The 57671-nt window shown below is 51.4% G+C and carries 56 protein-coding genes, 1 other RNA gene and 1 other annotated feature (1 of these 58 cut by a window edge); of the genes, 28 read left to right on the top strand and 29 right to left on the bottom strand.

Translation table 11 applies throughout. The annotated features are described in order from the left end of the window. On the top strand, positions 1-18 hold the 3' end of the coding sequence (gene lpp, locus JTI85_RS10575; protein ID WP_003029373.1) for a murein lipoprotein Lpp. 219 nt of this gene lie to the left of the window's left edge; only the last 18 of its 237 coding nucleotides appear in the window; its start codon lies off the left edge, out of view; the stop codon is at positions 16-18. A 68-nt stretch (positions 19-86) separates the two neighbouring features. On the opposite strand, the gene JTI85_RS10570 is transcribed toward lpp, so the two are convergent. The 8 genes from JTI85_RS10570 to JTI85_RS10535 all read right to left on the bottom strand — a co-directional run bounded on the left by JTI85_RS10570 (position 87) and on the right by JTI85_RS10535 (position 8101). Further along, complete coding sequence (locus JTI85_RS10570) at positions 87-1091, bottom strand: L,D-transpeptidase family protein (protein ID WP_200044211.1); 1005 nt, start codon at positions 1089-1091, stop codon at positions 87-89. Between the two features lie 123 nt (positions 1092-1214). Next, complete coding sequence (sufE, locus tag JTI85_RS10565; protein ID WP_048211838.1) at positions 1215-1631, bottom strand: cysteine desulfuration protein SufE; 417 nt, start codon at positions 1629-1631, stop codon at positions 1215-1217. Between the two features lie 12 nt (positions 1632-1643). Beyond that, positions 1644-2864, bottom strand: a complete 1221-nt coding sequence (gene sufS / locus JTI85_RS10560) for a cysteine desulfurase SufS (protein ID WP_219351465.1) — start codon at positions 2862-2864, stop codon at positions 1644-1646. Beyond that, entirely contained in the window at positions 2861-4132 is a 1272-nt protein-coding gene (sufD, locus tag JTI85_RS10555) for a Fe-S cluster assembly protein SufD (RefSeq protein ID WP_219351464.1), read from the bottom strand. The genes sufS and sufD overlap by 4 nt, the downstream gene beginning before the upstream one ends. Further along, positions 4107-4853 (bottom strand): Fe-S cluster assembly ATPase SufC, encoded by a 747-nt coding sequence (sufC, locus tag JTI85_RS10550; RefSeq protein ID WP_061067804.1) that lies wholly within the window; start codon positions 4851-4853, stop codon positions 4107-4109. Before sufC ends, sufD begins: the two co-directional genes overlap by 26 nt. Positions 4854-4869: 16 nt before the next feature. After that, positions 4870-6357, bottom strand: coding sequence for a Fe-S cluster assembly protein SufB (sufB, locus tag JTI85_RS10545; RefSeq protein WP_061067803.1), 1488 nt, complete (start codon positions 6355-6357; stop codon positions 4870-4872). An 8-nt stretch (positions 6358-6365) separates the two neighbouring features. Then, positions 6366-6734: a Fe-S cluster assembly scaffold SufA gene (sufA, locus tag JTI85_RS10540; protein ID WP_115602118.1), complete on the bottom strand. Its 369-nt coding sequence runs from the start codon at positions 6732-6734 to the stop codon at positions 6366-6368. A 491-nt stretch (positions 6735-7225) separates the two neighbouring features. Continuing rightward, positions 7226-8101: a LysR family transcriptional regulator gene (locus JTI85_RS10535; RefSeq protein ID WP_048211843.1), complete on the bottom strand. Its 876-nt coding sequence runs from the start codon at positions 8099-8101 to the stop codon at positions 7226-7228. 122 nt (positions 8102-8223) lie between these two features. On the opposite strand from JTI85_RS10535, the gene JTI85_RS10530 reads away from it, so the two are divergent. Then, the gene (locus tag JTI85_RS10530) at positions 8224-9075 is read left to right on the top strand and encodes a Vmh family MBL fold metallo-hydrolase (protein WP_115643474.1); all 852 of its coding nucleotides are present in this window, start codon (positions 8224-8226) and stop codon (positions 9073-9075) included. Positions 9076-9145: 70 nt separating this feature from the next. Here the strand turns inward: JTI85_RS10530 and JTI85_RS10525 are convergent, their stop codons facing one another. From JTI85_RS10525 to JTI85_RS10515, 3 genes are all read right to left on the bottom strand, one after another. Then, positions 9146-9334 carry a YdiH family protein gene (locus tag JTI85_RS10525; protein WP_005120249.1) on the bottom strand — a complete coding sequence of 63 codons (189 nt, stop codon included), beginning with the start codon at positions 9332-9334 and terminating at the stop codon, positions 9146-9148. Positions 9335-9411: 77 nt separating this feature from the next. Beyond that, a complete protein-coding gene (gene menI, locus JTI85_RS10520) occupies positions 9412-9822 on the bottom strand; it encodes a 1,4-dihydroxy-2-naphthoyl-CoA hydrolase (RefSeq protein ID WP_005120251.1) in 411 nt (136 codons plus the stop codon). After that, positions 9819-12875 carry an FAD-binding and (Fe-S)-binding domain-containing protein gene (locus tag JTI85_RS10515; RefSeq protein WP_137346339.1) on the bottom strand — a complete coding sequence of 1019 codons (3057 nt, stop codon included), beginning with the start codon at positions 12873-12875 and terminating at the stop codon, positions 9819-9821. Before JTI85_RS10515 ends, menI begins: the two co-directional genes overlap by 4 nt. A 213-nt stretch (positions 12876-13088) precedes the next feature. Here JTI85_RS10515 and ydiK point away from each other — a divergent pair, with 213 nt between their 5' ends. The 9 genes from ydiK to JTI85_RS10470 all read left to right on the top strand — a co-directional run bounded on the left by ydiK (position 13089) and on the right by JTI85_RS10470 (position 22489). Next, positions 13089-14198, top strand: coding sequence for an AI-2E family transporter YdiK (ydiK, locus tag JTI85_RS10510; protein WP_048211846.1), 1110 nt, complete (start codon positions 13089-13091; stop codon positions 14196-14198). Positions 14199-14386: 188 nt separating this feature from the next. Further along, positions 14387-14494: antisense sRNA RprA (gene rprA, locus JTI85_RS10505), an RNA gene on the top strand. A gap of 195 nt (positions 14495-14689) precedes the next feature. Continuing rightward, a complete protein-coding gene (locus JTI85_RS10500) occupies positions 14690-15046 on the top strand; it encodes a YdiL family protein (RefSeq protein ID WP_219351463.1) in 357 nt (118 codons plus the stop codon). A 146-nt stretch (positions 15047-15192) separates the two neighbouring features. After that, the gene (locus tag JTI85_RS10495) at positions 15193-16413 is read left to right on the top strand and encodes an MFS transporter (RefSeq protein ID WP_048211848.1); all 1221 of its coding nucleotides are present in this window, start codon (positions 15193-15195) and stop codon (positions 16411-16413) included. Positions 16414-16655: 242 nt separating this feature from the next. Continuing rightward, positions 16656-17891 carry an MFS transporter gene (locus tag JTI85_RS10490; protein ID WP_061067799.1) on the top strand — a complete coding sequence of 412 codons (1236 nt, stop codon included), beginning with the start codon at positions 16656-16658 and terminating at the stop codon, positions 17889-17891. Between the two features lie 21 nt (positions 17892-17912). Further along, positions 17913-18779 carry a quinate/shikimate dehydrogenase gene (gene ydiB / locus JTI85_RS10485; protein WP_048211850.1) on the top strand — a complete coding sequence of 289 codons (867 nt, stop codon included), beginning with the start codon at positions 17913-17915 and terminating at the stop codon, positions 18777-18779. A 34-nt stretch (positions 18780-18813) separates the two neighbouring features. Then, entirely contained in the window at positions 18814-19572 is a 759-nt protein-coding gene (gene aroD, locus JTI85_RS10480; RefSeq protein ID WP_048211851.1) for a type I 3-dehydroquinate dehydratase, read from the top strand. Positions 19573-19728: 156 nt separating this feature from the next. After that, positions 19729-21324, top strand: coding sequence for an acyl CoA:acetate/3-ketoacid CoA transferase (locus JTI85_RS10475; RefSeq protein ID WP_101741697.1), 1596 nt, complete (start codon positions 19729-19731; stop codon positions 21322-21324). A 13-nt stretch (positions 21325-21337) separates the two neighbouring features. Next, the gene (locus JTI85_RS10470; RefSeq protein WP_115643477.1) at positions 21338-22489 is read left to right on the top strand and encodes an acyl-CoA dehydrogenase; all 1152 of its coding nucleotides are present in this window, start codon (positions 21338-21340) and stop codon (positions 22487-22489) included. Positions 22490-22543: 54 nt separating this feature from the next. On the opposite strand, the gene JTI85_RS10465 is transcribed toward JTI85_RS10470, so the two are convergent. Further along, positions 22544-23434 carry an AraC family transcriptional regulator gene (locus JTI85_RS10465; protein ID WP_048211854.1) on the bottom strand — a complete coding sequence of 297 codons (891 nt, stop codon included), beginning with the start codon at positions 23432-23434 and terminating at the stop codon, positions 22544-22546. A 509-nt stretch (positions 23435-23943) separates the two neighbouring features. Here JTI85_RS10465 and JTI85_RS10460 point away from each other — a divergent pair. The 5 genes from JTI85_RS10460 (at position 23944) to fadK (ending at position 29021) form a co-directional block, all read left to right on the top strand. Beyond that, positions 23944-24708, top strand: a complete 765-nt coding sequence (locus tag JTI85_RS10460) for an electron transfer flavoprotein (protein ID WP_219351462.1) — start codon at positions 23944-23946, stop codon at positions 24706-24708. Between the two features lie 21 nt (positions 24709-24729). Continuing rightward, a complete protein-coding gene (locus JTI85_RS10455) occupies positions 24730-25665 on the top strand; it encodes an electron transfer flavoprotein subunit alpha (RefSeq protein ID WP_048211856.1) in 936 nt (311 codons plus the stop codon). A gap of 57 nt (positions 25666-25722) precedes the next feature. Then, a complete protein-coding gene (locus JTI85_RS10450; protein WP_219351461.1) occupies positions 25723-27012 on the top strand; it encodes an FAD-dependent oxidoreductase in 1290 nt (429 codons plus the stop codon). Continuing rightward, positions 27009-27302, top strand: coding sequence for a ferredoxin (locus tag JTI85_RS10445; RefSeq protein WP_048211858.1), 294 nt, complete (start codon positions 27009-27011; stop codon positions 27300-27302). The genes JTI85_RS10450 and JTI85_RS10445 overlap by 4 nt, the downstream gene beginning before the upstream one ends. A gap of 81 nt (positions 27303-27383) precedes the next feature. Next, positions 27384-29021: a medium-chain fatty-acid--CoA ligase gene (gene fadK / locus JTI85_RS10440; protein WP_219351460.1), complete on the top strand. Its 1638-nt coding sequence runs from the start codon at positions 27384-27386 to the stop codon at positions 29019-29021. Positions 29022-29114: 93 nt separating this feature from the next. Here the strand turns inward: fadK and ppsA are convergent, their stop codons facing one another. Next, positions 29115-31493: a phosphoenolpyruvate synthase gene (gene ppsA, locus JTI85_RS10435; RefSeq protein WP_061067794.1), complete on the bottom strand. Its 2379-nt coding sequence runs from the start codon at positions 31491-31493 to the stop codon at positions 29115-29117. Between the two features lie 329 nt (positions 31494-31822). On the opposite strand from ppsA, the gene ppsR reads away from it, so the two are divergent. From ppsR to JTI85_RS10395, 8 genes are all read left to right on the top strand, one after another. Further along, positions 31823-32656: a posphoenolpyruvate synthetase regulatory kinase/phosphorylase PpsR gene (ppsR, locus tag JTI85_RS10430; RefSeq protein WP_003030553.1), complete on the top strand. Its 834-nt coding sequence runs from the start codon at positions 31823-31825 to the stop codon at positions 32654-32656. A 126-nt stretch (positions 32657-32782) separates the two neighbouring features. Further along, the gene (gene aroH, locus JTI85_RS10425; RefSeq protein WP_005120291.1) at positions 32783-33829 is read left to right on the top strand and encodes a 3-deoxy-7-phosphoheptulonate synthase AroH; all 1047 of its coding nucleotides are present in this window, start codon (positions 32783-32785) and stop codon (positions 33827-33829) included. Between the two features lie 209 nt (positions 33830-34038). Continuing rightward, positions 34039-34227, top strand: coding sequence for a hemin uptake protein HemP (gene hemP / locus JTI85_RS10420; RefSeq protein ID WP_137364045.1), 189 nt, complete (start codon positions 34039-34041; stop codon positions 34225-34227). A gap of 73 nt (positions 34228-34300) precedes the next feature. Next, the gene (locus tag JTI85_RS10415) at positions 34301-36286 is read left to right on the top strand and encodes a TonB-dependent hemoglobin/transferrin/lactoferrin family receptor (protein ID WP_200043995.1); all 1986 of its coding nucleotides are present in this window, start codon (positions 34301-34303) and stop codon (positions 36284-36286) included. Between the two features lie 47 nt (positions 36287-36333). After that, positions 36334-37365: a hemin-degrading factor gene (gene chuS / locus JTI85_RS10410; protein WP_219352548.1), complete on the top strand. Its 1032-nt coding sequence runs from the start codon at positions 36334-36336 to the stop codon at positions 37363-37365. Next, complete coding sequence (locus JTI85_RS10405; RefSeq protein ID WP_061067791.1) at positions 37362-38183, top strand: hemin ABC transporter substrate-binding protein; 822 nt, start codon at positions 37362-37364, stop codon at positions 38181-38183. The genes chuS and JTI85_RS10405 overlap by 4 nt, the downstream gene beginning before the upstream one ends. Continuing rightward, positions 38183-39175, top strand: coding sequence for an iron ABC transporter permease (locus JTI85_RS10400; protein ID WP_061067790.1), 993 nt, complete (start codon positions 38183-38185; stop codon positions 39173-39175). Before JTI85_RS10405 ends, JTI85_RS10400 begins: the two co-directional genes overlap by 1 nt. Then, positions 39168-39947 (top strand): heme ABC transporter ATP-binding protein, encoded by a 780-nt coding sequence (locus JTI85_RS10395; RefSeq protein ID WP_115643483.1) that lies wholly within the window; start codon positions 39168-39170, stop codon positions 39945-39947. The genes JTI85_RS10400 and JTI85_RS10395 overlap by 8 nt, the downstream gene beginning before the upstream one ends. On the opposite strand, the gene selO is transcribed toward JTI85_RS10395, so the two are convergent. From selO to thrS, 14 genes are all read right to left on the bottom strand, one after another. Further along, on the bottom strand, positions 39944-41386 hold the full coding sequence (gene selO, locus JTI85_RS10390) for a protein adenylyltransferase SelO (protein ID WP_172742728.1): 1443 nt from the start codon (positions 41384-41386) through the stop codon (positions 39944-39946). The genes JTI85_RS10395 and selO overlap by 4 nt on opposite strands. A gap of 64 nt (positions 41387-41450) precedes the next feature. Then, positions 41451-42161: an EAL domain-containing protein gene (locus JTI85_RS10385; protein WP_061067789.1), complete on the bottom strand. Its 711-nt coding sequence runs from the start codon at positions 42159-42161 to the stop codon at positions 41451-41453. Positions 42162-42477: 316 nt separating this feature from the next. Further along, positions 42478-42942 carry an NlpC/P60 family protein gene (locus tag JTI85_RS10380; RefSeq protein WP_003832591.1) on the bottom strand — a complete coding sequence of 155 codons (465 nt, stop codon included), beginning with the start codon at positions 42940-42942 and terminating at the stop codon, positions 42478-42480. 77 nt (positions 42943-43019) lie between these two features. Next, positions 43020-43769 (bottom strand): vitamin B12 ABC transporter ATP-binding protein BtuD, encoded by a 750-nt coding sequence (btuD, locus tag JTI85_RS10375; protein ID WP_061067788.1) that lies wholly within the window; start codon positions 43767-43769, stop codon positions 43020-43022. After that, the gene (locus tag JTI85_RS10370) at positions 43769-44320 is read right to left on the bottom strand and encodes a glutathione peroxidase (RefSeq protein WP_048211871.1); all 552 of its coding nucleotides are present in this window, start codon (positions 44318-44320) and stop codon (positions 43769-43771) included. Before JTI85_RS10370 ends, btuD begins: the two co-directional genes overlap by 1 nt. A gap of 74 nt (positions 44321-44394) precedes the next feature. Beyond that, a complete protein-coding gene (btuC, locus tag JTI85_RS10365; protein WP_219352546.1) occupies positions 44395-45375 on the bottom strand; it encodes a vitamin B12 ABC transporter permease BtuC in 981 nt (326 codons plus the stop codon). 120 nt (positions 45376-45495) lie between these two features. Further along, complete coding sequence (ihfA, locus tag JTI85_RS10360; RefSeq protein WP_003030571.1) at positions 45496-45795, bottom strand: integration host factor subunit alpha; 300 nt, start codon at positions 45793-45795, stop codon at positions 45496-45498. A gap of 4 nt (positions 45796-45799) precedes the next feature. After that, positions 45800-48187: a phenylalanine--tRNA ligase subunit beta gene (gene pheT / locus JTI85_RS10355; RefSeq protein ID WP_137364041.1), complete on the bottom strand. Its 2388-nt coding sequence runs from the start codon at positions 48185-48187 to the stop codon at positions 45800-45802. A 15-nt stretch (positions 48188-48202) separates the two neighbouring features. Beyond that, positions 48203-49186 carry a phenylalanine--tRNA ligase subunit alpha gene (gene pheS, locus JTI85_RS10350; RefSeq protein WP_003832580.1) on the bottom strand — a complete coding sequence of 328 codons (984 nt, stop codon included), beginning with the start codon at positions 49184-49186 and terminating at the stop codon, positions 48203-48205. Positions 49187-49310: 124 nt separating this feature from the next. Then, positions 49311-49435 (bottom strand) — a sequence feature (Phe leader region). Further along, complete coding sequence (gene pheM / locus JTI85_RS10345) at positions 49386-49430, bottom strand: pheST operon leader peptide PheM (RefSeq protein WP_001386830.1); 45 nt, start codon at positions 49428-49430, stop codon at positions 49386-49388. It overlaps the preceding feature by 45 nt. A 120-nt stretch (positions 49436-49555) precedes the next feature. Further along, positions 49556-49912 carry a 50S ribosomal protein L20 gene (rplT, locus tag JTI85_RS10340; protein WP_003030578.1) on the bottom strand — a complete coding sequence of 119 codons (357 nt, stop codon included), beginning with the start codon at positions 49910-49912 and terminating at the stop codon, positions 49556-49558. 55 nt (positions 49913-49967) lie between these two features. Further along, positions 49968-50165, bottom strand: coding sequence for a 50S ribosomal protein L35 (gene rpmI / locus JTI85_RS10335; RefSeq protein ID WP_003030583.1), 198 nt, complete (start codon positions 50163-50165; stop codon positions 49968-49970). Positions 50166-50261: 96 nt separating this feature from the next. Then, entirely contained in the window at positions 50262-50804 is a 543-nt protein-coding gene (gene infC, locus JTI85_RS10330) for a translation initiation factor IF-3 (protein ID WP_048997935.1), read from the bottom strand. Positions 50805-50807: 3 nt separating this feature from the next. Continuing rightward, on the bottom strand, positions 50808-52736 hold the full coding sequence (gene thrS / locus JTI85_RS10325; RefSeq protein WP_040233697.1) for a threonine--tRNA ligase: 1929 nt from the start codon (positions 52734-52736) through the stop codon (positions 50808-50810). A 303-nt stretch (positions 52737-53039) separates the two neighbouring features. Between thrS and yniD the strand changes: the two genes are divergently transcribed. Then, positions 53040-53147: a small membrane protein YniD gene (yniD, locus tag JTI85_RS10320; protein WP_003030590.1), complete on the top strand. Its 108-nt coding sequence runs from the start codon at positions 53040-53042 to the stop codon at positions 53145-53147. A gap of 165 nt (positions 53148-53312) precedes the next feature. On the opposite strand, the gene JTI85_RS10315 is transcribed toward yniD, so the two are convergent. Further along, positions 53313-54071, bottom strand: a complete 759-nt coding sequence (locus JTI85_RS10315) for a YdiY family protein (RefSeq protein WP_048211874.1) — start codon at positions 54069-54071, stop codon at positions 53313-53315. A gap of 287 nt (positions 54072-54358) precedes the next feature. Between JTI85_RS10315 and pfkB the strand changes: the two genes are divergently transcribed. Both pfkB and JTI85_RS10305 read left to right on the top strand, forming a co-directional pair. Then, positions 54359-55288 carry a 6-phosphofructokinase II gene (pfkB, locus tag JTI85_RS10310; RefSeq protein WP_219352545.1) on the top strand — a complete coding sequence of 310 codons (930 nt, stop codon included), beginning with the start codon at positions 54359-54361 and terminating at the stop codon, positions 55286-55288. A gap of 269 nt (positions 55289-55557) precedes the next feature. Further along, positions 55558-56418 (top strand): fructosamine kinase family protein, encoded by an 861-nt coding sequence (locus JTI85_RS10305; protein WP_115643489.1) that lies wholly within the window; start codon positions 55558-55560, stop codon positions 56416-56418. A 75-nt stretch (positions 56419-56493) separates the two neighbouring features. Here the strand turns inward: JTI85_RS10305 and JTI85_RS10300 are convergent, their stop codons facing one another. After that, on the bottom strand, positions 56494-57030 hold the full coding sequence (locus JTI85_RS10300; RefSeq protein ID WP_115643490.1) for a YniB family protein: 537 nt from the start codon (positions 57028-57030) through the stop codon (positions 56494-56496). 167 nt (positions 57031-57197) lie between these two features. On the opposite strand from JTI85_RS10300, the gene hxpB reads away from it, so the two are divergent. Next, the coding region (gene hxpB / locus JTI85_RS10295) for a hexitol phosphatase HxpB (RefSeq protein WP_219352543.1) at positions 57198-57671 on the top strand (474 nt) is incomplete at its 3' end.

The following is a 57671-nucleotide window of genomic DNA, read 5'->3' as shown; positions in this document are numbered from 1 at the left end:
ACTAAATACCGTAAGTAATAGTATCTGTGTAATAGAAATGGCGCACATTGTGCGCCATTTTTTTTGCTCTGAATTCCCCTTCCCTGTTATTGCGTAGCGCGCACCTCAGCATCTTCTCCCGGCACACCATTTTGCGCAGACTTCACTTCTGGTCCATTGCTCGCGACCGATGCTTGCCCGGCAGTGACGGTGACCGGATAACCTGCACGACGATACAACGCCCTTTCCACCAGACTGTTATCCACCGCTTTATTGTCTTTAAACTGGGTAAAGCCGGCTGGTAGCACATACGGCATGGTCTGGACGTTTTGTTCCTCTTCCGGTGACAATGGCCTGTGCACCTCAACATAGCGCATACCATTTGGCTCGACGGCGTACTTTATCGGCTCGTTGATCACTCTGACAGGCGTACCTGGCCGCACCTGCTCGAACAACGCTTTGATGTCCGGTGCATTCATGCGAATACAGCCGGAACTCACACGCAGGCCCACGCTGTCCGGCGCGCTGGTGCCATGGATCAGGTATTCACCGTTTCCATGCGCCAGACGCAGTGCAAAGCGCCCTAACGGATTATTTGGCCCAGCAGGCACTACCGGCGGTAATGTTATGCCGCGCTCCAGAGAGCGTTTACGGATGCCCGGTGTAGGGGTCCAGGTCGGATTGGGGATTTTCTGACCAACCCGCGTTTCCATTACCGGCGTTTCCAGCCCCTGCAAACCGATACCAATCGGGAATACCTGAACACTATTCTCTCCCGGCGGGAAGTAATACAGACGCAGTTCCGCCAGATTCACAATAATGCCTTCGCGTGGCGCATCTGGCAGCAATAATTGCGAGGGAATAGTGATCAGCGTTCCGGGTTTAGGGACGGGGGCAATAGTATTGTTGGCTTCAAGGATCAGCATTGCGGCGGTATCAAACTTACGGGCAATCGCCTGTAGGTTTTTATCGCCTTCCTGCACGGTGTAGGTTTGATTTTGCCCGACAAGACGGCTGTTAGCCTGTGGCAAAGGATAATCGACCGCCCAGGCGGCCTGAATAGCGCTGTAGGCGCCGATCAGCATTAACGTAATAACAGACGCGCGTTTCATACTCACTCACCCCCCTGGCGTTGTTGCCGGATGACGGCAAACGTCCGATCCGGCCTACGAGTCATTGCGATGCCTTGCACGGAATCATTCCAGTCAGCCTGAAAGATGACGTGTTTTATCAGTTTAGCTAAGAGTTGCGGCTTTGGTGCGGATCGCCCGTATCATCGCTTCCAGTCCCTGTGAACGTGAAGGTGTGAGATGCTGTGCGAGCGCCATTTTTTCAAACCACGGGCGCACATCAAAATTCACAATATCCTGAGCCGTCATCCGGTCATACAAAATGAAGACGACGGCGATAAGTCCTTTCACAATTGCCGCATCACTGTCGCCCTGTAATTCAATAATACCTTCAGCATTCTGCCGCATAACAATCCATACCTGACTTTGACATCCCTGAATGCTATTTTCCGGGCAGCGATCGTCGGCAGTTAATTCCGGCAGGCGCTGACCCAGTTCAATGATGTACAGGTATTTCTCTTCCCAATTAGCGCAACGCAGAAAATTACGCAACAGTTTTTCTTTATCCGGTAGCGCAGCCATAATGCCTCCCTGTTATCCCAGCAAGTGATGAATACGCTTGAGGCCCGTTACCAGGCGATCCACTTCTTCATGGGTGTTATACATGGCAATGGAAGCCCGGCACATCGCGGGAACGTGATAATAAGCCATCAATGGCATAGCGCAGTGATGCCCAGTCCGCACTGCAATTCCATAGTTATCAAGAAAGCTACCGACGTCATACGCGTGATGTTTGCCGAGGTTAAACGCAATCACGCCCAGACGGTTTTCCGGGCCGTAGAGCGTCAGATCAGGTACCTCCGCCAGTTGCTCCAGCGCATAGCGCATCATGAACTGTTCATATTCGCTGATTTCACTAAGCCCCAGCGCGCTAACATATTCAATGGCCGCTCCCAGACCGATAATCCCTCCGGTGTTCGGCGTTCCGGCTTCAAAACGCCAGGGGGCTTTAGCCCACGTCGTTCCCTGGCTCAGACTGACGGTTGCTATCATCGAGCCACCGCCTTCCCACGGTGGCATTTCCTGCAGCAGCGACTCTCTGGCATACAACACGCCAATGCCGGTGGGTCCATACAGCTTATGTCCGGAGAAGACATAAAAGTCGCAATCCAGCGCCTGCACGTCCACCGGGTGGTGCATGACCGCCTGCGCGCCATCCACCAGTACTTTCGCGCCGTATTGATGCGCCAGCGCGATCATCTCACCCAACGGGTTTTCCGTGCCCAGCACGTTAGATACGTGGTTAATCGCCAGCAGCTTCGTGCGATCGTCAAACAGCGTCGGCAGCGTTTCCAACTGCAACGTCCCGTCGGCATTCAGTGGGATAACGCGCAGTTCTGCACCTGCGCGGGCGCACAGCATCTGCCAGGGGACAATATTGGCGTGGTGTTCCATTTCACTGATGATGATGTTATCACCCGCCCGAACATTGCTATTGCCCCAGCTGTTCGCCACCAGGTTGATGCCCTCCGTCGTACCGCGAACAAACACCAGCTCTTCGGCTGAACGCGCGTTAATAAACAATGACGCCAGCTTACGGACATTCTCCATTTTTTCCGTTGCCTGAGCGCTGAGCGTATGAATCCCCCGATGGACAGCCGCATAGCCATGCCGATAAAACTCTGCCTCGGCATCAATCACCTGGTTGGGCTTTTGCGCACTGGCAGCACTGTCGAGGTAAGCCAGCGGTAAGCCGTTGACCTCACGCGTCAGGACCGGAAAATCGGCCCGTACTTTTTCAATGGGAAATGTCATGCTACGCCTCCCGGCAGACGTTGGGCTATCCGCGCCAGTACCTGTTGTTTCAGCGTTTCATCGCTCAGAGCTTCCGTCAGTTCAGCGGCAAACGCGTAGAGAATCATCTGTTGGGCATCCTGCTGGCCAATCCCACGCGAACGCAGATAGAACATCTGTTCATCGTCGATCCGCCCTACCGTCGCCCCGTGGCTGCATTTCACGTCATCAGCGTAGATTTCCAGTTGCGGCCTGGTATCCACTTCCGCCAGTTTACCGAGCAGCAAATTATTGTTGGTCATCTGACCATCGGTTTTAATGGCATGCTGCGCCACGTTAATCAGGCCATTAAACACCGCCCGGCCTTTATCGCTGACAATCGTTTTATGTAACTGGCGGCTGTTGCAATACCCCTTATTGTGTTCAAGCCAGGTTCGGGTATCGCAAACTTCATTTTTCACCGGCATCGCCAGGCTGTTAAGGCGCAGTGTGCTGTTCTCCCCATTAAGCTGGGTACTGGTGTTATGGCGTAATACCGCACCACCGAGTAAGAAGCTGTAGCTCACCGCCGTCGCATCTGCCCCTAACTGGATATCGTTATGCGCGAAATGGTGGCTAACCGGATTCTCAAACGCCAGTTTGATATGGTGAAAATGGGCATTTGCCGCCACGTTCATCGTTAAGCGTGCACCGGTAAAATGTCGATGCGCATTCAGGCTAACATAGTGCTCAATGACGGTAGCCTCTGCACCTTCGGCCAGTTCAAGATGGTGACGATAGTGCGCGGTATTCACCTCATCACCTGCCAGCCCCTGGGTGATGTGCATCAACAGCAGCGGTTTCGCTGGACGTTGATATCGTTTGACCTGAATGTGCGTGACGCTGCGTGAGAGGCTTTCGGTCAGATGCAGGAACACCTCTGGCTGGATAGCCGCAGGGAGCGCCTGACGCGCATCATCAACGGTAATGTCAAAACCGCTACCTTCTGTGCTGTCGCTCAGCGTTGTAGAGAATTGCCCGTCGACAAATACCAGTCGTATGGCATCAATAGCCGGTGCCAACGCTTCACACTGGGCTGACGTTATCTCAGCAACATCACTGACAAACTGGCTGTTGGTTAACCCTTCCAGCGGCGTGTATTTCCAGTCCTCATGTTTACGCGTCGGCAACCCCAGCCGCAACATCTGTTGCAGGTGTTGTTGCGCATGCTGTGAGCGACGCTCACCCTGCGCTTCAAACAGATGATGCCACTGCTGGAGCACGTTACTGCTGTTCACTAAGCCAGCCATACCCTTGCTCCTCCAGCTGTTTAACCAACGTAAAATCACCGGACTTCACAATGCGCCCCTGGTAGAGAACGTGGACGTAATCGGGTTTGATATAGTCGAGGATTCGCTGGTAGTGGGTGACGATAATAAATGAGCGTTGCCCGTCGCGTAGCGAGTTCACGCCGTCGGCGACGATTTTCAGCGCATCGATATCCAGCCCGGAGTCCGACTCATCCAGAATGCACAACTGAGGCTCCAGCACCGCCATTTGCAAAATGTCATTACGCTTTTTCTCACCGCCGGAAAAACCAACGTTGACCGAACGGGTGAGCAAATCTTCCGGCATCTTCAGCAACGCAATTTTTTCTTCCATCAGATCCTGGAAGTCAAACCTGTCCAGCGACTCTTCGCCACGGTAGCTGCGCACAGCATTCAGTGCCGTTTGCAGGAAAAACTGATTACTGACGCCGGGGATTTCTACCGGATACTGAAATGCCATAAAGATGCCTTCACCGGCACGGTCTTCCGGTGACAGTTCCAGTAAATCCTTACCGTTGAATTCTACCGTCCCGCCAGTGACTGCATAATCTTCTCGTCCGGCGAGTGTCGCAGACAACGTGCTTTTCCCGGAACCGTTCGGCCCCATAATGGCGTGGACTTCTCCGGGGCGAATCTCAAGACTCAGCCCACGCAGAATCGCCTTATCTTCCACACTGACCTGTAAATCTTTAATGCTTAACATGTGCTTTCCTTAAATTTTAGCCGACGCTGTGTTCAAGACTTATGGCGAGAAGTTTTTGCGCTTCCACAGCAAATTCCAGCGGCAGCTCAGAGAACACGTCTTTACAGAAACCATTGACGATCATCGAGATAGCATCTTCTTCGCTGATGCCACGTTGCAGGCAGTAAAACAGCTGATCTTCGCCAATGCGCGAGGTCGTCGCTTCATGTTCAAGCTGAGCGCTGTTGTTACGGCACTCCACATACGGGAAGGTATGCGCCCCACAGTCCGCCCCGATCAGCATCGAATCACATTGGGTATAGTTGCGGGCGTTAGTGGCGGTAGGCATAATTTTCACTAAGCCGCGGTAGCTGTTCTGGCTATGTCCGGCAGAAATCCCTTTCGAGATAATTGTCGATTTCGTGTTCTTGCCAATGTGGATCATTTTGGTGCCGGTATCGGCCTGCTGATGACCGCTGGTCAGCGCAACGGAGTAGAATTCGCCGATCGAATTATCACCACGCAAAATGCAGCTCGGGTACTTCCAGGTAATGGCTGAACCGGTCTCTGACTGCGTCCATGACATTTTGCTGTTTTCGCCTTCACACAGCGCACGTTTGGTCACGAAATTCAGGATGCCGCCGGTATTGCCATCGCCGGGGAACCAGTTTTGTACCGTTGAATACTTCACCTCAGCATCTTTATGGATGATCACCTCAACCACCGCCGCATGCAGTTGGTAACTGTCACGCACCGGTGCCGAACAACCTTCGATATAGCTGACGTAACTCCCCTCATCCGCCACCAGAATCGTGCGTTCAAACTGTCCGGTTTTTTCTGCATTGATACGGAAATAGGTCGACAGTTCCATTGGGCAACGCACGCCTTTCGGCACATAAATAAACGTGCCGTCTGATGCTACCGCCGCATTCAGCGCGGCAAAGAAATTGTCATTCCCCGGGACGACGGTACCGAGGTATTTTTTTACCAGTTCAGGATGATCGTGGATGGCTTCGCCGAACGAGCAGAAAATAATACCCTGTTCCGCCAGCTTATCGCGGTAGGTCGTTGCGACTGACACCGAATCGAAAATGGCATCCACCGCCACCTCTTTGCCTTCACGGACCGGTACGCCAAGCTGCTCGAACGCGTCCTCAACCTCTTTGCTTAAAAATGCATTCGCGCCCGTTTGTTGCACCGCTCCCGGTTCAGAGGCGCAGGTTTCATCACAATTACCGCAAGAAGGTGCAGAGTAATAGCTGTAATCCTGGTAGTTCAGTTTGTCATAGTGCGCTTTTAGCCAGTGTGGTTCTTCCATCGTCAGCCACGCGTTAAACGCATTCAGACGGAATTCCAGCATCCAGTCGGGTTCATTTCGTTTTGCCGAAATCGCGCGCACGACCTCTTCGTTGATCCCTTTGGCCAGCTCATCGGTTTTGAGTTGGGTAAAGAACCCCTCTTTGTAATTGAGGTGCCCGCCAGCCCAGGTGTTGACATCGTCAGTTGCTTCAGTATTACGAGACATAGTACCGCCTATACCCCAAAGCTTTCGCCACAGCCACATTCGTTCTGGGCTTTCGGGTTATGAAATTTAAATAACTGATTTAATCCTTCACGCACGAAATCGACTTCAGTTCCATCGATAAACGGCATCGCCTGTAAAGGCACATACAGTCTGGCGCCATCCGTTTCAAACAGAAGATCGTCTTTCTCAGGTTGCTTGACGGTGTCCAGCACATAGCCGAATCCCGCGCACCCGGTTTGTTTCACGCCTAACCGCACACCCAACATATCGGGTTGCCTTGCCACCAGTTCACGGATATGCGCCGCTGCCGCTGGCGTTAACGTCAGCCCGCGCCACGCAAAATCGTTGGGATTAAATGTTCCTGAATGCAATTCCATAGGGTTACCTCGAGTCACTAGCTTTTAAGCTATAACACCATGTTAGTGATAATGATTATCACTTCAACCCCTCAACAGCAGGGGCATTCGGGTTAACCGCCCTTTTTGACGACTTTTATTAAGCATAGACCCTGCGGCGAGGGTTAACAGGGATGGATTTTTTTATTCAATACATTGATTAATAATAGATTATGAATGTGTAATCGTTCCGGCAGGTCAAATGCTAAAAGATGTATAGATAATGTCTATTTAAGGGATAGGTGGGGATGACTACGGGGGAGCAATACGGCCCAAAGCGCATGTGGGCCATAAAAAACCCTTAAGTCTGCTTGCTGGCAGGCTTAAGGGTTCCGGCCCCATCCGGCGCTTATCTCCGGCACTCACAATGGCTTAGCTCTTGAAGGGGCGATCAGAAGAATCTCATACACTGATAAATTTTTTTTAACACAAATTGCGCTTTGACTATTTGATAAACACACTCAATCACATAGTTAGCACTGTGTCTCATTCAGTGCGTCCAGCAACAGTCGCAACCCCGCAGGCTGGTGATCGCGGGAAAGATATAAACCATAAATCGGCAGGCGTTTAGGCTGTAGTTGGGGTAGAAGTCGTATTAATCTCCCCTGCGCCAGCCCTTCTCTCGCCTCCTGCTCAGGTACCAACGCAATCCCCATCCCCGCCAGGGCGGATTCACATAGCAGTGACGAGATACCGGCGCTTAAATTACCTTTAATGGCCACAGTGACAGCTTGCCCTTGCGCATCCAGAAAATGCCATGACTTTCCGGCGAATCCGCTGTAATAAAGGCAATTATGCTGCGCAAGATCGTCGACGTTTTTTGGGATGCCATGCTGGTTAAGATAATCCACGGAGGCACATAACACCGATTCACAATCCCCTAAGCGCCGGGCAATCGTTCCGGGTTCGGGGTTTTCCGTGATGCGGATCGCCACATCGATACGTTCTCCAACCAGGCTTACCGGTTGATTGTTGATCTCAACTTCAATGCGGAGGTCAGGATAGCGAGCAAGAAACGCGGGCAGCACCGGCGCCAGAATATGTATGGCGGTAAAATGTGCACACGCCACACGTAGCGTGCCCGATGGAGTTTGCGCGAGCCCGGCGGCACCGATATCTCGCGAAAGCTGTGCCAGGGTGCGGGTTTTCACCAATGCCTCTTCACCGGCAGGCGTGATTGTCAGGCGCCGTGACGAACGATGGATAAGCCGCGCCCCGGTCCACTTTTCCATCTCATCCAGATAGCGACTGACCATCGGCCGGGAAAGCCCCAGCGCGCGTGCGGCGGCACTCAAACTGCCTAAATCACAGATATGGTTAAAAACTGTTGCCGCCATGACTCTGTCCATTGCATCCCATCCGATCGTTTTATGAAACTCAGCATGTCCTGATATGGGAATTCTAACAGATCCGAATTTCCTTAAAATACGGGAACGATCAAAAGACAATGTCCTGCACAAGGTTCCCCGTTATGAAAATCAATACACTGGCTATGCTGTTACCCCTGTTTGCCTCTTCGGCATTTGCCGCTCCACTACAGTTGGATGTCTACAATCCGCAGGAAAAGGCTATTTTCCCGGTCTCTTCTACGCTGGTGTCCGGCCCGAAAGAAGCGATTTTGTTTGATGCCCAATTCAGCACCAAAGACAGTGAAAAACTGGTGCAACTGATTCGCACCAGCGGTAAGACGCTGAAAGCCATTGTGATCACGTCTGGCGATCCGGATTTCTACTTTGGCCTTGAGCCACTTGTCAAAGCCTTCCCCGGTGTCAAGGTGTTGGCTACGCCGCACGTGGTGGATCATATTCGTGCCACCAAAGAAGCCAAATTACAGTTCTGGGGCCCACAGATGAAAGATGGCGCGCCAACATCGCTCACTGTACCGCAGGCCACCACGCAAACACGCTTTACGGTTGATGGCGAAACGCTGGAATTACGCCATCCTAATGACTATGCGGCGTATGTCTGGATCCCGGCGAACCGCGCCATCATTGGCGGAACCGGTATCGCTTCAGGTATTCACGTCTGGACAGCGGACACGCAGTCATCGGCAGAGCGCACGGCATGGCGAAACGTACTGAGTGAAATGCAGCAATTACATCCCACTCAGGTGATTCCCGGTCATTATATTGGTGAACGCCCGACGGGTGATAAAGCGATTCGCTTCACCCAGGATTATTTGCAGTCGTTTGAGCAGGCGCTGGGCGCGAAAAAAGGTTCAGCCTACGTGATAAAAACAATGACCGCAGCATGGCCGGGCCTTGCAGACGAAAGCTCTCTGGAGCTAAGTGCGAAAGTGAATACCGGTGAGATGAAGTGGTAAACAAGGTTTAAGGCAAAAAATAACCCCGAACACATGTGTCGGGGTTTTTATTACGACAGGCATACCGGAATCAATGAACGCCCAGGCGCCAGGCAAAATAGATCTCTTCTTTCAGTTCAGTCGAAGAGAGCGTTAATAAATCGGCAAACTCCAGCTCTAATTGTTTCAATCTTTTCAGGTACTGAGCTGGTGAAAGATCGGTTTTATCACGACGTAAAAATTCTATTGCCAGTTGGGCCGGGTCTAATTGGGTAGACATATCATCCTCGCTTGTGTTCAGAACCTGCACAGTATAACACCATTACCTGCGCAGATAATGACCAAACTCAACATGCATCACAAAATAGCGGTCGTCAGTCGCGAGGTGCAGCATAACCGACCCTGCTCATCAAAGATCTCGATTTGCCACACCTGATGACGTGAACCGGTATGCACAGGGCTGCACACCCCTCTGACGAGCCCTTCACGTGCAGAACGAACGTGGTTGGCGTTAATCTCAAGGCCCACCACTTTTTGAGTGCCCATCGTACACAGATATCCAGCCACCGAGCCAATGCTCTCAGCCAGCACGACAGACGCCCCGCCGTGCAGCAAACCAAAGGGTTGTTTGGTGCGATGGTCCACGGGCATTGTGGCTTCCAGAGTATTGTCGCCGATATGCACAAAACGGATATCGAGCAGCCCGACCATATTTCCTTCACCCATGGCGTTAAGCGCCTCGAGTGTGACTTCACGTTTCCAGATCATCCTATAATCTCCAGTAATGCCTGTAATGGGTGGCGAACGCCTGTGCCTTCTACGCGTTTAACCTGGCTTCGACATGAATACCCGGCAGCCAGACAACGGTTACGCGGCAATCGTTGCATTGCCTGGTGCCATGATAACTCATAGATCCCCAGTGAGTTCTGATGATTCTTCACTTCGTGACCATAGGTACCCGCCATCCCGCAGCACCCCACGCTGACGTTTTCCAGTTTGGCCCCAAACCGGGCAAAAATCGCGGCCCACTGCGCAGGCGCTCCCGGCAGAGCGGTCACTTCGGTACAGTGTCCGAAGAAGTACCACGGTTCGCCACCGATAGCGACCGGCGGTTGTGACGCTAGTACAGCCGATAACCACTCATTGACCAGTAAGACATGGAAATCACCGCGCTGCTCGCCGAGCGCCAGCGTGTATTCATCGCGATAACATAGCACCAGCGCCGGATCGACACCGACCATTGGGATATTCAGCTTTGCCACCCGGTTGAGGAATTCAGCGGTCTTTTTCGCCGTTTTTGCAAACCGGTTTAAAAAGCCCTTTATATGCTGCGCTTTGCCGTTAGGCGAGAATGGCAACAACACCGGCTGCAAACCCAATTTTTCTACCAGTCGGATGAAATCAGCCACTACCTTTGCATCGTAATAGCTGGTGAAAGGGTCCTGCACCACCAGCACCGTACGTGCTTTTTGCTCCTGGCTGAGAGCTTCAAGCTGTTCCAGCGTCATATTGGCCGAACGATGCCCGACCAGCTGTCGTTGTAATGATGGTGCAGACAACAGCGGCAAATCCACCATGCCGATGTGTTTTTTAGCCAGATTACGTACCAGTGGTTGATTGATGAAAAAGTTGAACGTTTTAGGTGCGCGCGCCATCAGCGGTGCATAACTCTCAACGGTGGCGACCATGTGATCGCGAAGCGGGCGCAGATAGCGCGTGTGATACAGCTGCAGGAAGCGCGAGCGGAATTCCGGAACGTCAATTTTTATCGGGCACTGCGTAGAACAGGCTTTACATGCCAAACACCCGGACATCGCCTCTTTCACTTCATGCGAGAAATCATACTCGCCCTTACGTGCATGCCAGCTGTTCCGGGTTCGGGCGATTAGCGTACGTAAACTGGCACGTTTTTCTGGCAACTCTTTTTCCAGTTTCACGGGGTCGATCCCACGATCGGCCAACAGGCGCAACCATTCCCGTACCAGCGTTGCCCGCCCTTTTGGCGAGTGAATGCGATTGAGGCTAATTTTCATCGACGGACACATCGGGCTTTTGGCATCGAAGTTAAAGCATAACCCGTTGCCGTTACACTCCATTGCCCCACGCCACTCCTGTCGAACGGCCAGCGGGATTTGACGATCGTAAGTCCCACGTTTAACCGCATCCACTTTCATCATTGGCGCATCGATGGCTTCCGGAGGGCAAATTTTCCCCGGATTGAGCCGGTTTTGCGGATCAAACGCCGACTTCACTTTGCGCAGTTCGCGATACAGTTCCTCGCCAAAGAATGCCGGACTGTACTCAGCACGGAAACCTTTCCCGTGTTCGCCCCATAGCAGACCACCGTATTTGGCCGTCAGCGCCACCACATCATCAGAGATGCGTTTCATCAGCACTTCTTGTTGCGGATCGCACATATCCAGCGCGGGTCTGACGTGCAGCACCCCGGCATCCACGTGACCAAACATGCCATAGCTCAGGCCATGACTATCGAGTAGCGCACGGAACTCGGCAATATAGTCGGCCAGGTGTTCCGGCGGTACGCAGGTATCTTCGGCAAACGGAATCGGCTTCGCAGAGCCTTTGGCATTACCCAGCAGACCAACGGCCTTTTTCCGCATGGCGTAGATACGCTCGACACCAGCCAGTTCGGTACACAGCTGCCAGCCAATTACGCCGGCTTCCTGCCGGGCAATTAGCCCGTCCAGGCGTTCACACAGCGCACTGACCTGAGAATCAATTAATGCTTCATCGTCACCAGCAAACTCGACGATATTCAGCCCGAGCATCTCTTTATCCGGGACATCGGTAATCAATTCGCTGACGGAGTGCCAGACAATATCTTCACGCGCCAGATTAAGCACTTTTGAATCGACGGTTTCGACCGACAGCGCGCGCGCTTCCACCATCACTGGCGCATTACGCAATGCAGAGTCAAACGAATCGTATTTGACGTTGACCAGCCGCCGAACTTTAGGCAGCGGCGTGATATCAAGGCGGGCTTCGGTGATAAAGGCCAGCGTACCTTCGGACCCCGTAAGGATGCGGGTTAAATCAAACTCGGTCATCTCATCATTGAAGACGTGCCGCAGGTCGTAGCCGGTTAAAAAGCGATTGAGCTTTGGAAACTTGTCAATGATCAACTGTCGGTTCTCACGACACCGTTCATAAACCGTCTTATAGATGCGCCCAATCGCCGTATTGTTTTTACCGAGCATTTCGGCAAATTCAACCGGCATCGGCTGGGTATCGAGAATATCCCCGCCCATCAATACCGCGCGAATACCCAGCACGTGATCGGAGGTTTTACCGTAGACCAGCGAACCTTGCCCGGAAGCGTCGGTGTTAATCATTCCCCCCAACGTCGCCCGGTTACTGGTGGACAATTCAGGCGCAAAGAAATAGCCGTAGGGTTTCAGATATTGGTTAAGCTGATCTTTTATCACCCCCGCCTCTACCCGCACCCAACCTTCCTGCACATTGATTTCAATGATGCGGCTCATGTAACGGGACATATCAACAATAATGCCCTGATTAAGCGCCTGCCCGTTGGTGCCTGTGCCGCCGCCGCGAGGGGTAAAAATCAACGACGAAAAGAGCGGTTCTGACGCCAGCCGGGCGATAAGCGCCACATCAGCCGTCGAACGAGGGAAAACCACGGCATCAGGCAGAAGCTGATAGATACTGTTATCCGTCGACATTGTCAGACGATCGGCATAGCTCGTTGCCGTATCGCCCGTGAATCCTTGCTGCTCCAGCGCCTGCAAAAAATTGAGCACCAGTTGAACGACACCTGGCGCCTGAGAAATTTGTGGAATCATTATAGTGACCCTTTCCTGCGGTCTGTGTTGTGAATTTAATCGTTTGCGTGTTGCTTTGTTTGTTGTATCACATTTTTTTCTAATACGCTCAGCAGATTTACAGGCAGAATCCGCCTGTTCAAAACCGCTGAAATTGCTCATCATTATAGAGTGTGATTAACGTGTTCACGTCGCGTCAACGTTCTGACGCAAAGACAAAGGTGAAAAGTATTTATGGTAAATTTCCGTCAGCCCAGGGATATTGCACAAGTGCTGCTATCGGTGCTGTTTTTAGCCATCATGATTGTGGCCTGTCTCTGGATTGTGCAACCCTTTATCCTCGGTTTTGCCTGGGCAGGTACGGTGGTCATTGCGACCTGGCCCATCCTGATACGTATACAAAAATTGCTGTGGGGACGCCGTTCGCTGGCCGTGCTGGTGATGACCCTGTTGTTAGTTCTGTTATTTATTATTCCTATCGCTCTGTTGGTCAACAGCATCGTTGATGGCAGTGGTCCCCTGATTCATGCCGTTACCGCCGGTGATATGACGCTGCCGGATCTGGCGTGGTTAAACAGTATTCCTCTGGTGGGTGCCAAACTCTATGGCGCATGGCACAGCCTGTTGGATATGGGCGGTTCGGCTATCATGGCTAAGGTTCGTCCCTATATCGGTACCACAACCACCTGGTTTGTTGGTCAGGCCGCGCATATTGGCCGCTTTATGATGCACTGTGGCTTGATGTTGCTATTCAGCGCCCTGCTGTACTGGCGCGGTGAGCAGGTGGCGCTAGGCATTCGCCACTTCGCCTGCCGTCTTGCATCAAAACGCGGTGACGCGGCAATCCTGTTGGCAGCGCAGGCCATTCGTGCGGTTGCATTAGGCGTGGTCGTCACTGCGCTGGTACAGGCCGTCCTCGGCGGTATTGGTCTGGCGGTAACGGGGGTACCTTACGCGACGCTACTGGCGGTGTTGATGATCCTCTCCTGTCTGGTGCAACTGGGGCCTTTACCGGTGCTGATTCCGGCCATTATCTGGCTTTACTGGACAGGTGATTCTACCTGGGGCACGGTGCTGTTGGTGTGGAGTGGCGTGGTCGGAACACTGGATAACGTTATTCGTCCCATGCTGATCCGTATGGGGGCTGATTTGCCGTTGATCCTTATTCTTTCCGGGGTTATCGGCGGGTTGATTGCATTCGGTATGATTGGTCTGTTTATCGGCCCAGTGGTACTGGCTGTTTCATGGCGCCTGTTCTCCGCATGGGTCAATGAAGCCCCTGCACCGGGCACTGACCCGGATAAAATTCTCGAAGAAATCGCTGAAATCGAAAGCAATAAGTAATACAACATCAGGCGGCAACATTGCCGCCTGATTGTTTACTATTGCTGATAAATACATCGCAACTCCCCGAACCAACCCCAGCCCCAGCCCTGTGGGAGTACTCATTTATGTCGCAAATTCTTTACAGTTTTTAAACTATTGAGATGAATCTGATCGACGTGAAAAACCAGCATGCCTACTATTACCCCAAGGCTTTAGATCAACACATTGATTTATAAGCATGGAAATCCCCTGAGTGAAATAACGAATTGCTGTGTGTAGTCTTTGCCCATCTCCCACGATGGGCTTTTTTTTATCCTGCATTTCCACGTCCCATCACGGCCTACATCACATCAGCTAGCCAATTGTTTTATTTCACTCTCACGCCAAATGCACCAACTTCACAGATTAATAACAAATAATATTGCACAAGATACTGTGACTCTCTTCAAGCCGAAATATCCACAACAATGCTATTACTATTCCACCGTCTTTTATGAAGTGATGAAATAATGAACGCATTAGAATTGCAGGCTATCCGCCATATTTTTGCTATGACGGTGGAAGAAAGCGCCGCGTATATCGCGCGTGATGGCGACATTGTTGCCTGGCAACAATGGGAAAGTGGGGAAAAAGAAATCCCGGAAAACATCGCGCGCATTTGTGCAGAAATGAAAACAAAGAGAAAGTTAAGAATTAACGCGATCATCGAAAAAATAAATAATCGTATTGGTAATAACACAATGCGTTTTTTCCCCGATCTGGTTTCTTTTCAGGCAGTTTATCACCACGACAATTTTCTCGACTGGAAAATCTACCAATCTGCTGCAGTGGAACTCTATGCACACAACCTCGAGCGTTTGTGTTAGGCGGTCATAACGCCAGCACTACGTTGCAACACGGGCACCTGACATTATGCCCTCGCTCACGCGCAGTCTGCATACTATTTGGGCTAACACGCCCTACGCGACACAAAATACAACATCCATTTAGCCTCTTCGCCGAGTAACACATTATGAAAAACACCTATTTCTCTACTGCGATAGGGCTGTACCTTAATTACCTGGTACACGGTATGGGGGTCATTCTGATGTCCCTCAATATGTCCTCACTTGAACAGCAGTGGCAAACCAATGCAGCGGGGGTCTCGATTGTCATCTCCTCCCTTGGTATCGGTCGGTTAAGCGTCTTATTAGTTGCAGGCATGCTGTCCGATCGCTATGGGCGCAGACCGTTTATCATTTTTGGCATGATCTGCTACCTCATCTTCTTTTTTGGCATCATCAATACTCACAGCATTGTGATTGCCTACGCCTTCGGTTTTTTAGCGGGAATGGCAAACAGTTTTCTTGATGCCGGAACCTACCCCAGCCTGATGGAAGCCTTCCCCCGTTCACCCGGCACCGCCAATATCCTGATTAAAGCCTTTGTGTCCAGCGGCCAGTTTCTGTTGCCGATGGTTATCAGCCTGCTAGTGTGGGCTGAACTCTGGTTTGGCTGGTCTTTCTTGCTGGCGGCGGGAATTATGGCGGTTAACGGCATATTTTTGTTTCGCTGTCGCTTCCCTGCACATCCGGGGCCAAAGCATTCCATCATGCCATCATCCTCTTTACAGGAACCTATTCAGCCGAAGCATGGTTGTTCCCTTCTCGATCTGGGGAGTTACACCCTGTATGGCTATATCTCGATGGCCACATTTTATCTGGTTAGCCAGTGGCTGGCACAGTATGGTCAGTTTGTCGCCGGTATGCCGTATACGTTATCTATCAAGCTGTTAAGTATTTACACCTGTGGTTCGCTGCTGTGCGTATTCATTACTGCTCCCCTGGCGAGAAAAGCGGGTCGTGCCACGTCTCTGTTGATGCTGTACACCTTTATCTCCTTTGTCGCGCTGCTGGCAGTTTGCCTGCATCCAACGACCTGGGTCGTGATTACATTCGCCTTTGTCATCGGGTTCTCATCAGCCGGAGGCGTCGTGCAAATCGGTCTAACGCTAATGGCCGCTCGCTTCCCGCAGGCGAAAGGTAAAGCTACCGGTATTTACTACAGCGCGGGCAGTATCGCGACCTTCACGATCCCACTGATTACCGCCAGGCTCTCCGAAACCAGTATTGCGCACATCATGTGGTTTGATGCGGGTATCGCTGCGTTCGGTTTCCTGTTGGCACTGTTTATTGGTTATCGCAGCCGGCTTGCAGCAAAGCGTCAGTTAAACATGGCACCACTCGCACAATAACGCGGGTGCAATATTGTTCCCCTCTTCTGCAAAATAATTGGACGTATTTTTAAAATAACGGCAAAACGTCGGCCTGACGAATTAGGTTTCACAGTTTGATATGCAATATACCTGGTAACTTAAACGCCATGCTATGTAGGTACAATAACTACTGCCCGGTATATTAATCACAAGGTCGCCGAAATTTAAACTACACCGACGAGCACAGAATAATTTTAAAATCCGCAAGGAGTTGTGAAAAAATGTCTCAGAAAAAGACCTTTAACACGCCATTTCTTCTGGCGATAACCTGTATTTATTTAAGTTATTTTTTACACGGTATTAGCGTCATCACACTGGCGCAAAACATGACCTCCCTGGCTGAAAAGTTTTCAACCGATAATGCAGGGATTGCCTATCTAATTTCCGGCATTGGTCTTGGTCGACTGGTCAGTATTTTATTCTTTGGCGTTCTCTCAGATAAGTTCGGTCGTCGGGCTATCATTCTGTTAGGCGTTATTCTATATATGCTGTTCTTCTTCGGTATTCCCGCCAGCCCCAATCTGATGATTGCCTTTATTCTGGCTGTATGCGTTGGCGTAGCGAATTCAGCGCTGGATACCGGCGGTTATCCGGCGTTAATGGAATGTTTCCCCAAAGCATCCGGCTCGGCGGTTATTCTGGTTAAAGCCATGGTGTCGTTTGGCCAGATGATTTACCCCATCGTCGTCAGCACCATGCTGCTCAACCATGTCTGGTACGGCTATGCGGTCATCATCCCGGGTGTACTGTTCGTGGTCATCACCCTGATGCTGTTAAAAAGTCGCTTTCCCAGCCAGATGGTGGACGCGGGTCTCGCCAAAGATCTGCCACAGATGAACAGTAAACCCCTGGTCTGGCTGGAAGGTGTCGCTTCCGTGCTGTTTGGGGTTGCCGCATTCTCAACCTTTTATGTCATCGTGGTCTGGATGCCGAAATATGCCATGGCATTTGCTGGCATGGCGGAAACTGACGCACTAAAAACCATCTCTTACTACAGCATGGGATCGCTGGTCTGCGTATTCATCTTTGCTGCCCTCCTGAAGAAAATGGTTCGCCCCATTTGGGCTAACGTTTTTAACGCTGGTCTGGCAAGCATTACCGCTGCGGTCATTTATTTGTATCCCTCTCCGCTGGTTTGTAACGCAGGTTCGTTTCTGATTGGCTTTTCTGCTGCTGGCGGTATTTTACAGCTCGGTGTCTCGGTGATGTCAGAGTTTTTCCCGAAGAGCAAAGCCAAAGTCACCAGTGTTTATATGATGATGGGTGGTGTAGCCAACTTTATTATCCCACTGATCACCGGATACCTTTCTAACATCGGCCTGCAATACATCATTTTGCTGGACCTTGCATTTGCTCTGCTGGCATTCATCACCGCCATCATCGTCTTTATTCGCTATTACCGCGTATTTGATATCCCCCAAAATGATGTGCGGTTGGGCGAACGTTATTTTCAATAAATTGTTTAGAAGGAGTATCAAATGGACGTAACTGCAAAATATGAACTGATTGGTCTGATGGCCTACCCTATCAGACACAGTCTGTCCCCTGAAATGCAAAATAAAGCATTAGAAAAAGCGGGTCTGCCTTTTACCTACATGGCATTTGAAGTCGATAACTCAACGTTTGCTAATGCAATTGCTGGTTTAAAAGCGTTAAAAATGCGCGGCACCGGGGTATCTATGCCCAATAAACAGTTGGCCTGTGAATATGTTGATGAATTAACACCTGCCGCCAAACTGGTTGGCGCAATCAACACCATCGTTAATGATGATGGCTACCTGCGTGGTTACAACACCGACGGCACCGGCCATATTCGCGCGATTAAAGAAAGCGGCTTCGATATTAAAGGTAAAACCATGGTACTGTTGGGCGCGGGCGGCGCGTCTACAGCCATTGGCGCTCAGGCAGCCATTGAAGGCATCAAAGAAATTAAGATCTTTAACCGTAAAGATGAGTTCTTTGAAAAGGCGCAGGCATTCGCTAAACGTGTTAATGAAAACACCGACTGCGTTGTCACCGTGATCGACCTTGCCGATCGACAGGCATTTGCCGAGGCACTCGCCAGCGCGGATATTTTGACCAACGGCACGAAAGTCGGCATGAAACCGCTGGATAACGAATCTATTGTGACCGACGTTTCCCTGCTTCGCCCGGAACTGCTGGTGACCGAATGCGTGTATAACCCGCATATGACCAGGTTGTTGCAACAGGCACAACATGCCGGTTGCAAAACGATTGATGGTTACGGCATGTTGTTGTGGCAAGGGGCTGAGCAGTTCAAGCTCTGGACCGGGAAAGATTTCCCGCTGGAGTATGTCAAACAGGTTATGGGTTTTGCAGCCTGATGGGCAGTATTTGTGAATAGTTAAAGGGTAATCAATGAAAACCGTAACCGTAAGAAACCTCGTGATTGGCGAGGGTGCGCCGAAGATCATTGTCTCACTGATGGGTAAAGACATCTCAACGGTAAAAAGCGAAGCACTGGCCTATCGCGAAGCGGATTTCGACATCCTGGAATGGCGTGTTGACCATTTCGCAGATGTCGCTTCCATTGACGCAGTACTGGAAGCCGCACGTGCGATCCGTGATGTGATGGCGGATAAACCGTTGCTGTTCACCTTCCGTAGTGCCAAAGAAGGGGGTGAACAGGCTCTGTCCGTCGAAAACTATATTGCATTAAACCGCGCAGCAGTGGACAGCGGTCTGGTAGATATGATCGACCTGGAGCTTTTCACCGGTGATGAACTGGTTAAAGCGACCGTCGAGCATGCGCACGCAAAAAATGTCTTCGTTATTATGTCGAATCATGATTTTCACAAGACACCAGCAGCCGATGATATTGTCCAGCGACTGCGTAAAATGCAGGAACTTGGTGCAGATATTCCAAAAATCGCGTTGATGCCGCAAAGCAAAGCGGATGTGCTGACATTGCTTAGCGCAACGCTGGAAATGCAGGAACGCTACGCCGACCGCCCAATTATTACCATGTCAATGGCGAAAACCGGTGTGATCTCACGACTGTCCGGCGAAGTTTTCGGCTCAGCGGCGACGTTTGGTGCGGTGAAAAAAGCCTCGGCCCCAGGACAAATCTCCGTAACCGATCTACGTACCGTTCTGACAATATTACACCAGGCTTAATAGCCCAATATTTTTAAATTGCAATAAATAACGCCCTGCCCCAGATATTCGTTTTACCACGAATATCTGGCAGACGATTAAATATTTTCAAATAACGCAAAATACTATTATCGAATATAGCGATAGGCATTCGCACGAATATAACCTGGAGTTTATATGAAACTTTCAAGACCAACACGCTTAAATGGTCGGGTACCGGTATTATCTGCAGCTGACGCAATTGATTATATTCCGGATGAAGCCACACTCTGCGTATTAGGCGCTGGCGGTGGGATACTTGAAGCCACAACATTAATTAATGCACTAGCCGAGAAATATAAAAATAGCCAATCCCCACGTAATTTGTCGCTAATTAGCCCGACAGGACTGGGCGACCGTGCAGACCGGGGTATTAGTCCACTGGCACAGGAAGGTTTAGTTAAATGGGCGTTGTGCGGCCACTGGGGACAATCCCCACGGATATCCGACCTCGCGGAACAAAATAAAATAGCCGCCTACAACTATCCACAAGGCGTATTAACTCAAACCCTGCGTGCCTCTGCGGCCCATCAGCCAGGTATTTTGAGTGATATCGGCATTGGCACGTTTGTCGATCCCCGCCAACAAGGTGGCAAACTCAATGAAGTGACCACCGAAGATCTGATCAAACTGGTAGAAATTGATAACAAAGAGTATCTCTACTACAAAGCCATTGCGCCGAATATCGCCTTTATTCGCGCCACAACCTGTGATAGCGAAGGCTACGCCACCTTTGAAGATGAAGTGATGTATCTCGATGCGCTGGTCATCGCGCAGGCCGTGCATAACAACGGCGGCATCGTCATGATGCAGGTACAAAAAATGGTGAAGAAAGCCACACTGCACCCTAAAGCCGTGCGGATCCCTGGCTATCTGGTGGATATCGTCGTTATCGATCCAGAACAGACTCAGTTGTATGGCGGAGCGCCGGTTAACCGTTTTATTTCAGGCGATTTCATCCTTGATGACAGCCTGCAAACTGCCCTGCCGCTTAACCAACGTAAACTGGTGGCCAGACGTGCGCTGTTCGAAATGCGCAAAGGTGCAGTGGGTAACGTTGGCGTAGGAATTGCCGATGGTATTGGTCTCGTTGCGCGTGAAGAAGGCTGCGCCGATGACTTCATACTGACGGTTGAAACCGGGCCAATCGGCGGTATTACCTCGCAGGGCATCGCTTTTGGGGCCAACGTCAATACCCGCGCTATTCTGGATATGACCTCCCAGTTTGACTTCTACCACGGTGGCGGTCTGGATGTGTGCTATTTAAGCTTCGCCGAAGTCGATCAGCACGGCAACGTCGGTGTGCATAAATTCAATGGCAAGATCATGGGCACTGGCGGTTTTATTGATATCAGCGCCACCTCGAAGAAAATTATTTTCTGCGGCACCCTGACAGCCGGAAGTCTGAAAACAGATGTTGCCGACGGCAAATTGAATATCGTGCAGGAAGGTCGGGTGAAGAAATTCGTTAGCGAATTACCTGAAATCACCTTCAGTGGAAAAATTGCCCTCGAACGTGGACTGGATGTGCGTTACATCACCGAACGCGCCGTATTTACGTTAAAAGAAGATGGCCTCCATTTAGTGGAAATTGCCCCAGGTGTTTCTTTACAAGAAGACATTCTGGACAAAATGGAATTCACCCCCGTTATTTCTCCAGACCTGAAACTGATGGACGAAAGATTATTTATCGATGCCACGATGGGTTTTGTTTTGCCCGACGCCGCCAATTAAAAGGAGTACCCTGATGGACTTTTCATTAACTGAAGAACAAGAGCTGCTGCTTGCCAGCATTCGGGAACTGATCACCAGTAATTTCCCGGAAGAATATTTCCGCACCTGCGATCAGACCTCCACCTACCCTAAAGAATTTATGCGCGCGCTTGCGGATAACGGTATTTCGATGCTGGGCGTGCCGGAAGAGTTCGGAGGCATTCCGGCAGATTACGTCACGCAAATGCTGGCGCTGATGGAAGTCTCAAAATGTGGTGCGCCTGCCTTTCTGATCACTAACGGCCAGTGTATCCACAGTATGCGCCGTTTTGGCTCCGCGGAGCAGCTACGTAAAACCGCTGAAAGCACCATGGAAACGGGCGATCCGGCCTATGCGCTGGCGTTAACCGAACCGGGAGCTGGCTCAGATAACAACAGCGCCACCACCAGCTACACCCGCAAAAACGGCAAGGTGTACCTTAACGGGCAAAAAACCTTTATTACCGGTGCCAAAGAGTACCCGTATATGCTGGTTCTGGCTCGCGATCCTGAGCCGAAAGATCCGAAGAAAGCCTTTACCCTGTGGTGGGTGGATGCGAAGAAACCCGGCATCAAAGTTAATCCGCTGCACAAAATCGGCTGGCACATGTTAAGTACCTGCGAAGTCTATCTTGATGACGTTGAAGTTGACGAAAGTGATATGGTCGGCGAAGAGGGTATGGGCTTCCTCAACGTGATGTACAACTTCGAAATGGAGAGACTGATCAACGCAGCACGCAGCACCGGCTTTGCCGAATGCGCTTTCGAGGATGCCGCACGTTACGCCAACCAGCGTATCGCCTTTGGTAAACCGATTGGCCACAACCAGATGATCCAGGAAAAACTGGCGCTGATGGCGGTTAAAATCGAAAACATGCGCAATATGGTATTGAAAGTCGCCTGGCAGGCCGATCAGGAACAATCACTGCGTACCAGCGCGGCGCTGGCAAAACTGTACTGCGCGCGCACAGCAATGGAAGTTATCGACGACGCGATTCAGATAATGGGTGGTCTGGGTTATACCGATGAAGCCCGGGTATCCCGGTTCTGGCGTGATGTACGCTGCGAACGCATTGGCGGTGGCACCGATGAAATCATGATCTACGTCGCCGGACGTCAGATCCTGAAAGATTATCAAAACAAGTAAGCCGTACTATCATCCGGATAGCGGATAAACGCTATCCGGACTTACGCCAGAAAATCAGATTTCCGGCTGCAGGCATTCCTGCTCAGTCAGATTATTTTTAAACTGCTTACGATAATCGCTGGGAGTACAGCCTACGTGTCGCTGGAAGAGTTTGGCAAAGTGATCAACATTTTCATACCCCACCCGCCACGAGATTTCCGCTAACGACGCTTCCGTGTTCGTCAGCGAAAATTTTGCCTCCGTCATCCGTCGCTGAATAACATAATTAATCGGCGAAATACGATACTCTTTAGTGAATTCGTGACAAATATAACTCACACTGGCGCGAAATTTTTTCGATAACTGATCGAGTGTGATTTTTTCGCGAAAGTTGTTATTCAAATACACCAGAACATCTTTAATTAACACGTCTTTTTTAATATACCCCTGCTCCGAACGATAAGCATTTTTAAAGTTTTCGTAATACAAGACGGTTAATGCGTAGGCAAAGGCATCATAAGCAGAGGATGACAGATTATTTTTACACTGCGGTATCATAATACTCAGTTCATTAAAAATACTCTTAATAACCTCCTTTCCCTGGCCGACGCTGATGACCGGACACGAGTGTAACTGCAACAGCTGGTTATCCTGCCAACCATTGAAGCGAAAACCGTACAGTGCACAGGTGTAGGTCGTGGCAGGTGCGTTGCTATCCGAGGCGACAGCATGTAACCGTCCTTGTTCTATCACCACAATATCCCCGGCGTGAGCGACATACAGCGAAGAATCAATAATTAAGCGCGCGACACCTTTTTTGACATAGATAAGTTCGGTTTCATTGTCATGCACATGGTGGCCCGACTCCCAGTTAGGATCATCACTGATGACGAATCGCGAAAATCTGGGGGTCTTCCCCTGCTCAAAAAGGGTTTCCATGGCATTATCAAAACATCGTTGATACATGACAGCCTCCACCTTTAGATGGTAAATGTGCGGAAAATTAATAGTGTTAAATGATAACGATTAACCACGTTATACAACGATATTCTATCCAAGCGAAACAAAATTATTTGCGCCGTCTGCAAGATGACACCTCTTGTCCAGGAACACTGTTAGCGTGCGTTATTTACGTTTTATACTAATTGAAAAGAATAAATGTTATTAATTCAACATTAACGATTTACATATCAGAAACAAATGCGGACAGATATCGCTTAAAAATAGGATGCATTTCTCAATTACACCCTCGTTTACTGTTTTCACGGTGTAACCTTGCGTACACAACTTTTACTCCTCGCTTAGAAACTCCGCATCGCCGTTGCACATTTTTCTGCAAGATTGTTGGGAATGAAAACAGATTGCCCCGTCGAAAACAGGCCCCACTCTGCCGCACACTATTTTCAGTCAAATTTTCCCTACTGCCGATAATGACGCACTTCGTCATCATCCGAACGTAACTCACTGGAGATGCCATGAAAATAATAACCTGCTTTAAGTTGGTGCCTGAAGAACAGGACATTGTTATTACCCCAGAGCGCTCGCTTAACTTTGATCGGGCCGATGCCAAAATCAGTCAATTTGATCTGAATGCGATTGAAGCCGCCACACAACTTACCGCCGAAGGCGATGAGATTGTCGCCTTAACCGTGGGCGGCTCCTTGTTGCAAAACTCTAAAGTACGTAAAGACGTGCTGTCCCGCGGTCCGGATAACCTGTTTATGGTGCAGGACCCTCAGCTGGAGCATGCGCTGCCGCGCGATACCGCCCAGGCGCTGGCTTGTGCGGCTAAAAACATTAAATTCGATCTGATGCTGTTCGGGGAAGGGTCCGGCGATGTCTACGCACAACAGGTCGGTTTACTGGTAGGTGAGCTCCTGCAGCTTCCTGTGGTTAACGCGGTAAGCAACATCCAACGTAACGGCGACCGCATTCTGGTTGAGCGAACCCTTGAAGATGAAGTCGAAGTCATTGACCTGCCGCTCCCGGCAGTAATTTGCGTGACCTCGGATATCAATACACCGCGGATTCCGGCAATGAAAGCTATTCTTGGTGCCGGCAAAAAACCCGTCACCCCCTGGCAGGCCAGCGATATTGGCTGGACGCCAGCGTCACCGCTGGCGGAATTAGTCAGCCTTAGCGTTCCACCGCAGACAGAACGTAAGCACATCATTCTGAAAAATGACTCAGCAGAAGCCATTGCCGAACTGGCCGAACATCTGAAAAAAGCCCTGAACTAAGCCCAACGGAGAACAATCATCATGAGTAAATTAGCCAACGTATGGGTGTTTAGCGATAACGTAGAACGCTATGCGGAATTAATGACCGCCGCCCGCCAGTGGGGCGAGCAGGTACACCTTATTGTGCAGGGCAACGAACAGGCCGATCAGGTGAAAGCGCTGGGTGCCGATGACATCATCGTGCTCGAACACGCCAGTGAACTGCAGCGTGTTGAAAACTACGCCGAGACTGTCTCAGCCTTACTGCAAACGCACACCGGCCTGTTGCTGATGCCTGCGTCTAAACGCACAAAATCACTGGGCGCGCGGTTAAGCATGCAACTCAATGCGGCGATGGTAAACGACGCCACATCGGTCACTCTCGATGCAGGTGCGCTGTTTGCAGAACACCGTATGTATGGCGGTCTGGCATTCGGTAAAGAAAAACTGAATAGCGCGCTGGCGATTATCACGCTTGCCCCTGGTATGTTTGAACCAGCAGAAACCAATCCTGCGCACACTTGCCCTGTCATCTCAGCACCTTATATCACGCCACTTCATGAGATTGTTTGCCAGGAACGTCGCGCCAAATCTCTCAGCAGTGTCGATCTCAGCAAAGCCAAACGCGTGGTTGGCGTCGGTCGTGGCCTGGTGGCCGAGAGCGACCTGCAGATGGTACGCAATCTTGCCGCCGTTCTGGGTGCCGAAGTGGGTTGTTCACGCCCTATTGCCGAAGGTGAAAACTGGATGGAGCGCGAGCGCTATATTGGCGTTTCCGGCGTGCTGTTGAAATCAGATCTGTACCTGACGTTGGGCATTTCAGGGCAAATTCAACATATGGTCGGCGGGAACGGCGCGAAGATCATAGTCGCCATCAATAAAGATAAAAAAGCCCCGATCTTCAACTACGCCGATTACGGTCTGGTTGGTGACATTTACAAAGTCGTCCCGGCCCTTATCGAACAGCTCAGTCGCTAACGGCCACATTTAACGCACATATCCCGCTGCATTCGCAGCGGGAAAGGAGCAAAGAACATGTCAGATGAAAAATTTGATGCCATTGTGGTCGGTGCTGGCGTGGCGGGTGCGGTAGCAGGTTACGTGATGGCCCAGGCCGGGCTGGACGTGCTGGTTATTGAGCGCGGAAACAGTGCCGGCAGCAAAAACATGACCGGAGGACGACTCTACACGCATAGCCTGGAGCACATTATGCCCGGCTTTGCAGAGGAAGCCCCTGTCGAACGGAAAGTGACCCGCGAAAAAATCTCTTTCCTGACGGAAGAAAGTGCTGTCACTCTCGATTTCCACCGTGAAAAAGACAATACCCCAGCGCAGGACTCATATACCGTATTGCGCAACAGGCTCGATCCCTGGTTGATGGAAAAAGCCGAACAGGCCGGGGCTCAGTTTATTCCGGGCGTTCGCGTCGATTCCCTGATCCGGGAAGGCAACAAAGTCACTGGCGTGCAGGCGGGTGACGATATCCTGGAAGCCAATATCGTTATCCTTGCTGATGGCGTCAATTCCATGCTGGGACGTTCACTGGGAATGGTACCACCTTCTTCGGCACATCATTATGCCGTTGGCGTAAAAGAACTGATCGGCCTGCCGCCAGCAGTCATTGCAGATCGTTTTAATCTGTCAGGAAATGAAGGTGCCGCCTGGTTGTTTGCCGGTTCGCCATCTAATGGCCTGATGGGCGGAGGTTTCCTGTATACCAACAAAGACTCCGTCTCTCTGGGACTGGTATGTGGTCTGGGCAATATCGGGCATGCGACAAAAAGCATTCCGCAAATGTTGGAAGATTTTAAACAGCACCCCACTATTCGCCCACTGATCGCCAGCGGTGAATTGCTGGAGTATTCCGCACACATGGTGCCGGAAGGCGGCCTGGCGATGGTACCGAAGCTGGTTGATGACGGTGTGATGATAGTCGGCGACGCCGCCGGTTTTTGTCTGAACCTGGGTTACACCGTGCGTGGCATGGATTTGGCGATTGCTTCAGCAGAGGCTGCGGCCAAAACCGCCATTGCAGCGAAAGAACGTCAGGATTTCTCCGCCAACAGCCTGATGGACTACAAACGCGCCCTTGCACAGGGTTGTGTGATGCGTGATTTACAGCATTTCCGTAAGATCCCCGCGCTAATGGAAAACCCCCGTTTGTTTACCCAATACCCGCGCATGGTGGCCGATATCATGAGCGATATGTTCACCATTGATGGCAGCCCAAACCAGCCAATTCGCAAGACCATTTTATCCCACGCGAAGCAGATTGGGCTGATGAACCTACTGAAAGACGGCATCAAGGGAGCAACCGCACTATGAGTCAGGACAACACCGTAAATGTTGACGTCAAACTGGGCGTTAATAAATTCAATGTCGATGAGGGGCATCCGCACATCATCCTTACCGAACATCCTGACATGAAAGAATTTCGCAAACTGCTGAAAGCCTGTCCTGCTGGACTGTATAAGCAGGACGAAAGTGGAAATATTCATTTTGATTCCGCAGGCTGCCTGGAATGTGGTACCTGCCGGGTTCTGTGCGGCTCTACTATCCTCGAACAATGGGAATACCCGGTTGGGACATTTGGTGTGGATTTCCGTTACGGCTAACACGTATCGCCTGTTGCACGCCGGATACAGCACATCTGTTATTCGGCAGGACGTGTACCGAAATTATCCAGGGAATAACTCATGAGTGTCACATTAACGTTTAATGCCGAACGTCGGGAAGCTTATCGACAACAAGGGTTTTGGGGGGATGCATCGCTGGGTGATTACTGGAGCCAAACAGCCCAGGCGATGCCGGACAAAATCGCTGTGGTCGATAATCACGGCGATTCATACACCTACGCCGCGCTCGACAGCGCGGCCAGCCGTCTGGCGACCTGGTTGTTAGCCTGCGGAATCCAGCCAGGTGACCGCGTCGCCTTTCAACTGCCCGGCTGGTGTGAATTTACCCTTATCTATCTGGCCTGTCTGAAAACCGGAGCGGTTTCCGTACCACTACTTCCTGCCTGGCGCGAAGCCGAGCTGGTATGGGTACTGAACAAATGCAAGGCAAAGATTTTTTTCGCACCTACGCTGTTTAAACAAACCCGGCCGGTAGATCTGATCCTGCCCTTGCAAAACCAGCTGCCGCATCTGCAACAGATTGTTGCCGTCGATAAGCTGGCACCCGCGACAGACTCACTGGCACTCAGCCAGCTTCTTTTATCACCACCATTAACCCAGCCAATTAGTGTGCATGCCGATGAGCTGGCTGCGGTGCTGTTTACCTCCGGAACAGAGGGGATGCCCAAAGGGGTAATGCTGACCCACAACAACATCCTGGCCAGTGAACGCATCTATTGTGCCCGTCTTAATCTTACCTGGCTGGATGTATTTTTAATGCCCGCGCCACTTGGCCATGCTACCGGTTTTTTACATGGCGTGACCGCACCGTTTTTAATTGGCGCACGCAGCGTACTGCTGGATATTTTTACTCCAGCAGCCTGTCTCGAATTACTGGTACAGCAGCGCTGTACCTGCGTACTCGGCGCCACACCGTTCGTCTATGACATGCTGTGTAGCGTGGAAAAACATCCCTACGATCTCTCGTCGTTACGCTTTTTCTTATGTGGGGGCACAACCATTCCACGGAAGATTGCCCGTGACTGCCAGCAGCTCGGTATAAAATTATTAAGCATTTATGGCTCAACAGAAAGCTCGCCGCACGCGGTGGTCAATCTGGATGATTCGCTTTCCCGCATGATGAACACCGACGGATATGCCGCAGCCGGCGTGGAAATTAAAGTCGTCGATGAGGCACGTAACACGTTGCCTGCGGGTATGGAAGGAGAAGAGGCCTCCCGCGGGCCCAATGTGTTTATGGGCTACCTTGATGAACCTGAACTCACCGCCCGTGCGCTGGATCAAGACGGCTGGTATTACAGCGGCGATTTATGCCGAATGGACGATGCCGGATACATCAAAATCACCGGGCGTAAGAAAGATATTATTGTGCGCGGTGGAGAAAATATCAGTAGCCGTGAGGTCGAGGATATTCTGTTGCAGCATCCGCGTATCCATGATGCCTGCGTTGTGGCAATGCCGGACGATCGTTTAGGCGAAAGATCGTGTGCGTATGTGGTGCTAAAACCTCCGCACCATTCGCTGTCGCTGGAGTCAGTGGTAACCTTTTTTAGTCGCAAGCGGGTGGCAAAGTACAAATACCCTGAGCACATTGTGATCGTGGAGAAATTACCGCGCACAGCGTCCGGTAAAGTACAAAAATACCAACTGCGTCAGGATATTATTCAGCGTTTGAGCGTGGAGAGTGTTGCAGGATAAAGTGCCGGATGGCGACGCTAGCGCATCTTATCCGGCCTACGTTGAATGCCAATCGTAGGCCGGTAGGCGTTTACGCCGCCATCCGGCATGATGTTACTTGTTCAGTTCAGCCAGACTCAGCCAGGTCTGCACAACGGTGTCCGGGTTGAGCGACAGGCTGTCGATCCCTTCTTCCATCAACCAGGCCGCGAAGTCTTCGTGATCAGATGGGCCCTGGCCACAAATACCCACGTATTTACCCTGTTTCTTAGCGGCACGAATCGCCATCGACAACAGTGCTTTCACCGCATCGTTACGCTCATCAAACAGTTCAGAAACCACGCCAGAGTCACGGTCCAGACCCAGCGCCAGTTGTGTCATGTCGTTAGACCCGATAGAGAAGCCATCGAAGTATTCGAGGAACTGTTCAGCCAGCAAGGCGTTGGATGGGATCTCACACATCATGATTACCTTCAGCCCGTTCTCACCGCGTTTCAGCCCCTGGCGTGCCAGCTCTTCCACCACCGCTTTCGCCTGGGCAACGGTACGTACAAACGGTACCATCACTTCAACGTTAGTCAGACCCATGTCGTTACGGACACGTTTTACTGCGTCGCATTCCAGCGCAAAGCAGTCGCGGAAGCTATCAGCAACGTAACGGCCCGCGCCACGGAAGCCCAGCATTGGGTTCTCTTCATGCGGTTCATAACGCTCACCGCCGACGAGGTTGGCATATTCGTTGGACTTAAAGTCAGACATACGCACGATGACGCGTTTTGGATAAAACGCCGCACCCAGCGTCGCGATCCCTTCCGTCAAACGACCCACGTAGAATTCACGTGGGGAATCGAAACCTTTCATCAAGGCGCGGATTTCGTTTTGCAGCTCAGGCGTCTGGTCATCGAACTCCAGCAGAGCGCGCGGGTGCACGCCAATCATACGGTTGATAATAAATTCGAGACGCGCCAGGCCGACACCTTCGTTTGGCAGACAAGCGAAGTCAAAAGCACGGTCCGGGTTACCGACGTTCATCATCACCTTCAACGGCAGATCCGGCATGGTTTCCACGCTGGAGCTCTTCACGCTGAAGTCCAGCATGTCGGCATACACGTAGCCAGTGTCGCCTTCCGCACAGGAGACAGTGACCTTCTCACCGTCTTTCATGCGTTCGGTCGCATCGCCACAGCCAACAACCGCCGGAATTCCCAGTTCACGGGCAATAATCGCCGCGTGACAGGTACGACCGCCGCGGTTGGTGACGATTGCCGCCGCTTTTTTCATGATCGGTTCCCAGTCCGGGTCGGTCATGTCGGTAACCAGCACATCGCCTGGCTCGATACGGTTCATTTCGCTGATGTCCTGGATGACTTTGACCGGACCCGCGCCAATGCGGTGACCGATGGCACGACCTTCAGCAATAATTTTACCCTGCGCATGCAGCGTATAACGCTCCATCACCTGGCCGCGAGAACGTACGGTTTCCGGACGAGCCTGTACAATGAACAGCTTGCCGGTATGACCGTCTTTCGCCCATTCGATGTCCATCGGACGACCGTAATGCTTCTCGATTTGCACCGCCTGCTTCGCCAGTTCCTGCACTTCCTCGTTGGTCAGTGAGAAAACATCGCGTTGCGCCTGCGGAACGTCTTCAATGGTAACCTGCTTGCCATGCTCCTGAGTCGGCGCATAAATCATGCGGATTTTCTTAGAGCCCATAGTACGACGCACGATGGACGGACGATTAGCCGCCAGCGTCGGTTTATGCACGTAGAACTCATCCGGGTTCACAGCGCCCTGCACCACCATCTCGCCCAGGCCCCATGCAGACGTGATAAACACCACCTGATCGAAACCGGATTCGGTATCGATGGAGAACATGACACCGGAAGACGCGAGATCAGAACGCACCATCCGCTGAACGCCCGCAGAGAGCGCGACGCCGCGGTGATCATAGCCCTGATGAACACGATAGGAGATTGCGCGATCGTTAAACAGCGAGGCAAACACGTGTTTGATAGCAACCAGTACGGCATCAAATCCCTGGACGTTGAGGAACGTTTCCTGCTGGCCCGCGAATGACGCATCTGGCATATCTTCTGCTGTAGCGGAGGAACGCACGGCAAAAGAAGCATTGGCATCGTCCGCTGACAGCTGCGCGTAGGCATCGCGGACGGCATTTTCCAGTTCAGGCTGGAAAGGAGTGTCGATAATCCACTGGCGGATCTGTGCACCCGCTTTTGCAAGCTCGGTGACATCGTCAATATCCGTTTTATCCAGCAGCTCATAAATGCGCTGGTTTACGCCGCTTTGGTCCAGAAACTGGTTAAACGCATCGGCGGTCGTTGCAAAACCATTCGGTACGGAAACGCCCATACCTGAAAGGTTAGTAATCATTTCACCCAGGGAGGCATTTTTGCCCCCAACTCTGTCTACATCATTCATGCCGAGTTGGTTATACCAAAGCACCAGCGGTGACGAGCCATTGTTGGACATCGAACAATCCTTATATATGAACGAGGTTAGGAAACTCAATTTTGCGTAATTATCTTGGCATATTTACCTCAGCGAAAAAAACGGTGAATCGTTCAAGCAACTTTATTTTTTATTTTTTCAGATTCTTTCCGCATTTGCGCAAACCCGCGAACGGCACGGGATCACCACAAAATCAGTCGGTATAAACATTTGTTCCGAAAAATGAAATGTACTTTTCATTAAATATAAAAATACTGTTTCACTTTATAAAACTGATGCAGCAATATTCGCTTCTGACGAATTTTAATTTATGCTTTCAGAGAATTATGTCTGCCCCCAGGATGAGCAAAATGGATAATGCTGTTGATCGTCATGTATTTTATATTTCTGATGGCACAGCCATCACCGCAGAGGTATTGGGTCACGCGGTAATGTCGCAATTTCCGGTCACGATCAGCAGCATTACGCTGCCGTTTGTTGAAAATGAGAGTCGCGCGCGGGCGGTTAAAGACCAGATTGACGCCATTTATCAACAAACGGGTGTGCGTCCTCTGGTGTTCTACTCCATCGTGTTGCCGGAAATTCGCTCGATCATTTTACAAAGTGAAGGTTTTTGCCAGGACATCGTCCAGGCACTGGTCGCGCCGCTGCAACATGAGATGAAACTCGACCCCACGCCGATCGCACATCGCACGCACGGCCTGAATCCCGGCAACCTCAACAAGTACGATGCGCGTATTGCCGCCATTGATTATACCCTCGCGCACGACGACGGTATTTCGTTGCGCAACCTCGATCAGGCGCAGGTGATCCTGCTTGGCGTTTCTCGTTGCGGCAAAACCCCGACCAGTTTGTATCTGGCTATGCAGTTTGGTATCCGTGCGGCCAACTACCCCTTTATTGCCGATGATATGGATAATCTGGTGCTGCCCGCCTCTCTGAAGCCGTTGCAGCATAAATTATTCGGCCTGACCATCGACCCTGAGCGCCTGGCGGCGATCCGCGAAGAGCGCCGGGAGAACAGCCGGTACGCTTCGCTGCGCCAGTGCCGAATGGAAGTTGCTGAGGTAGAAGCGCTGTACCGAAAAAACCAGATCCCATGGCTGAACAGTACCAATTACTCGGTAGAAGAGATTGCCACCAAGATCCTCGACATTATGGGGCTGAATCGCCGCATGTACTAGAATACTAGTGCATTGGTTCGATTTTTTGTTATTATGCTCGCCACCAGGCAGGATGAGTGTGATATTGTGATGTACATCACTTCCCGGTAGTCCTGCCGTTGAAGCAACAAATTTCTGAGATAAGTAATGAACAGAACCGATGAACTCCGTACTGCGCGTATTGACAACCTGGTCACTCCAGCAGAGCTTGCGCAACGGCATCCTGTTTCGTCCTCCGTCGCCCGCCATGTTACGGATTCCCGACGCCGGATAGAAAAAATCTTGAATGGTGAAGATCCTCGCTTGCTGGTCATCGTTGGACCATGCTCGATTCACGATCTCGATGCCGCCATGGAATACGCCACGCGTTTGCAGGCACTGCGCACTAAACACCAGGCGCGTCTGGAAATCGTGATGCGTACCTATTTTGAAAAACCGCGTACCGTCGTGGGCTGGAAAGGCCTCATTTCCGACCCGGACTTGAATGGCAGCTATCGTGTAAATCATGGTATTGAGCTGGCACGTAAACTGCTGTTACAGGTCAACGAACTGGGTGTACCGACGGCCACTGAATTCCTCGATATGGTGACAGGTCAGTTTATTGCTGATCTGATCAGCTGGGGCGCAATTGGCGCACGCACCACAGAGAGCCAAATTCACCGTGAAATGGCTTCCGCGCTCTCCTGCCCTGTCGGGTTCAAAAACGGAACAGATGGCAACACGCGTATCGCCGTCGATGCTATTCGCGCGTCACGCGCCAGCCACATGTTCCTCTCACCGGATAAAACCGGGCAGATGACTATCTATCAGACCAGCGGCAATCCCTACGGTCATATCATCATGCGCGGTGGTAAAAAGCCGAACTACTCTGCCGAAGATATTGCCGCTGCGTGCGATACGCTGCATGAATTCTCTCTGCCGGAGCATCTGGTGGTGGATTTCAGCCATGGCAATTGCCAGAAGCAGCATCGCCGTCAGTTAGAAGTGTGCGATGACGTCTGTCAGCAGATTCGCAATGGTTCGACGGCAATAGCCGGGATCATGGCGGAAAGTTTCTTACGCGAAGGTACGCAAAAAATCGTCAGCGGCCAGCCACTGGTTTATGGTCAGTCAATCACCGATCCCTGCCTGAACTGGGAAGATACGGAACTGCTGGTCGAAAAACTCGCCGCGGCGGTAGACAGTCGATTCTAAAATCATGCCCGGGCGGCGGTTTCGCCTGACCCGACCTACGGTTCGTGCCCATCCAGGCCCGGTCAGCGTAATGCGACCGGGCTTTTTTAATGCAGCACAATCCCGCAAATTTGATCCCGTCACAATTATTTCACAAAAAGACTTGATGCAAATTCTCAGTTTATTGATAATGATTATCATTGTTACATTGATTGTTATTTTTAAACACTATGTCACGTATGGATAACACTACAGCAACGCCTGCAAAAGAAAAAACACCGCCTTCTGTCACGCCAAATGAGCGTCGAATTGACAGTAAAAACCTGCTGGGTAAAGAAGGACGCGTGATCATAGAACATGATGGTCAGCATTACTTGCTGCGCCAGACCCAAGCCGGAAAACTCATTCTGACCAAATAAACAACACCTTTCGCCAGCCACCCAGGTGATACCCAGGCAGCCAGCGCTTTCGATTTCCTAATGGAGAGTTGCTATGCCATACCTGCACACTGCATCCCTGCGTCCCTCGCTATTGGCGCTGGCGATTGTCAGTAGCCTGCCCACTTTCGCGTATGCGGCGGTCGAAGATATGACCGTCACCGCCACCGGCAATGCCCGTAATGCCTTTGAAGCGCCGATGATGGTCAGCGTTATTGATGCGACCGCGCCGGAAAACCAGACCGCCAGTTCAGCAGCCGATCTGTTACGTAAAGTGCCTGGACTTACCCTTGATGGTACAGGACGAACCAACGGTCAGGACGTCAATCTGCGCGGCTATGACCGCCGCGGCGTTCTGGTGCTGGTTGACGGCGTTCGTCAGGGCACCGATACCGGACACCTGAACAGTACATTTCTGGATCCGGCGCTCATTAAACGTATCGAAGTGGTGCGTGGCCCTTCGGCTCTGCTGTATGGCAGCGGTGCGCTCGGCGGGGTAATCGCCTATGACACAGCAGAGGCTAAAGACTTACTTGAAGCGGGTAAAAACAGCGGTTACCGCGTGTTCGGTACTGCGGCAACCGGCGATCACAGCCTCGGTATGGGTGCCAGCGCATTTGGGCGCACCGATACGCTGGACGGACTGCTTGCATGGTCGAGTCGCGATCGCGGGGATTTGCGCCAGAGCGACGGAACCACAGCGCCAAACGACGAAGCGATCAACAATATGCTGGCGAAAGGCAGTTGGAAAATTGACAGCGCCCAGACGCTGGCAGGCTCGTTGCGCTACTACAACAATGACGCCCGTGAACCTAAGAACCCACAAACCAGTGCGTCGGATGCCACCAGCAACCCGATGACCGATCGTTCAACCATCCAGCGCGATGCGCAGCTGACCTACACGCTCGCCCCGGTGGACAATGACTGGCTGAACGCTGATGCTCGCCTTTACTGGTCCGAGGCTCGCATTAATGCCCAGAATCCGGATGCGACTAATGAGTTTCGCAAACAAACGACCAAAGGCGGAAAAATTGATAACCGCAGCCGGTTGTTTACCGACTCCTTTGCTTCTCACCTGTTAACTTACGGTGGTGAGTACTATCGCCAGGAACAACGCCCCGGAGGTGCGACGACCGGTTTCCCTGAGGCAAAAATTGATTTTAGCTCCGGCTGGCTGCAGGATGAAATCACCCTGCGAGATCTGCCCGTAACATTGCTGGGTGGTACACGCTATGACTCATATCGCGGTAGCAGCGATGGTTACGCGGATGTCGATGCTGACAAATGGTCGTCCCGCGCAGGAATGACCGTTACGCCAGCCGATTGGCTGATGCTGTTCGGGTCCTGGGCTCAGGCCTTCCGCGCCCCGACTATGGGCGAGATGTATAACGATGCAAAACACTTCTCTATTGGTCGTTTCTACACTAACTACTGGGTGCCAAACCCTAACCTGCGCCCGGAAACCAACGAAACGCAGGAGTACGGATTTGGCCTGCGCTTTGACGATCTGCTGATGGCGAGCGATGCGCTCGAATTTAAAGCCAGCTATTTCGACACCAAAGCGAAAGATTACATTTCCACCAGCGTCGACTTTGCTGCCGCGACAACCATGTCCTATAACGTCCCCAACGCCAAAATCTGGGGCTGGGACGTGATGGCGAAGTACTCCGCCGATCTGTTCAGTCTCGATATGGCCTATAACCGCACACGCGGCAAAGATACTGACACGGGCGAATACATTTCCAGCATTAACCCGGATACCGTCACCAGCAAACTGAACATACCCGTGGCACACAGCGGTTTCTCAGTCGGCTGGATAGGCACGTTTGCGGACCGCTCCACGCATATCAGCAGCAGCTACGCTAAACAGCCTGGCTATGCGGTAAACGATTTCTACGTGAGCTATCAGGGGCAACAAGCGCTGAAAGGCATGACCACCACGCTGGTGCTGGGCAACGCCTTCGACAAAGAGTACTGGTCGCCGCAGGGCATCCCACAGGATGGTCGCAATGGCAAAATTTTCGTGAGTTATCAGTGGTAATCACTTTTCCCCGGTTCGCCGGGGTAGCAATCTGGAAGGAAGAGACAATGAATCATTACACACGCTGGCTGGAACTGAAGAAAGAAAATCCCGGTAAATACGCACGTGACATTGCAGGGTTGATGAATATTAGCGAAGCCGAACTGACCTTTGCGCGCGTCGGCCATGACGCCTGGCGCTTACGTGGCGAAGTCCGCGAAATCCTCAGCGCACTGGAAGCCGTAGGTGAAACCAAATGCATTTGCCGCAACGAATATGCGGTGCATGAACAGGTTGGCGCTTTTACCAATCAACACCTGAACGGTCATGCCGGACTGGTTCTTAATCCGCGCGCCCTCGACCTGCGCCTGTTCCTTAATCAGTGGGCAAGCGCTTTTCATATCAGTGAGACCACCGCCCACGGCGAGCGTCAGAGCATTCAGTTCTTTGACCATCAGGGGGATGCGCTGCTGAAAGTCTATGCCACACAGAATACCCTCGTTGAGGAATGGGCTGCGTTGCTGACCCGTTTCATCTTCGCTGAAAACCCGCCACTGGTACTGCAACCTGCCAACACTTCTGCGCCAGCCGTCATCACGGTCGATGCGCAGACTGTTGATCAAGAGTGGCGAGCGATGACTGATGTACATCAGTTCTTCGGTTTGCTGAAACGCCACAATCTCACCCGTCAACAGGCATTTAATCTGGTGGGCGACGATCTGGCCTGTAAAGTTTCTAATAGCACACTGGCGCAGTTACTTGATACCGCGCGCCAGGATGGCAATGAAATTATGGTTTTCGTGGGTAATCGCGGCTGCGTACAGATTTTTACCGGCGTAATAGAAAAACTGGTGCCGATGAAAGGCTGGCTAAATATTTTCAACCCGACCTTTACCCTGCATCTGCTGGAAGAGTGCGTAGCCGAAACGTGGGTAACGCGCAAACCGACCGCCGATGGCCACGTCACCAGCCTGGAACTGTTTGCCGCAGATGGCACGCAAATCGCCCAGCTGTATGGTCAACGTACGGAAGGCGAACCGGAGCAGACGCAATGGCGCGCACAGATTGACGCGCTCACGCCGAAAGGACTGGCCGCATGAAAAAACTGCTGGTCCTGATTGCGCTGCTGCCCATCGCAGCGCTGGCTGCTGACGAAGAACGCGTTGTGGCTCTCGGTGGCGACGTCACCGAAATTGTGTATGCGCTGGATGCGCAATCATCCCTCGTGGCACGTGACAGCACCAGTCAGTGGCCACAGGAAGCGACCCAATTACCCGATGTAGGCTATTTACGTCAGCTCAACGCCGAAGGTATCCTGGCTACCCGCCCTACTCTGGTGTTAGCCAGCGCACAAGCGCAGCCTTCTCTGGCCCTGAAGCAGGTCGAACACAGCAACGTCAGGGTTGTCACGGTCCCTGCCAGTAATACGCTTAGCGTGATTGATGAGAAAGTGCAGGTCATTGCGCAGGCGACACACCAGGAGGCTAAAGGCGAAGCCCTGCGCAACACATTACGGCAGGAACTCGCGGCATTACCCGCCACGAAGCTTGATAAACGCGTTCTGTTTATTCTCAATCATGGTGGAATGACCGCAATGGCTGCAGGACAGGATACGGGGGCTGATGCCGCTATTCGCGCAGCCGGCTTACGTAACGCAATGCAGGGTTTTAGCCGTTACCAGCCGTTATCACAAGAAGGCGTAATAGCCAGCCAGCCCGACCTGGTGGTGATTTCGCAGGACGGCGTTAAGGCGATGGGTGGCGAAGATAACCTGTGGGCGCTACCGGGACTTGCGCAAACGCCTGCCGGACGCAATAAGCAGGTACTGCAGATTGATGATATGGCATTACTGGGCTTCAGCGTTCGCACGCCACAGGCCATTTTGCAGCTACGCGCCAAAGCGGAGCAATTGCCCTGATGGCCCGACGAATCACCTGCTCGTTATGGACGCTGGCCTTTATGCTGGGTGTAATGACGATACTGGCGACCGGTTTTGGCGCGTTGCGCCTGCCGGTAAGCCTGCTCTGGCAGGACGGAGATGATGCTTTGCGTCAAATCTGGCTCACCATTCGGCTACCGCGCGTTCTGCTGGCGCTGGTGATTGGCGGCTCACTGGCACTGGCAGGTTGCGTCATGCAGGGATTGTTTCGCAACCCGCTTGCCGATCCAGGGCTACTGGGTATTAGCAGCGGTGCGGCCTGCGCCGTCGCCCTGTGGGTGGTGTTACCGGTCTCATTACCCGCGTTACTCATGCTGTATGCGCCAATGATGGCGGCATTTCTCGGTGCACTGGCTGCTACCGTGGTGATTTTTATCCTCAGCCAACAGCGTGACGGTTCGCTATCGCGTCTGTTGTTGGTCGGAATTGCCATCAACGCACTCTGCGGGGCGGCGGTTGGCGTTTTGTCGTGGGTCAGTAATGATGCGCAATTGCGCCAGTTGTCGTTGTGGGGGATGGGAAGTCTGGGAGCCGCGCAGTGGTCCACGCTACTGGCTGTCACGTCACTGACTATCCCGACGGTGCTGATCATCTGGCGTCTGGCTCCGGCGCTGAACCTGCTACAACTGGGTGAGGAGGAGGCGCATTATCTCGGCGTTGATGTTCGGATGATCCAACGTATTTTGTTGTTGTGCAGCGCATTACTCGTGGCCGCTGCTGTAGCGGTCAGCGGAGTCATTGGGTTCATCGGTTTGGTTGTTCCGCATTTAATGCGTATGTGGCTCGGATCAGACCATCGGGCCGTGATCCCCGGTTCCGTTCTGGCTGGCGCATTTTTACTACTGATTGCCGATACTCTCGCCCGCACCGCAGTTGCGCCTGCGGAAATGCCGGTCGGTCTGTTGACCAGTCTTCTCGGCGCACCGTGGTTTTTATGGCTTATTTTTCGTCAGCGAGGAGCGCATGGCTGAACATTTTATTGCCGAAGGACTTCACTATCGCCTTGCTGATCGCTCAGTAATTGACGACGTATCGCTCAAACTCGCTAAAGGTGAACTGGTCGCGTTAATCGGGCCGAATGGTGCGGGAAAATCCACCCTGCTACGTCTGTTGACCGGCTTTCTTAAACCGACTGCCGGACGCTGTTTGTTAGATGGCAAATCACTGGCTGACTGGAGTACGCAGTCGCTGTCACGCCATCGCGCGGTTATGCGTCAGCAAACGCAGGTAGGTTTTGACTGGCAGACAGAAGCCGTTATCGCGATGGGCCGTGCCCCCTGGTCCCAACATCCCGAGCACGAGCTTATCGCACAGGTAATGGCAGTCACCGGCTGCACACCGTTGGCGGGCAAGCAATACGCCGCGCTTTCCGGTGGCGAACAACAACGCGTTCAGTTAGCCCGTGCGCTGGCACAATTGTGGTGCAACGCCGGACCTCGCGGTTGGCTATTTCTCGACGAACCGACGTCAGCGTTAGATCTGTACCATCAGCAACATCTGCTGAGATTACTAAAGACACTCACCGCTTCAGGAGAATTGCATGTTTGCATCATCCTTCACGATCTCAATCTGGCAGCACTGTGGGCTGACCGGATCATACTGCTCCATCAAGGAAGCATTGTGTCTCAAGGGACGCCCGACGCCGTGTTACAGGCTGATGATCTGATACGCTGGTACGGTGCTCAGGTTCACGTTGGCCAACACCCGGCCAACGCATCCCCACAAGTTTTTCTCGCGCCTTAGCTCGAACAGCTCACCTCCAGCCGTTTGCCCCAGTCAGGTGGACGGCTGATATAATCATCATCCCGATCGATAAACGGCGTACGTAACGCAGCGTGTAACCGATGTAGTTCGGTATAATCACCCTGCTCTGCCTGGCTAATTGCCCGCTGTGCCAGCCAGTTACGTAGCACCATAGCCGGATTCTCCGTCTTCATCTGCGCTTGTCTGACTACGTCAGCCACATTGTCTTGTTGCAGGCGCGTGCGGTAACGAGTGAACCAGTCGTCAAATGCCGCACGGTCAATAAACTCATCGCGCAGTGGGGACAAGGTGCTGTGTTGCTCAGTTTGGCTGAGCATGCGGAACGTTCGCGTATAGTCGCTACCTTCCCGCGCCATCAGGCTAAACAGTTCGCTAAGGATTTCGTTATCGTTTTTCTGCTCACTAAAGAAACCCAGTTTTTGCCGCATTCGTTGCCCATAGCGGGTTAGCAAGGCCAGTTGATAACCGTCCAGCGCATCATTGAGCACATCAACCGGGATGAATGGCGACAGCGTCTGCGCCAGACGTTGTAGGTTCCACAAAGCTGCAGCAGGCTGATTATCAAAACTATAGCGCCCCTGATGATCGGAGTGGTTGCAGACAAAATCTGGCACGTAATCATCAAGGAAACCGAAGGGACCATAATCCATCGTCAGACCAAGAATCGACATGTTGTCCGTGTTCATCACCCCATGCGCAAAGCCTACGGCTTGCCAGTCGGCCATTAACGTCGCGGTACGTGTAACAACATCCGTAAACCACAACTGATACTTATTTGCCTCTTCCTGCCATTGTGGCCAGTAATGACGGATCGCAAAGTCAGCAAGCTGACGTACTTTTTCCGGTTCACGACGATAATAAAAGTGCTCAAAATGGCCAAAACGCATATGGCTTTGTGCCACGCGAATGAGCATCGCGCCTGCTTCAGTGGTCTCTCGCTGCACCGGAGTCTCGCTGGTGACAATCGACAAGGCCCGGGTTGTAGGTATCCCCAAATAATGCATGGCTTCACTGGCCAGGCTCTCTCTAATCGTCGAGCGCAGCACAGCGCGCCCATCCCCCATGCGGGAATAAGGCGTTAATCCAGCGCCTTTCAGATGCCAGTCAAATGTTGAACCATCCGCAAGTTGTTGTTCGCCCAGCAGAATCCCGCGGCCATCGCCAAGCTGCCCAGCCCATACACCGAACTGATGCCCGCTATAAACTTGCGCCAAAGGCGACATCCCAGGTAATAGCGATTCGCCCCCCCATACACCTGCCCCACCAGAAACATCAAACAACGCAGCTGGAATACCCAATTGCGCAGCCAGAGCATCGTTATGCCAGATGATGCGCGCGTTTTTCAGGGGGGTGGGCGAAAGAGCGGTATAGGTTGCTGGTAATTCATCACGCCAGCGAGTAGTAAAAGACAGGGTCATAGGGCCTCCTGTCTCTAGTGTAGACTGTTAATAGCCTGTTAAACACCAGCAAATAAAAGGGTTATCATTTTACCAGTGAAATAATTTTTGCCGGTGATACCGCCGGCCACAGTCCCCCTTGCATCGCGCTGAATCCCAAAGGTAATACCCGCGTCAGCATCTCTTGTGTATCAATACCGCTAATGATGATTGATTCGCAGCAGGGAGATAATTGCGCCAGAATAGCCCGCATAAACGGCTCAAACGAAATATGTGTAATCCGTTGTTGAACAAAGTTTTTATCCAGCACGACCCGTTTGAAAAGACCATCAAAAATTGCCCGCGTGGATATGCCCCCGGCACCGTAGTTTGTCAGTATTAATGGGAATCGCGCAGCCAGAGCCGCCAGTGTGGGATTTTCTTTGCCACTGTTTAACTCTGGATAACTTTCATTAATCGTCAGTTCAATAAATGAAAATCGTTCAACACGTGAAGCATATTCAGCGTCTGATAATAAAATATTAGCGACCGCTGGCGTTAAATTAATCCAGGCCGGAATTTTGCGTTGAATAAAAAAGTGTTGGCACGTTTCGATTAATTCCAACTTCTCGGCAAATAAGCGGCATTGCTCGTCGTCTGACATCCGGGGCATAACCAGCTCTGTTGGCATGTGTACGTCGCCATCCGGGCTGACAAAGTTTGTAACAATATCGACGAACTCAAGGTCACCTTTTTCACTTCGTGCAGGAAGAAAAGAGAACTCTGAATGATAAAGATAATCCAGTGAAACAATCATTGTGCCAGCCCCTCTGCATGGGTGTAATCCGGCATCCTGTAGCAAAGGATGGAAAAATACGTTGCTGCTGATACAAATTGAGGCCCTTTCATTTTTCCCTTTTTAGCCAGTAAATCGAATCCTTTTTTTTTAGCTTATCCTGATTATAAACGAATATCCAGCCTTGCACTTTTTAATATCTCGGGATAAATCATATTTTTAGCAAGATACGCTCTTAATGTTCAGGGTTATAGACCGACAAACAGCAGAAGTGAAAGTTGACATTTAAAATGCGGATGACGAGAAAGCCGCGAGCCGATCTCGTCACCCGCAATGATTAAATTCGGCGCGCCTGCCAAAAGTTTTTACGCCAGTAGACGTTATCCAGCGAAGAACGCATCACTCCGCGACTGGTTGAAGCATGGATAAATTGATTATTGGTATCGTAAATCCCGACATGCAGACCACTTTCACCGGAACCCGTTTTAAAGAAAACCAGATCGCCGGGTAGCAAATCATCTTTATCGATCTCAGTACCAATCTTTGATTGCGTACGCGTGTCGCGCGGGAGTTGCAGATCGAATTTGTCACGCATTGTCATCAACACAAATCCCGAACAATCCACCCCGCTACGGCTCATACCGCCATAGCGATAGGGAGTACCATGCCAGGTTTGCAACTGATCGTTAAGACCTGCGATAACGGCGATAGAGTCCGACAGTCGGGCATTTGGCGCAGGAGCACGATGGCTGCTGCACCCCGCCAAAAACAATGCTGTGATGAAAAGGAGCCAAAAGCGCATTCAGGACGAATCCTCTGATTTTTATTTTTGTGTCAATTTAGCGTGGAAATTATGTGATTTTCAAGAACCCATTTAACTTAAGTGGTTGATATGAGCATTCTGTGGCCTTCAATATCCAGGCGACGGAAATTTACACCGTAGGCTAACGACAGATTGGCTGGCGTTAGCACCACATCACGCGCACCGCTCGCCAGCAGCTTTCCGCGCTTGAGCAACCACGCCTTGTGCGCATGGCGTAGCGTATGGTTAAGATCATGACTGCTCATCACAATGGCGATTCCCTGCAGACACAGCTGGCTCAACAATCTGTCCAGCGCGTTTTGTTGCGCCACGTCCAGGCTATTCATCGGCTCATCCAGCAACAAAAGTTGCCCATGCGGATTAGACTGGGGGCTCATTTGCAGGATGACGGCCGCCAGACGCACACGTTGCCATTCCCCCCCTGAAAGCTGATTAACACCACGTCCTAGTTTATCTCCCAGCCCAAGCGCATCAGCCACCTCCTGCAGCAGGTCTGTTCGCGCTTTATCAGGCTGATGCAGCGTCAGAAAATGCCAGACCGGCATCGCAAAAGGCGGATTTTGCTGTTGCGCAAGATAAGCACGATATTGCGCCAGCTTCGCTGCCGGCCAGTCACCGAGCGGTGTATCACCAAAGGTGATGCACCCCTCTCCGGTCGTCAGTCCCGCCATTCGCGCCAACAACGTACTTTTCCCCGCGCCGTTGGGGCCCACTAAATGCAGGATCTCTCCTGCTTTAATTTCACCAGATAGCGGGCCGAGTCGGGTCGATTCCGCAACATCCTGTAGCAGCATTAATCGGGACATTAGTTGGCCAATGCAGTCTTTATAGCGTGTACAAGAACCGGGTCCTCAGGCGTCATATCAGGTGAATAACGCTGCAGCACCTGTCCATCCCGACCGACTAAGAACTTCTCGAAGTTCCACAGAATATCGTCCGGGTAGAGCGGTGCCCGGCCTTTACTCGCCATACGCGCATAAAATCCGCTATCTGCAGGTGCAACCGCAGTGGGTGCCGCATCAATCAGCTTCTGATACAACGGATGGCGGGCTTCGCCATTGACATCAATCTTACTGAACATCGGGAAGGTAACGCCCCAGGTTGTGCTGCAATACGTCTTAATCTCGTCTTCACTGCCGGGCTCCTGCCCCAGAAACTGGTTGCAGGGGAATCCCAGAACGGTGAAACCCTGCCCATGCCAGGTTTTCTGCAGGTTTTCCAGTTGCTCATACTGCGGCGTTAACCCACATTTTGAGGCTACGTTGACGATTAACAGTACATTTCCGGCATACGCCTGCAATGAGGTCGCCTCGCCGTCGATGGTTGTCACTTCCGTATTAAAAAGCGTGTTTTGCATAGCATCTCCAGAACAACAGGTGAATAGTGGGATGACCCTGTTCAGCTTTTAAGCATAGACCGAACCTGCGCTTTCTAGCGCGCAGCTTTTAACAATAACCAGATAAATACCGGTGCGCCCATCGTGGCCGTCACCACGCCAATGGGTAATTCAGCCGATGCCAGTACCAGACGTGCGACAACATCAGCAAACAGTAGTGCAATTGCCCCCGCCAGCGCACACCCAGGGAGTAAAACGCGGTGATCGGTTAATCCACACAGTCGCAGAATATGAGGGATTACCAGCCCGATAAAACCAATTGCCCCTGCCAGCGCCACGCTCACGCCAACCATCCATCCCGTGGCAACCACCAGCAAGTTGCGCCAGAACCATAAAGGCAGCCCCAGCTGGCGCGCGGAGGTTTCCCCCAGCGCCAGCATATTCATCGGCTGCGACTGACAGCAGATCCACACCAGCACCGGAATCAATGCCACCATGAGCCAGGCCTGATGCCAGTCTACGCCGCCGAAGCCCCCCATCATCCAGTACATCAACTGTCGAAGATCAAAAGAGGTGGAAAAATAGATAGCCCAGGTCATCAGCGCGCTGCAGATAATCCCCAGCGCCACGCCGGCCAACAGCAAACGACTGGTCGATAAATGTCGGCGGGCAAAATGAAGAAGAATGAGGGTGATAATCAGCGCGCCAGCAATGGCGCATAGGCCCAATGCCCAGCCGGGCAATCGCCCTTGCCCCAACAGCACAGCCGCAATAAGCCCTACCCCCGCGCCATTAGACACGCCGAGTAAACCAGGCTCCGCGAGCGGGTTTTCAAACAGCGCCTGCATCACCGCGCCAGCCAGGGCCAGTGCGGCGCCTACCAGCAATACGGCAAGTGTACGGGGCAGTCGAATTTGCCAGACGAACAGATCGCCGCGAGCGCTAAACCAATCGCCGGGAGCAATCCACTGTTCTCCTGCGCATAAACTTATCATGGTTGCCAGCAGCATCAGCACTGACAGAGACAGTATCCAGCGCACGTTTCGTCGCTGCTGTTGATGGGCGAAAGTCAGCATGTTTTCCATTCTGCTGAAAAAAGATGGGGAGATTCTACGGTGCTGATTCAGTAGTGAAAAGGAAAAAGGCCGCATAGCGGCCTTTTTAGTTATACGCGTCATACTTTGCGTATCGTTAAATCACTCTTCTTTGGGCGTTGCGTTTTCAACCCGGCTTTTTAACTTCTGCCCGGGTCTGAAGGTCACCACGCGCCGTGCTGTAATGGGAATATCTTCGCCCGTTTTCGGGTTACGTCCCGGACGTTGATTCTTATCACGCAGATCGAAGTTACCAAAACCAGAGAGTTTTACCTGCTCACCGTTTTCCAGAGCACGACGGATCTCTTCGAAAAACAGCTCGACCAGTTCTTTGGCATCCCGCTTGCTAAGCCCAAGCTTATCAAACAGATATTCTGACATTTCAGCTTTTGTAAGCGCCATAGGTTCAATCCCTCAATGATGCCTGGAATCGCTCTTTTAATGCCTCTACACATTTGGCGACGGTAGCGGCAATCTCCTCTTCTTCAAGTGTACGGCTGGTATCCTGAAGGATCAGGCTGATAGCGAGGCTCTTATAACCCTCCGCAACACCCTTACCGCGGTACACGTCAAACAAGTTTACGCCAACTACCTGATTTACGCCAACTTTCTTACACTCGGATAAAATATCCGCAGCGGGAACGTTTTCGGCCACAACGACCGCGATGTCACGGCGGTTCGCCGGGAAGCGAGAAACTTCACGCGCCTGAGGCACCACGCGGTCTGCGAGCTTATTCCACTCCAGTTCGAACACCAGAGTGCGACCGTTCAGATCCAGTTTACGTTCCAGTTCAGGATGAACAACCCCAATGAAACCAATACGTTCACCTTTCAGATAAATCGCCGCAGACTGACCCGGATGCAGGGCTGGATTCGCTTCAGCTTTGAACTGGATGTCCGCCAGTTTGCCTGTCAGGTCGAGAACCGCTTCCAGATCGCCCTTCAGATCATAGAAATCAACCGTCTCTTTCGCCAGATTCCAGTGTTCATCATGACGGTTACCGCAGATAACGCCCGCCAGCATCAGATCCTGACGGATCCCGAGGTTAGCCTGCGTATCCGGTACAAAACGCAAACCTGTTTCAAAAATACGCACACGGTTTTGCTGACGGTTTTGGTTATAAACCACCGTGGACAACAAACCGGTCCACAGAGACAGACGCATTGCTGACATATCGATAGAGATTGGGCTTGGCAGCAGCAGCGCCTCTTCTCCCGGATGCAACAGCGACTGGACTTTCGGGTCGACGAAGCTGTAGGTAATAACTTCCTGGTAGCCTTTGTCATTCAGCATGGTTTTTACACGTTTCAGCGATAAATCCGCTTCACGATGCTCACCCATGATAAGTCCTGCCTGAATTGGGGTATTCGGGATATTGTCGTAGCCGTATACGCGGGCGACTTCTTCGACCAGGTCTTCTTCGATTTCCATATCGAAACGCCAGCTCGGCGCGACAGCCTTCCACTCATCCTGCCCTTCCGTCACGTCACAACCCAGACGACGCAGAATGTCGCTCACCTGCTCATCCGCAATATGGTGTCCGATCAGACGATCCAGTTTGCTACGACGAAGCGTAATGGTTGCGCGTTTTGGCAGCGTGTCTTCGTTCGTCACGTCAATGACTGGACCTGCTTCGCCACCGCAGATATCGATCAGCAGGCGCGTTGCACGTTCCATGGCCTTATGTTGCAGAGCCGGATCAACACCACGCTCATAGCGGTGAGAAGCATCAGTGTGCAGACCGTGACGACGTGCGCGACCGGTAATAGACAGCGGGCTGAAGAATGCACATTCCAGCAGGACGTTTTGCGTTTCATCATTCACGCCGGAATGTTCGCCACCAAAGATGCCGCCCATCGCCAGCGCTTTGTTATGGTCCGCAATCACCAGCGTATCCGCATTCAGCTTCGCTTCACTGCCATCCAGCAATACCAGGGTCTCACCCTCTTTTGCCATACGGACAACAATTCCGCCTTCAATGCGGTCTTTGTCGAATGCGTGCATCGGCTGGCCCAGTTCGAGCAGCACATAGTTAGTCACGTCAACCACGGCATCGATTGAACGAATACCGCAACGACGCAGTTTTTCTTTCATCCACAGCGGGGTCGGCGCTTTAACATTGATGCCTTTAACCACGCGGCCCAGATAGCGAGGGCAGGCTTCTACGGCTTCGACCTGAATCGGCAGGACGTCGCTAATGGTTGCCACTACAGGCGCGATTTCCGGCTCAACCAGCGGAGCTTTGTTCAGCACAGCAACATCACGTGCGACACCGATAATGCCTAAGCAGTCGGCGCGGTTCGGCGTGACGCTAATTTCGATAGTGTTGTCGTCAAGCTTAAGGTATTCACGGATATCGGTGCCAATTGGCGCATCGGCAGGCAGTTCGATAATCCCGTTATGATCGTCGGAAATACCCAGCTCAGAGAATGAGCACAGCATACCTTCAGACGGCTCACCGCGCAGTTTTGCGGCTTTGATTTTGAAATCGCCCGGCAGAACAGCACCCACGGTTGCCACGGCCACTTTCAGCCCCTGACGGCAATTTGGCGCGCCGCAGACGATATCCAGCAGACGGTCGCCGCCTACATTCACTTTGGTGACACGCAGTTTGTCAGCGTTCGGGTGCTGAGCGCACTCAACCACTTCGCCCACCACAACGCCGTTGAACGCGCCGGAAACAGGTTCCACACCGTCAACTTCCAGACCCGCCATCGTGATTTGGTTTGACAGCGCATCGCTATCAATCGCCGGGTTTACCCATTCGCGTAACCACAGTTCACTGAATTTCATTGTATTACCCTGCCTTTATTTAAACTGTTTGAGGAAACGCAGATCGTTTTCGAAGAAAGAACGCAGATCGGTAACGCCATAACGCAGCATGGTCAGACGCTCCATCCCCATTCCGAAGGCAAAACCGGAGTAGATTTCTGGATCGATACCGACGTTACGCAGCACGTTCGGGTGAACCATTCCGCAGCCCAGTACTTCCAACCATTTTCCGTTTTTGCCCATGACGTCAACTTCCGCAGAAGGTTCAGTGAACGGGAAGTAAGAAGGACGGAAACGAACCTGCAGGTCTTCTTCAAAGAAGTTGCGCAGGAAATCGTGCAGCGTACCTTTCAGGTTGGTGAAGTTGATATTGGTATCAACGATCAGGCCTTCCATCTGATGGAACATCGGGGTGTGCGTCTGATCGTAGTCGTTACGATAAACGCGGCCCGGGGCGATAATACGGATCGGCGGCTGTTTTTCCTTCATGGTGCGGATCTGCACGCCTGAAGTCTGCGTGCGCAGCAGACGCGTTGCATCAAACCAGAAAGTGTCGTGGTCAGCGCGCGCCGGGTGATGGCCAGGAATGTTCAGCGCATCGAAGTTGTGATAGTCATCTTCGATTTCCGGACCAGTCGCCACGGTAAAGCCCAGCTCACCGAAGAAACTTTCAATACGGTCGATAGTACGCGTTACCGGGTGGAGTCCACCATTTTCGATACGGCGTCCCGGCAGGGAGATATCGATAGTTTCTTCAGCCAGGCGCGCGTTCAGCGCGGCACTTTCTAATTCGGCTTTACGCGCGTTCAGCGCTTGCTGTACCTGCTCTTTGGCTTCATTGATTACCGCACCTGCTGCCGGGCGCTCTTCCGGTGGCAGCTCGCGCAGGGTTGTCATCTGAAGGGTCAGGTGCCCTTTCTTGCCCAAATATTCGACGCGGACATTGTCTAACGCGGCAACATCTGAAGCCTGGTTAATGGCGGCCGTTGCACTGGCAACCAGCTCTGCGAGATGTGACATGGTTTTCCTCGTTATGTTGCGATATTCACTAGTCGCTCGTATATACGCAAAATCATTCAAGTTGTATCAACGCAGCAAAAGAGCGAATGCAGCCAATACAGAGACAACTTGAAGGATGACGCGTATAAAAAAAGCCTCCACCAGGGAGGCTTTTAGGCGCTGTTTTCCGTTTCTTCTTTCACGCGCAAGCCTCCTGATTTCAGGTGCTAAAGTAAAAGAAGAAGCGGAAAATAGCAGCATTCATGCTTGCGTTACCTTGTGTGGTAAAAACCGGACAACCTTTATTGAAAAGGCTTACGGATAAATTGTCAACTAATTGATTGCACTACAAATAAAAGAGAGGGAGCCAGGCTCCCTCTTTTCACCGGCTTATGCCAGAGCTGCTTTCGCTTTTTCGACCAGAGCGGTGAACGCTACTTTGTCGAATACTGCGATGTCAGCCAGGATCTTACGGTCGATTTCAACAGAGGCTTTTTTCAGGCCGTTGATGAATTTGCTGTAAGAAATACCGTTCTGACGTGCTGCTGCGTTGATACGCGCAATCCACAGTTGACGGAACTGACGCTTTTTCTGACGACGGTCACGATAAGCGTACTGACCAGCTTTGATAACAGCCTGGAAGGCAACGCGGTATACGCGAGAACGCGCACCGTAGTAGCCTTTAGCTTGTTTCAAAATTTTCTTGTGACGTGCACGGGCAACTACACCACGTTTTACGCGAGCCATATGTGCTCTCCTGTCTCTATATTCTTAGTAAAAAAATGAATTAAACGTTAACGGCTTATGCGTACGGCAGGCACGCGATAACCAGACCCAGATCGCCTTTAGACACGAGGCCTTTTGGACGCAGGTGACGTTTACGCTTAGTAGATTTTTTGGTCAGAATATGACGCAGGTTTGCGTGCTTACGCTTAAATCCACCACCACCGGTTTTTTTGAAACGCTTAGCAGCACCGCGTACGGTCTTAATTTTTGGCATTTTAATAACTTCCACTTCGCATTGTTAATAAACGAAACGTAGGCGAACAACGGCTGTGGAACCCGTAGGCTCCACAGACATTGCTACTTGAAGGCCTTACTGTTTCTTCTTAGGAGCGAGCACCATGATCATCTGGCGGCCTTCGATCTTCGTAGGGAAGGATTCGACTACTGCCAGTTCACTCAGATCGTCACGGACGCGGTTGAGCACTTCCATACCGATCTGTTGGTGGGCCATCTCACGACCGCGAAAACGCAGCGTGATCTTAGCCTTATCGCCATCTTCCAGAAAGCGTACCAGGCTGCGGAGTTTTACCTGGTAATCGCCATCGTCGGTGCCAGGACGGAATTTAATTTCCTTAACCTGGATAACTTTTTGCTTTTTCTTCTGTTCCTTAGAAGACTTACTCTTTTCATAAAGGAACTTGCCGTAGTCCATAATACGACAAACTGGCGGTTCGGCGTTAGGGCTGATTTCAACTAAATCTACTCCAGCTTCTTCAGCCTTTTCGATCGCTTCTCTCAGACTCACAATACCCAAAGCTTCGCCTTCCAGACCTGTTAAGCGAACTTCCAGGGCGCGAATCTCGCCATTGATACGATTCGGACGTGCCGTTTGAACTCGTTTTCCGCCTTTAATACCTTATTCCTCCAGTTGTTGAAGACTGCGGCTGCGAATCTCTTGTTGCAGCTTCTCAATCACTTCATTTACGTCCAGGCTGCCCAAGTCTTTGCCACGACGGGTGCGCACGGCAACTTTGCCTGCTTCTACCTCTTTGTCGCCACAGACCAACATGTAAGGGACACGACGTAAAGTGTGCTCGCGGATTTTAAAGCCTATCTTCTCATTTCTCAAGTCTGCTTTTACACGAATACCCGCATTTTGTAGTTTCTGCGTTAATTCGTTGACGTATTCAGACTGAGAATCGGTGATGTTCATGACCACAACCTGAACCGGCGCAAGCCAGGTCGGGAAGAAGCCAGCGAACTCTTCGGTCAGGATACCAATGAAACGTTCCATCGACCCAAGAATTGCGCGGTGAATCATAACCGGCACCTGGCGTTCGTTGTTTTCGCCAACATAAGAGGCGCTTAAACGGGACGGCAGAGAGAAGTCCAGCTGTACAGTACCGCACTGCCATGCACGATCGAGGCAGTCATACAGGGTAAATTCAATTTTCGGACCGTAGAATGCGCCCTCACCCAGTTGGAACTCAAACGGGATGTTGTTTTCTTCCAGCGCAACGGCCAGGTCAGCTTCAGCACGGTCCCACATTTCATCGCTACCGATACGTTTTTCGGGGCGAGTGGACAGTTTGACGACGATTTTCTCGAAGCCAAAGGTGCTGTACATATCGTAGACCATACGAATGCAGGCGTTAACTTCATCGCGAATCTGCTCTTCAGTACAGAAGATATGTGCATCATCCTGGGTAAAGCCACGTACACGCATCAGACCGTGCAGAGCACCTGACGGCTCGTTACGGTGACAGCTACCAAATTCAGCCATACGCAACGGCAGATCGCGATAGGATTTCAGACCCTGGTTAAAGATCTGCACGTGGCCCGGGCAGTTCATAGGTTTAATGCAGTACTCACGGTTCTCAGACGAGGTCGTGAACATTGCATCTTTGTAGTTGTCCCAGTGACCTGTTTTTTCCCACAGCACACGGTCCATCATGAACGGACCTTTAACTTCCTGGTACTGATATTCTTTCAGTTTCGAGCGAACAAAAACTTCCAACTCGCGGAAGATAGTCCAGCCATCGTTATGCCAGAACACCATACCCGGTGCTTCTTCCTGCATATGATACAGGTCAAGCTGCTTACCAATTTTGCGGTGGTCTCGCTTGGCCGCTTCTTCCAGGCGTTGCAGGTAGGCATTCAGGGCTTTTTTATCGGCCCATGCAGTACCATAAATACGCTGCAGCATCTTGTTATTGCTGTCGCCACGCCAGTATGCCCCTGCGGTCTTCATCAGTTTGAAGTGATGGCAGAAACGCATGTTCGGCACGTGCGGGCCACGGCACATATCGACATATTCTTCATGATGGTACAAGCCAGGCTTGTCATCATGGGCGATGTTTTCATCAAGAATAGAGACTTTATAGGTCTCGCCACGCTTCACGAAGGTTTCGCGCGCTTCGTACCAGCTGACTTTCTTCTTAATGACATCGTAGTTTTTCTCAGCGAGCTCGTGCATCCGCTTCTCGAGCGCGTCGACATCTTCCTGGGTTAACGTACGGTCAAGATCGATATCGTAGTAAAAACCGTTGTCAACAACCGGTCCGATCGCCATTTTGGTGTTCGGCCAAAGTTGTTTGATCGCATGCCCTAACAGGTGCGCACAAGAGTGACGAATGATCTCCAGACCTTCTTCATCTTTCGCGGTGATGATGGAGAGTTTCGCATCATGTTCAATCAGATCGGAAGCATCTACCAGCTCACCGTTAACACGGCCAGCAATAGTCGCTTTAGCCAGACCTGGACCGATGTCCAGCGCAACATCCATGGGGCTTACAGCGTGGTCGTAATGGCGTTGGCTGCCATCAGGAAGAGTAATAACAGGCATGTTATATCCTTATTTGCAGTGGTGCCCCACACGTAAGAGCACATACAAAGATTCAATATTTAAAATTATCAAAAAGGTCTGGGCTGATTCCCGCTTCACTCTGCGAAATATGTCACAGGTCACCTGACTGGTAACACTGGACCTACGCCCGTTTTTTGATAACACCGTTTGACAGTGTACACGGCATTAGGATGCGATCAAAGCAACAATCAACGTGCACTCTATGATGTAAATCAATTCACTGACACCCTGACGTCTTTGTTACACTTGTAGAAAGTCATTTCACCGGAGCAGGAAAAAACAATGCCAACAAACCGCTTTGCGAAGAAACACTGGAAGATGGTGGTGATCCTGCTGGTTATTTGTGCGGCAATGCTGATGCTGCGTTGGGCAGCAATGATCTGGGGTTAAAATACTGACCGCTTTTCTGGTTCCGTTGTATTTATCAATTAAATCGAATTCATCTGAAAAATAGCGAGTTATCGATAAGCATTAAAAATAAAACACAGATTAACTTTTAAATAAACTTAACGTTAATAGATAAAAGCCGGGCCAATTATTTGGCCCGGTTTGTCATTACATACGATAGCCGAGCGAAAGCGTCGTGCGGCGATCGGTATGTTCCGGCGCGGTTGCCGGCGGTTCGGAGTTCCAGGTGACGTTGTACGCGACCTTCAATCCAAAGTGTTCGTTGATGGCAACGTTTAAGGCCGTTTCAGAGTTAAGCGTTGTATCATCTGCACCAAATACCGACACACCCTGAGTAAACTTGGTGTTGTCCGTCATCTGCCACGCATAAGCCCCGGACGCATAACCTAACGGTTGCGTTTCAGTGGTGCCATCAGTGTGCTCGTCATAACGTACACCAGGACCGAATTCAAAGCGGAAACTGTGTACCGGTCCATTAAGAAACTGGCGACCATAACCGGCCGTTAGCACGTCACGCTCACGGTATCCGTTATAACGGTCTGTTAACCAACTGGCCTGACCAAAGAGATAGTCATAGTCAGTCATGTTGTAACGACTACGACCACCTACAGCATATTTCTCAGATGAACGCTCATCATTTGAGGAGGTGTTGCTGGCATTTCCCCACAGAGACCACGCCGTAGATTGACCATACCAGGTCATGGTGGTGTCGGCGGTTAAAGAAGAACTTTTTGTGTTGCCTGACTGGGCAAGATATCCCGCGTTCAGGTTACCTTCAAAGGGTTTTTTCGCGCTGGAAGGGTCATCCATGACAGTAAAAACGGAATCATCGGCGGCGGCATGCATTGACGCAAACACGCACCCCGTCAGCAATACTGCTGCGGGCACTGTCTTCAAAAGCTTCATTTATAAAGAGTCCGTACAACAAAAAAAGAGACCATAACGGTCTCGGAAACTTTCATGTGGATCAATGACAAAAGACCCTTGAAAGGTAACAAATTATAAAAAGACTCGAATAACATAGCAATAAATTCTTATTTCATTTTTTGAATAAGAGCGTTCCTAATCCTTTATTTTATTTATATATCTTTGGCACGAGAATTTTAAATAAAGCTGCGAGAAATCATGTTGTTAATTACTTCACTTTCGTGGCGTTAAGTGCCAGACTGGAGTCAGCCTAACAGGAGGTAAAGATGGTACGTATCTATACGTTAACACTTGCGCCCTCTCTCGATAGCGCAACAACCACTCCACAAATCTACCCCGAAGGTAAACTTCGCTGTACCTCACCAGTTTTTGAACCTGGCGGCGGAGGCATCAACGTCGCCCGCGCCATTGCACATCTTGGCGGAACTGCAACGGCCATCTTTCCGGTCGGTGGTGCAACCGGCGAGCACTTAGTTTCTTTACTTGCCGACGAAAATGTTCCCGTCTCGACTATCGAGGCTAAAGACTGGACCCGACAAAATCTCCATGTCCACGTCGAATCCAGCGGCGAGCAGTATCGTTTTGTCATGCCCGGTGCAGCGCTGACTGATGACGAATTCTACCAATTGCAGGATCAGGTACTGGAAATTGAATCGGGTGCGATACTGGTCATTAGCGGTAGTTTGCCGCCCGGTGTACAAATAGAAAAACTGACCCGGCTCATCACTACCGCACAAAAACAGGGCATTCGCTGCATTGTCGATAGCTCCGGTGAGGCGCTGACGGCGGCCTTAGCCATCGGCAATATCGAACTGGTCAAACCCAACCTCAAAGAACTGAGTGCGCTGGTAAACCGCGAACTGACACAGCCCGATGATGTGCGCAAGGCCGCGCAGGAAATCGTACATAGTGGGAAAGCGCACCGCGTTGTGGTCTCGCTTGGGCCGCAAGGGGCGCTGGGCGTAGATCGAGATACCTGCGTTCAGGTGGTTCCGCCACCGGTGAAAAGTCAAAGCACCGTAGGCGCGGGCGACAGCATGGTCGGGGCCATGACGCTTAAACTGGCTGAGAATGCACCTTTTGAGGATATTGTCCGTTACGGCGTCGCCGCAGGTAGCGCAGCAACGCTCAATCAGGGTACGCGTCTGTGCTCTTTGGACGACACGCAAAAAATTTATTCGTATCTCACTCAGTAATGACACCGTCCCTCTTTTGAAGAGAAAGGGGATTCTCGCGTAAAACTGTCAGCATGGGTGTTATGCGACTATGATAAAAAATCACGTGATTACAAAGAAGTGAATCATGTGCAGTCAGACGTCTCCACAACGGTACGGGGTGAAGAAGAGCGACAAACATTAAGTGCCTTTCCAGCGATGACGCGTCCGTGGTGTGCGTCAGTTCGTGTTTTTTTACCGCATTCTTGCGCTAACCTTATGATCTGGCAGACAACATGGGGAGAGACATCATGTGGCAGGCTATCAGTCGTCTTTTAAGCGAGCAATTAGGTGAAGGCGAAATCGAACTGCGTAATGAACTGCCCGGCGGAGAGATTCACGCCGCATGGCATTTACGCTATGCGGGGAGAGATTTTTTCGTCAAATGCGATGAAAGAGAGCTGTTAACCGGCTTTACGGCAGAAGCCGATCAGCTGGAGCTACTTTCCCGCAGTCAAACTGTATCTGTACCGAAAGTCTGGGCAGTGGGTGCAGACAGAGATTACAGTTTTCTGGTAATGGATTTTCTCCCTCCCCGCCCGCTTGATGCCCATAACGCGTTTATTCTCGGACAACAACTTGCACATTTGCATGAATGGAGCGATCAACCACAGTTCGGCCTCGACTTCGATAATGCACTCTCCACTACGCCACAACCCAATGCCTGGCAGCGTCGCTGGTCAACCTTCTTCGCCGAGCAACGCATCGGCTGGCAACTGGAACTTGCGGCGGAAAAAGGCATTGCGTTTGGCAATATTGACGCCATTGTCGATCATGTTCAGCAACGACTCTCCTCCCATCAGCCACAACCTTCTCTCCTGCACGGCGATTTGTGGTCGGCAAACTGTGCGCTCGGGCCGAATGGCCCCTACATCTTTGACCCCGCCTGTTACTGGGGTGACAGAGAGTGCGATCTGGCAATGTTGCCGTTACATACCGATCAACCGCCGCAGATTTATGACGGTTACCAGTCTGTCTCGCCGCTACCGTTAGATTTTCTCGACAGGCAGCCTATCTATCAGTTGTATACGTTGCTGAATCGGGCAATTCTATTTGGCGGGCAGCACCTGGTGGTGGCGCAAAAAGCGATGGAAAGGTTACTGGCGGCTTAACGTATAAATAGCCCGAAGGCGGCTTTGCTTATCAGGCCTGACGCTTCACGTAGTCCAGGCCTGATAATATCGGACTTACAAAAATCCCAGTAATGAAAAGAAGAAATAGCCGATCACGATAACAATCACCGGCAAAATATAGAGCGGGAAGATTTGTAAAAAGATCGTATGATGTGGCACGACAATACGCGACTCAATTTGCTCGCGGGATAATCCTTCACTGCCTTTTGCCTGTTCCAGAATCAGCTGATCCTCAACGCCTTCGCGTAAGAAACGTGCCTGGCGGCTCATTCTGGCGCCAGAGTCCTGCAATGCCAGACCGATGAATATCAGAATGAAAATCAGCCAAAAAACGAGATTCAGTCCACTTTGAAAATCGGGTGTCGGCGAGTTATACCAAAACACATTAAGAAAAGGTGTATTAACCCGCATCATATCGATCATCACGTGAGCAAAATCGAGCATGACCGCGTTAATTCCCTCCTGCTTTTCGCTGTGCGCATACATAAACTTCAGTACAGAAACCAGTGTTGAAATCAGCGCGGGAATGAAAATTACCCATCCCGCCAGCCTTTTCAAGACGGCAATGCGTCCAGCTTGTTGATACGTCATGAGTTCCCCTTGATAAAGACGTGTCATTTTGGCCTAAGTTTACCCGTTGATAACCGTTTTCGCCTGATCTTTAAAGGCGGTATACTGCTGAATTAGCCATAATGAACGCTCAGAGCCTGCTATGACTGGCTCTTAATCCCTTTTATCACCGTAAAGGAGAGGTTGTGATGTCAACCCCGCGTCAAATTCTTGCTGCAATTTTCGATATGGATGGATTACTGGTCGATTCTGAACCGCTTTGGGATCAGGCCGAACTGGATGTGATAGCAAGTTTAGGCGTAGATATCACCCGCCGCCATGAACTTCCCGACACCCTTGGTTTACGTATCGATATGGTTGTTGATCTTTGGTTTGCGCAGCAACCGTGGAACGGTCCCTCACGTCAGGAAGTGACGGAACGCATCATTACACGGGCTATTGCGCTGGTAGAAGAAACACGCCCCCTGTTGCCGGGCGTTCGTGAAGCTGTGGCACTGTGCAAATCCCAGGGAATACGGGTAGGACTGGCCTCTGCATCACCGCTGCATATGCTGGAAAAAGTGCTGACCATGTTTGATCTGCGCGATAGCTTTGACGCGCTGGCCTCGGCAGAAAAATTACCATACAGCAAACCGCACCCGCAGGTTTACCTCGATTGTGCG

The organism is Citrobacter sp. Colony219 (genome assembly GCF_019382635.1).
In the GTDB taxonomy this organism is placed as follows: Bacteria; Pseudomonadota; Gammaproteobacteria; order Enterobacterales; family Enterobacteriaceae; genus Citrobacter; species Citrobacter youngae.
This window is presented reverse-complemented; position numbering and strand designations above follow the sequence as displayed.

Excerpts from the sequence above, each read along its gene's own strand:
- selO (WP_172742728.1), bottom strand. The coding sequence starts at position 41,386 with ATGACCCTGTCTTTTACTACTCGCTGGCGTGATGAATTACCAGCAACC.
- JTI85_RS10315 (WP_048211874.1), bottom strand. The coding sequence starts at position 54,071 with ATGAAGCTTTTGAAGACAGTGCCCGCAGCAGTATTGCTGACGGGGTGC.
- ppsR (WP_003030553.1), top strand. The coding sequence starts at position 31,823 with ATGGATAATGCTGTTGATCGTCATGTATTTTATATTTCTGATGGCACA.
- JTI85_RS10465 (WP_048211854.1), bottom strand. The coding sequence starts at position 23,434 with ATGTATCAACGATGTTTTGATAATGCCATGGAAACCCTTTTTGAGCAG.
- JTI85_RS10445 (WP_048211858.1), top strand. The coding sequence starts at position 27,009 with ATGAGTCAGGACAACACCGTAAATGTTGACGTCAAACTGGGCGTTAAT.
- rpmI (WP_003030583.1), bottom strand. The coding sequence starts at position 50,165 with ATGCCAAAAATTAAGACCGTACGCGGTGCTGCTAAGCGTTTCAAAAAA.
- ydiB (WP_048211850.1), top strand. The coding sequence starts at position 17,913 with ATGGACGTAACTGCAAAATATGAACTGATTGGTCTGATGGCCTACCCT.
- JTI85_RS10385 (WP_061067789.1), bottom strand. The coding sequence starts at position 42,161 with ATGATTGTTTCACTGGATTATCTTTATCATTCAGAGTTCTCTTTTCTT.
- JTI85_RS10415 (WP_200043995.1), top strand. The coding sequence starts at position 34,301 with ATGCCATACCTGCACACTGCATCCCTGCGTCCCTCGCTATTGGCGCTG.
- JTI85_RS10305 (WP_115643489.1), top strand. The coding sequence starts at position 55,558 with ATGTGGCAGGCTATCAGTCGTCTTTTAAGCGAGCAATTAGGTGAAGGC.
- sufB (WP_061067803.1), bottom strand. The coding sequence starts at position 6,357 with ATGTCTCGTAATACTGAAGCAACTGACGATGTCAACACCTGGGCTGGC.
- yniD (WP_003030590.1), top strand. The coding sequence starts at position 53,040 with ATGCCAACAAACCGCTTTGCGAAGAAACACTGGAAGATGGTGGTGATC.
- pheT (WP_137364041.1), bottom strand. The coding sequence starts at position 48,187 with ATGAAATTCAGTGAACTGTGGTTACGCGAATGGGTAAACCCGGCGATT.
- JTI85_RS10405 (WP_061067791.1), top strand. The coding sequence starts at position 37,362 with ATGAAAAAACTGCTGGTCCTGATTGCGCTGCTGCCCATCGCAGCGCTG.
- ihfA (WP_003030571.1), bottom strand. The coding sequence starts at position 45,795 with ATGGCGCTTACAAAAGCTGAAATGTCAGAATATCTGTTTGATAAGCTT.
- pheS (WP_003832580.1), bottom strand. The coding sequence starts at position 49,186 with ATGTCACATCTCGCAGAGCTGGTTGCCAGTGCAACGGCCGCCATTAAC.
- btuC (WP_219352546.1), bottom strand. The coding sequence starts at position 45,375 with ATGCTGACTTTCGCCCATCAACAGCAGCGACGAAACGTGCGCTGGATA.
- JTI85_RS10500 (WP_219351463.1), top strand. The coding sequence starts at position 14,690 with ATGAACGCATTAGAATTGCAGGCTATCCGCCATATTTTTGCTATGACG.
- JTI85_RS10490 (WP_061067799.1), top strand. The coding sequence starts at position 16,656 with ATGTCTCAGAAAAAGACCTTTAACACGCCATTTCTTCTGGCGATAACC.
- JTI85_RS10300 (WP_115643490.1), bottom strand. The coding sequence starts at position 57,030 with ATGACGTATCAACAAGCTGGACGCATTGCCGTCTTGAAAAGGCTGGCG.
- JTI85_RS10395 (WP_115643483.1), top strand. The coding sequence starts at position 39,168 with ATGGCTGAACATTTTATTGCCGAAGGACTTCACTATCGCCTTGCTGAT.
- JTI85_RS10525 (WP_005120249.1), bottom strand. The coding sequence starts at position 9,334 with ATGTCTACCCAATTAGACCCGGCCCAACTGGCAATAGAATTTTTACGT.
- JTI85_RS10450 (WP_219351461.1), top strand. The coding sequence starts at position 25,723 with ATGTCAGATGAAAAATTTGATGCCATTGTGGTCGGTGCTGGCGTGGCG.
- aroD (WP_048211851.1), top strand. The coding sequence starts at position 18,814 with ATGAAAACCGTAACCGTAAGAAACCTCGTGATTGGCGAGGGTGCGCCG.
- JTI85_RS10455 (WP_048211856.1), top strand. The coding sequence starts at position 24,730 with ATGAGTAAATTAGCCAACGTATGGGTGTTTAGCGATAACGTAGAACGC.
- JTI85_RS10570 (WP_200044211.1), bottom strand. The coding sequence starts at position 1,091 with ATGAAACGCGCGTCTGTTATTACGTTAATGCTGATCGGCGCCTACAGC.
- rplT (WP_003030578.1), bottom strand. The coding sequence starts at position 49,912 with ATGGCTCGCGTAAAACGTGGTGTAGTTGCCCGTGCACGTCACAAGAAA.
- sufE (WP_048211838.1), bottom strand. The coding sequence starts at position 1,631 with ATGGCTGCGCTACCGGATAAAGAAAAACTGTTGCGTAATTTTCTGCGT.
- JTI85_RS10535 (WP_048211843.1), bottom strand. The coding sequence starts at position 8,101 with ATGGACAGAGTCATGGCGGCAACAGTTTTTAACCATATCTGTGATTTA.
- JTI85_RS10470 (WP_115643477.1), top strand. The coding sequence starts at position 21,338 with ATGGACTTTTCATTAACTGAAGAACAAGAGCTGCTGCTTGCCAGCATT.
- JTI85_RS10370 (WP_048211871.1), bottom strand. The coding sequence starts at position 44,320 with ATGCAAAACACGCTTTTTAATACGGAAGTGACAACCATCGACGGCGAG.
- JTI85_RS10475 (WP_101741697.1), top strand. The coding sequence starts at position 19,729 with ATGAAACTTTCAAGACCAACACGCTTAAATGGTCGGGTACCGGTATTA.
- aroH (WP_005120291.1), top strand. The coding sequence starts at position 32,783 with ATGAACAGAACCGATGAACTCCGTACTGCGCGTATTGACAACCTGGTC.
- JTI85_RS10515 (WP_137346339.1), bottom strand. The coding sequence starts at position 12,875 with ATGATTCCACAAATTTCTCAGGCGCCAGGTGTCGTTCAACTGGTGCTC.
- menI (WP_005120251.1), bottom strand. The coding sequence starts at position 9,822 with ATGATCTGGAAACGTGAAGTCACACTCGAGGCGCTTAACGCCATGGGT.
- sufS (WP_219351465.1), bottom strand. The coding sequence starts at position 2,864 with ATGACATTTCCCATTGAAAAAGTACGGGCCGATTTTCCGGTCCTGACG.
- JTI85_RS10460 (WP_219351462.1), top strand. The coding sequence starts at position 23,944 with ATGAAAATAATAACCTGCTTTAAGTTGGTGCCTGAAGAACAGGACATT.
- ydiK (WP_048211846.1), top strand. The coding sequence starts at position 13,089 with ATGGTAAATTTCCGTCAGCCCAGGGATATTGCACAAGTGCTGCTATCG.
- hemP (WP_137364045.1), top strand. The coding sequence starts at position 34,039 with ATGTCACGTATGGATAACACTACAGCAACGCCTGCAAAAGAAAAAACA.
- btuD (WP_061067788.1), bottom strand. The coding sequence starts at position 43,769 with ATGTCCCGATTAATGCTGCTACAGGATGTTGCGGAATCGACCCGACTC.
- ppsA (WP_061067794.1), bottom strand. The coding sequence starts at position 31,493 with ATGTCCAACAATGGCTCGTCACCGCTGGTGCTTTGGTATAACCAACTC.
- sufD (WP_219351464.1), bottom strand. The coding sequence starts at position 4,132 with ATGGCTGGCTTAGTGAACAGCAGTAACGTGCTCCAGCAGTGGCATCAT.
- thrS (WP_040233697.1), bottom strand. The coding sequence starts at position 52,736 with ATGCCTGTTATTACTCTTCCTGATGGCAGCCAACGCCATTACGACCAC.
- fadK (WP_219351460.1), top strand. The coding sequence starts at position 27,384 with ATGAGTGTCACATTAACGTTTAATGCCGAACGTCGGGAAGCTTATCGA.
- chuS (WP_219352548.1), top strand. The coding sequence starts at position 36,334 with ATGAATCATTACACACGCTGGCTGGAACTGAAGAAAGAAAATCCCGGT.
- JTI85_RS10495 (WP_048211848.1), top strand. The coding sequence starts at position 15,193 with ATGAAAAACACCTATTTCTCTACTGCGATAGGGCTGTACCTTAATTAC.
- JTI85_RS10530 (WP_115643474.1), top strand. The coding sequence starts at position 8,224 with ATGAAAATCAATACACTGGCTATGCTGTTACCCCTGTTTGCCTCTTCG.
- pfkB (WP_219352545.1), top strand. The coding sequence starts at position 54,359 with ATGGTACGTATCTATACGTTAACACTTGCGCCCTCTCTCGATAGCGCA.
- sufA (WP_115602118.1), bottom strand. The coding sequence starts at position 6,734 with ATGGAATTGCATTCAGGAACATTTAATCCCAACGATTTTGCGTGGCGC.
- JTI85_RS10380 (WP_003832591.1), bottom strand. The coding sequence starts at position 42,942 with ATGCGCTTTTGGCTCCTTTTCATCACAGCATTGTTTTTGGCGGGGTGC.
- sufC (WP_061067804.1), bottom strand. The coding sequence starts at position 4,853 with ATGTTAAGCATTAAAGATTTACAGGTCAGTGTGGAAGATAAGGCGATT.
- JTI85_RS10400 (WP_061067790.1), top strand. The coding sequence starts at position 38,183 with ATGGCCCGACGAATCACCTGCTCGTTATGGACGCTGGCCTTTATGCTG.